Raw genomic sequence first — 57671 nt, 5'->3', positions numbered from 1 at the left:
GCAAAGACAAAGCAAGAACCGTCTTCTTCATACATAACCCTCAAGTGGCGTAATTTTATTATGTTTTACGTTGTGTTGTGTGTTTGCAGACTTTTTCATGCAGGTCTTATGCCATTTTCGCGTCGATGAGGATATTCGACGTTAAATATGTTAATAAAACGTTGCAATATTGTCCTGATTTTGAAGATAGCAGGTATGACGGTTGAACCGCAGCGTTTCGTTGAGTTTTAACGAATTAAATGTTGAGGATATGATCGCGGTTACAAAATTGCCCTGAAACAGGGCAACGAATACAGAGTTACACGCTGACAGAGCAGCTTATGCCCCCTGCCAGCGGGTAAACAGGTCCTGAGGGAGAGAGATATCAAACTGGTCTAACACACGATTAACCGTTTGATTAATCACGTCATCAAGCGTCTGAGGGCGATGGTAAAACGCCGGTACGGGCGGCATAATCACAGCACCAATTTCCGCCGCCTGCGTCATGAGACGCAGATGTCCCAGATGCAGAGGTGTTTCACGCACGCACAGCACCAGAGGGCGGCGCTCTTTTAGCACAACATCAGCTGCACGGGTAAGCAGCCCATCGGTGTAGCTGTGGACAATGCCAGAGAGCGTTTTAATTGAACATGGCAGGATAACCATTCCAGCCGTCTGGTACGAGCCGGATGAAATACTGGCGGCGATATCACGCGCATCATGATTTACATTCGCTAATGCCTGCACGTCGCGTACAGAGAGGTCCGTTTCAAGTGCCAGCGTCTGTCGCGCAGCCTGGCTCATCACCAGATGGGTTTCCACATCAGCAACGTCACGCAACACCTGCAACAAGCGCACGCCATAAATTGCGCCGCTAGCGCCGCTGATCCCTATGATGAGTCGTTTCATGTTTAACCGCCCTTTCTTGTTTCAGGGCTGACTTTGCAGGATTTTACGGGGAGTTGCAAGCAAGGGGACTTCTCCCCCTTGCTTGCTGTAGAGCATTAACCTTCGTTGTGCATCTCGAGGTTTTCAGCTTCGTTCTGACGCAGTACTGCTTTGGCGTCATCATTACGCAGGGAATCAAGAAAATCGAGGTACTTCTGGTCGACGTCTTTAGTGACATATACACCATTAAACACCGAGCATTCAAACTGCTGAATATCCGGGTTCTCAGCGCGCACGGCTTCAATCAGATCGTTCAGATCCTGGAAGATAAGACCGTCAGCACCAATTATCTGGCGGATCTCGTCCACTTCGCGCCCGTGAGCAATTAGCTCCGTCGCCGTTGGCATGTCAATACCGTAGACGTTCGGAAAGCGGATTTCCGGTGCGGCAGAGGCCAGGTACACCTTCTTCGCCCCGGCTTCACGCGCCATCTCGATAATCTGTTCTGAGGTGGTGCCGCGCACGATAGAATCATCCACCAGCAACACGTTCTTATCACGGAATTCAGCACGGTTAGCATTCAGCTTACGGCGTACAGATTTACGGCGCAACTGCTGACCCGGCATGATAAAAGTGCGCCCCACATAGCGGTTTTTCACAAAACCCTGGCGATACGGTTTGCCAAGAATACGGGCTATTTCCAGCGCGATGTCACAAGAGGTTTCCGGAATCGGGATGACGACGTCAATATCCAGATCTTCCCACTCGCGGGCAATTTTTTCGCCAAGCTTAGTCCCCATATTCACACGGGCGCTGTAGACGGAAATTTTGTCGATGAAAGAATCGGGACGCGCAAAGTAGACGTATTCGAACAGACACGGATTACTGACCGGATTATCCGCACACTGACGGGTAAACAACTGGCCTTTTTCAGTGATATACACCGCTTCGCCAGGTGCAACGTCACGCAGGAATTCAAAACCAAGCGTATCCAGCGCCACGCTTTCGGAGGCAACCATGTATTCGGTACGACCATCGCCAATATCGCGTTTGCCAAGCACCAGTGGGCGAATACCGTTAGGATCGCGGAAAGCGACCATCCCGTGACCGATAATCATCGCCACGCAGGCATATGCGCCGCGGATCTGGCGGTTAGTTGCGGCGATAGCCGCAAAAATATTATCGGCTTCCAGCGGATAGTGACGGAAGTTATCCAGCTCGCTGGCGAAAATATTCAGCAGAATTTCAGAATCTGAAGTGGTGTTGATGTGGCGACGCTTTTCTTCAAACAGCTTTTTACGCAGCTCATGCGCATTGGTCAGGTTGCCATTGTGGGCAAGCGTAATGCCATATGGTGAGTTGACGTAAAAAGGTTGAGCTTCGGAGGCGCTGGAGCTGCCAGCCGTTGGGTAACGCACATGGCCAATGCCCATATTGCCCTGCAAACGCTGCATATGGCGAGCTTCAAAAATGTCGCTCACCATTCCGTTTGCCTTTCGCAAACGGAAGCAGTTGTTGGCATCAATGGTGATGATGCCAGCGGCATCCTGACCACGATGCTGGAGCACCGTTAACGCGTCATAAATCGACTGGTTTACCGGCATAACACCGGCGATACCGACAATACCGCACATACGTCTTTTCCTCGTTAAGCCACATCTCAGAACCGTTAGGGTCTGGGCAAGAAACTTGACGAGCTTTGCAGATAGTCAAAGAACCATCTGATGATGAAACTGAACTGCGGGATCAACTGTGACTTGCTCCAGTCTTCACTTTTCGACACACCGGTAAACGTATCGAGAAAAAACAGAATGGCGGCGACGATCAACGCTCCTCGCAGAGCACCAAAGCAGATCCCCAACACCCTGTCGGTACCCGACAGGCCTGTTTTCTCCACCAGTTGGCCTATCACAAAATTAACGATAGCGCCGACGATAAGTGTCGCGATAAACAGTATCGCGATAGCAATCCCATTTCGAACCAGTTCGTCTTCAAAGCCCGTAAACCAGACAGACAGGTAAGTGTAGTAATGGCTGGCGACAAAGAAAGCACAACCCCAAGTCACCAACGATAATGCTTCACGAACAAAGCCACGGATCAGGCTAACCAGACAGGAAAAACCAATCACCGCGATAATGGCGTAATCAATCCAGACCATAAGTGTCCCACGATTTTACGCCCTGTCGTCCTGTTCGGGGCGCATTCTAACAGAAAAAGAAAACGTTTGCGTAGGGATTTCCTTTCCACGCGTAAATAAAAATGGCGCTGAAAAAATCTTCAACGCCATCGAACTTTTTGCCTCTTCGGGCACTGCCGGATGGCGGTGCAAGCACCTTATCCGGCTCACAACACAGCAACACTGTAAGCCTGCCTGCACACCGCCATCAGGCACAATCCCGTGCAGGATAGCGACGCTGGCGCCACGATTTAGTTCGGGGTGTAACCCATCACAACCCCACTCAAACCGGAGATCTTTTGCAGTTCGCCGAGCGAGTTTTTCAGCTTATCTCTGGAGGCGTCAGGCCCGACAAGAATGCGGGTTATTTTACCCTGTACTGGCGTTGACGGGGAAGTATATACCCGGAAGCCAGCTCCCCGAAGTTTACCAACGATCTCATTGACCTTATCGGCGTTTTTCAGCGCACCGAGTTGCACGACGTACGCTTTCCCGGTTGGGGCCGGAGTCTCCGCAACTGCCGGTTTCGGCGTTGGCGTTGGCGCAGGTGCAGGTGCAGGTGCAGGTGCAACAGGCTGTGGTTGCGGCTTCGGTTTTGGTTTCGGCTGTTCGACAGGCGCAGGTATGGGATCAAACTCCGCACTGTTTGCCGCAGTCAGGCGTGACGGATCCAGTGACGGCGCAGCAGCATCACCTGCACGCACCTCTTCTGCCGCGCCTTCTGGCGGTTGCGTCGGCAGCGCCTGCGTTGCCGCAGGCATCATGTCTGGCTCATCGCGATCGCCAGGTTTAGGCACCAGAGGGATCGCCGCAAACTCATCCTGATAATGTTTTTTTTGCCCGTCAAGCAACCCGGGAAGCACAATCACCCCAAGCGCCACCAGCACAATTGTGCCAACTAATCGATTCTGAAACTTACTCGCCACCGCTTCTCCCCACGTCTATCACTTCCATGACATGTGCGACAGTGTGAAACGATCCACACACCAACACGGTATCTTCTGGTTTTGCATCTGCCAGCGCAGCATGCCATGCCTGAGCAACGCTGCCATAGGCTTCGCCTTTGCCCAAATGCTCCAGCAGTTGTTCTGCTGTCGCGCCCCGCGGACCTTCCAGGGGAGCACAATACCAGGCGTCAACCACGCTTTTCAACCAGGCCAGCGTACCTGCAATATCTTTATCATGTAGCATACCGATAACCGCCAGTACGCGCCCGTTTTTCACTAACTTTTTCAGACGCCCGGTCAGATATTCCGCCGCATGAGGATTATGGGCGACATCAAAAATAACACGTGGCGACTCGCTCACAATCTGGAAGCGTCCCGGCAAAATAGCCAACTCGATACCTTCACGAATCGCCTGCTCGCTCACATTAAGTCCACTTGCCCGCAGGGCAGCCAGTGCAGTTGCGGCATTTGGTTGTGGAACCTGTGGTAACGGCAGGTGCGCCAGCGTACCGTGACAGTCCGTAAAGGACCAGTCATTGTCCGTTACAGCATAGCGCCAGTCCACGCCATATCGTTGCAAATTCGCTCCGGTCTCTTGCGCGACATCTGCAATGGTGTAAGGCATTTCAGGTTCGCCAACAATAGCCGGTTTTTCGGCACGGAAAATGCCGGCCTTCTCACGACCAATACTTTCACGATCAGGTCCCAGCCAGTCAGTATGGTCGAGCGCAATACTGGTAACCACCGCGACATCAGCATCGACAATATTCGTGGCATCCAGACGCCCACCCAGGCCAACCTCCAGAATCACCACATCAAGCTGTGCCTGTTTGAACAGCCACAGCGCCGACAGCGTGCCATATTCAAAATAGGTCAGGGAAATGTCACCGCGTGCGGCTTCAATCTCAGCAAATGAGGCTGTGTGGGCCGCTTCCGGTAACTCATTTCCCTGCACACGAACACGTTCTGTGTAGCGCACCAGATGGGGAGAGCTGTACACACCGACTTTATATCCGGCTGCCGTCAGTACGGACTCCAGCGTGCGGCAGGTTGTACCCTTACCGTTGGTTCCCGCCACCGTGAAGATGAATGGAGCCGGTTTAAGAATACCCAGCCGCGCCGCAACCTGGCTGACACGCTCAAGGCCCAAATCGATGGTTTTACTGTGCAGGTTTTCCAGATAAGAAAGCCACGACGCCAGGGGCGACGTGGCTTGAGGGATACGTTTATTGTCCATGATTTATGTAATTCGCTACGGTGAGAAAAGAAAAAGGCAGCGCCGACCGGCCCTGCCCTTTTATACTCGTCGCCTTTCAAGTTGCAGGGATATTGGCTGCACTCGCTCACCCGAATCACTTACTAGTGTAAGTTCATCGGAATTCACTCTCTTGCCGCCTTCCTGCAACTCGAAATCCATAGAGTAAACTATCAGGCCTCTGATTCCTGATCGGGTACCGGAGGAACCACCACGCCTTCACGTGGCTCATCCGGATTCGGCGCAGGAAGATTCATTAGCTTCGCCAGGATGCTCGCCAGTTTCAGGCGCATTTCCGGGCGGCGAACGATCATATCGATAGCGCCTTTTTCAATCAGGAACTCACTGCGCTGGAATCCCGGCGGCAATTTCTCACGTACGGTTTGCTCGATAACACGCGGACCAGCAAAGCCGATCAGTGCTTTCGGTTCAGCAACGTTGAGATCGCCCAACATCGCGAAGCTTGCTGAAACCCCACCCATGGTTGGGTCGGTCAGTACAGAGATGTACGGTAAACCACGTTCCTGCATTTTCGCCAGTGCAGCAGAGGTTTTTGCCATCTGCATCAGTGACATCAGCGCTTCCTGCATACGCGCACCGCCGGAAGCGGAGAAGCAGATCAGCGGGCAGTTGTCTTCCAGCGCCTGTTCAACGGCACGGACAAAACGGGCACCAACCACAGACCCCATGGAACCGCCCATAAAAGCGAATTCGAATGCTGCAGCAACGACCGGCATACCGTGAAGTGTACCTTTCATTACCACCAGCGCATCTTTCTCGCCGGTTTCTTTCTGCGCAGAAGCCAGTCTGTCTTTGTATTTCTTGGAATCACGAAACTTCAGCACGTCTTTCGGCTCAAGCTCGCTACCCAGCTCCACAAGAGAACCTTCATCTAACAGGCTATGCAGGCGATTGCGCGCCGACATGCGCATATGATGGTCACACTTCGGACAGACCTCAAGATTACGTTCCAGCTCAGCACGGTATAAAACCTGACCGCAGCTATCACACTTGGTCCACACCCCTTCAGGAATGCTTGCCTTGCGGGTGGGAGTAATGTTGCTTTTAATTCGTTCAATCCAGCTCATTGGTGACCTTTCTGCCTGAACCTTAGTCAGCTTTGTTATAAGGGGCGCATAATGCCATTTTTGCCCCCAACAGACCATGAATGTTGCACATTAAAACATAACAGCCCGAAACTTTGGATAAAAAAGTGGTCGAACCGCTGAGTTACTTTCTATTTTGCAGCACGTGACGCAGCACGCTTGTGACGAATCACTTCAATAACGCCGGGCAATACGGAGAGGACGATAATCGCCACAATCAATAATTTCAGGTTCTCCTGTACCACCGGCAGATCGCCAAACAGATAGCCTGCATAGGTAAACAGCAATACCCACAGCAGCGCGCCTGCGACGTTATACATTGCAAAATGGCGGTAGGACATATGCCCCATACCTGCCACAAACGGCGCAAATGTACGCACGATAGGGACAAAACGCGCCAAAATAATTGTTTTGCCACCATGACGTGCATAAAACGCATGGGTTTTATCCAGGTAGCTGCGGCGAAAAATTTTGGAATTCGGATTGCTAAAAAGTTTTTCGCCGAACAGTCGACCGATAGTGTAGTTCACCGCATCGCCAACAATCGCCGCCACAATCATTAACGCCACCATCAGATGAACATTCAAATCATTGGTTGGCAACGCAGAGAGCGCTCCGGCGACAAACAGCAGAGAATCGCCCGGCAGGAACGGCGTCACTACCAGTCCTGTTTCACAAAACAGAATCAGAAACAGAATGGCGTAAACCCAAACACCGTATTCCGCTACCAGTTCAGCCAAATGCACATCTATGTGCAGGATAAAATCGATCAGAAAGTAAATCAGGTCCATATTTATGCCTTTTACGACTCGAATTAGTCCGCCAGGAACAGCGGGCCCATTGGCGGTTTAGGCAGGTCAAACCGATCTGGATAATCTACCGCAACCAGATACAGTCCTTCCGCCTTCGCCGTTGCCGCTGCCAGCGTTCTGTCCTTCGCCGCTAACAACTCTGCTATCCAGCTCTCCGGCTGGTTGTGGGCACCTACTTCCATCAGGCTACCAACAATATTCCTGACCATATGATGTACAAAGGCATTTGCTTTGATATCGACCACCACATATGGGCCGTGACGCGTGACGTTGATGTGCATCACGTTGCGCCACGGTGTGCGCGACTGGCACTGCACTGCCCGAAACGAAGTGAAATCATTCTCACCAATCAGACACTGAGCCGCACGATGCATACGTTCAGCATCCAGCGGTTCATAGTAATGCGTCACACCGTTCCCCAGAACCGCCGGGCGTAACCGATGATTGTAGATGATGTAGCGATAACGGCGAGCCGTGGCGCTAAATCGTGCATGAAAATCATCCGGCACAGCCTTCACCCAGCGCACGGCAATGTCACCAGGTAAATTCGCATTTACACCCAGTGTCCATGCCGCATCTTTACGTTGCGCGGTGGTTTCAAAATGCACCACCTGCCCCGTTCCATGAACGCCTGCATCCGTTCGCCCCGCACAAAATACATTAATGCGTTCATTGGCGACTTGTGAGAGCGCTTTTTCCAATTTTTCCTGAACGCTACGCACTTCGTTCTGGCGCTGCCAGCCATAATATTTGCTGCCATCATACTCTATACCCAGCGCAATTTTATGTGTTGGCAGTTGTTGCAGGTCAGACATTAGTACAGATACTCCTGCACCAGTTTTTCAGCAATTTTTACCGACATTAACGCGCCACCAAAGCGCACATTATCGGCTACAGACCAGAACTGAATCTGCTCCGGCATACCATAATCGTTATGTACGCAGCCGACCGAAAGATGGGGAGTACCAGAAGCATCGCCAACCTGTGTAGGATAATCCGTCTCTTCCGACAGAACGATGTCTTCGCCGCGGGTAAACGCATCACGAGCCTCTTCTGCCGCCAGCGGCCGCAGGGCTTCAAAGTTCACCATTTGTGCATGCCCGTAAAACACTGGCGACTGCACTATGCTTGCGGAGACCAGCAGACCATCGTCCTGCATAATTTTCCGCACTTCATCGACGATCCGACGTTCTTCACGCACGCTGCCTTCACGATCCGGCAGTAATGGCAACATATTGAACGCCAGTTGACGCCCGAAGAAATCATCGTCATCGACAGGGATCCCGTTGAGCAGCTTCGCACTCTGCCCTGCCAGCGCATCCACCGCCTTTTTACCGCGTGCAGAAGCTGAAATAATATTGGTGACCGTTATACGAGAAAGCCCGCCGTCATCAATCAGCGGTTTCAGCGCAGTCAGCAACTGGCTGGTCAGACTATCCGGGACGGCAATCACATTGCGGTTGCGATAATCCGCCAGTACGAACGGGTTAACATCCGGTACGACCAGCGGGACATCCGGCTCAAGGGCAAACAGTCCGCTACTGTCAATAACCAGGCAACCTGAGTTAGTTGCTTCTTCCACCCACGCGGCTGTTGCCTCCACTCCAGCAACAAAAAATGCCAGTTGCGCTTGTGTCCAGTCAAAATCAGCAACATCCTGAACAACGATCGATTTACCATTAAAACGCAGGTGCTCACCGGCGCTTTCGTTACGTGCCAGCGCATAAATCTCACCGACCGGGAACTGGCGTTCAGCCAGTGTATCGAGCAGGGCTTCGCCGACGGCGCCCGTTGCGCCCAGAATGGCAATATTCCAGCCTTCAGACATGGTGATTTACTCCAGAAATACATAAGCGTCCCTGTCGTATTATTCGACAGGGAGCATTAAGAAGACATTAATGTGCCGGGTGATGAACAGCGTTAAAACCCAGCTTACACAACAAGGTAGCTGCAGCAGCGTCATCACACATTACGTATAAAGACGACCATTCACGGCGCTCAAGGTAATTCTTACGCAGTTTATCAAACTCACCCGGAATTCCAGCGACTTTACGCAGCGGCGCATCATCGCGGCGCACATCATACACTAAATGCACCAGCCTTTTCAGCGTTGGCTGATCTAACGGACCATGCAATGTGATACGACCAAATTCCGGCGCGGGTAACAGGGTGTTCAGCGCTACGTGCTGTTCGCGACCAATAAACTTGCTGTAGGCCTCAAAGACCTGCGTGGTCCCGCGCGCTTTTCCTTCAAGGGTATAACCGGCAATGTGCGCCGTGCCGATGTCGGCTTTCTCCAGCAACGCCACATTCAGATCCGGCTCACCTTCCCAGACGTCCAGCACAACGCTCAACGACTGCCCGGCATTCAGACGATTCAGTAATGCGCCATTATCAATGACCGGCCCACGGCAGGCATTAATCAGGATGGTTCCCGGCTTGAGTCGGCTTATGAGCGCCTCATCAGCCAGATGCAGCGTTTTGTACGGACCGTCTTTAAACAGCGGCGTATGGAAAGTCAGTACATCAGCTTGCTCAACCAGTTCCTCCAGTGAACGAAAGTCGCCCTCATCCCCCCGGTCAGCACGCGGTGGATCGCAAAGCAAAGTACGAATTCCCAATGCTTCCAGTCGCGCTTGCAAACGCGCCCCCACATTACCGACGCCCACGATACCTACGGTCCTATCGCGTAATGCAAAACTGTCGCGTTCCGCCAGCATCAACAGCGCAGAAAAGACATATTCAACCACTGCAATGGCATTGCACCCAGACGCTGCGGAAAAGCCGATCCCCGACTGCGCAAGCCAGGCTTCATCCACATGATCAGTACCTGCGGTTGCCGTCCCGACAAATTTTACGGGTTTTCCGCTGAGCAGTGATTCGTTTACTTTCGTCACCGAGCGCACCATTAAGGCATCCGCATCTTCGAGTTCTGAGACGGGAATCGGGCGACCGGGAACCGCTTTGACCTCCCCCAAACGACTGAACAGTTCGCGGGCATAGGGCATATTTTCATCAACGAGGATTTTCACGTCTTTCGCACCTGTTTGAGAACGAGAGTTAACCGGGCAAGTGTGCCATAATCTCGCCGCCAGGCATACTGCGAGACCTGGTTAGCTCAGATTTAAGGAATAGAGATGATGCAGCCCATTTCTGGTACTCCCGCGCGCCCTCCCGGTGAAGGCCCAAATGCCCCTGCCGTTGCGGGTGAGCAACCGTTATCCACGCAGCAACGTACTGTGCTGGAACGACTTATCACGCGTTTAATTTCACTCACTCAGCAGCAAAGTGCCGAGGTATGGGCTGGAATGAAGCACGATCTGGGGGTCAAAAGTGATACACCGTTGCAGTCGCGTCACTTTCCTGCCGCTGAGCAAAACCTGAACCAACGGCTTGGCATTGCTCAGCAGAATCATGCTAACCGTCAGGTACTGTCACAGCTCACAGAATTGCTGAGTCAGGGGAATAATCGCCAGGCTGTGAGTGATTTTATTCGCCAGCAGTACGGACAAACAGCGCTCAGTCAACTCACACCAGAACAGTTAAAAAATGTGCTGACACTGTTACAGCAGGGGCAACTTTCGATCCCGCAGCCACAACAGCGCCCGGCAACCGATCGCCCTTTGCTCCCGGCAGAGCACAACACGTTGAATCAACTGGTGACAAAACTGGCTGCGGCCACCGGAGAATCCGGCAAGCTAATCTGGCAATCCATGCTGGAACTGTCCGGCGTAAAAAGCGGAGAACTGATCCCCGCGAAGCAGTTCACCCATCTGGTGACCTGGCTGCAAGCGCGTCAGACGCTAAGCCTGCAAAATGCACCAACGTTGCAAACGCTTCAGGCAGCGTTGAAACAACCGCTGGAACCGAATGAGTTCGCGGCGATAAAAGACTACGCGCAGCAGACCTGGCAGATCCAACCGCAAACAATTTTGACCACTGTGCAGGTACAGGATTTGCTCAATCAGATCTTCTTGCGGCGCGTAGAGCGGGACAAAGAATTAAACGATCCTCGACATCTTCAGCCGATTTACAGCCCGTTCACACCGGTGATTGAAAACATTAAATCACTGTCGGCGCGACCGGGGCTGATGTTTGTGGCGTTGATGATTGCATTAGCCATTTTCTGGCTCGTCACTTAACCTTTTCGCAAGGTAAGCAGCGTAACGACAATTCCGACCACCGCGGAAATCGCCCCGGCAAGAAATACCGAGGGATAGCCATAAGCGGTGGCCAGAACCCCAGCTAAAGGACCGCTTACGCCGTAGGAGATATCCTGGAATGCGGCGTAACCACCCAGCGCCGTACCACGAACCTGTGCAGGAACACGCTTCACGACCTCCACACCCAGTGCCGGGAAAATGAGCGAACACCCTGCCCCGGTTAATGCCGCCCCCAACAAAGCAAACCAGGCCGTTGGTGCCAGCCACAGCAGTACCAGACCCGCTGTTTCAACTAGCAAAGAGACAACCGCGACCTTAACCCCGCCAAACCTGTCCGGCATCCAGCCAAACAGAATACGCATCAGCACAAAAGCACCACCAAACGCGGTCAGGGTGAATCCTGCCATGGTCCAGCCGTTGCTGACAAAATAGAGGGAGATAAAGGTGCCAATCACCGCAAAACCAACGCCCTGTAGCGCCAGACCCACACCAGGTTTCCAGATAAGCCCCACAACGCTCCACAAAGAAGGCCGTTCTCCAGCGTGAGCAGGCACTTTACGGACGGTACCATTGAATGCCCATGCCAGCAGCGGTAATGCCATCGTGGTTCCCGCCAGCGCGGCGAAACCAAAGTGGCTGTGGATCAGCAGCCCCAACGGTGCACCGGCGGCCAGTGCGCCGTAAATCGCCATCCCGTTCCACGACATCACCTTACCAGAACGCGTTGGCCCAACCAGCCCCAGCCCCCAGGTCAGGGTTCCGGTAAGTAACTGGCTTTCACCAAAACCGAGGATCAGACGTCCCACAATTAACAACGCGAACTTAACGGGAACAGAGACTGGTAATAGCGCAGCCAATAGCCACGCCGCGCCCGCCAGCGCACAGGCAAACATCCCCTGTAGCGCAGAACGTTTGGCACCATACTGATCGGCTAACCGTCCCGCGTAACCACGCGTTAATACCGTCGCCAGAAACTGAACGCCCACAGCAATGCCAACCATGGTGTTGCCATAGCCCAACTCATGGTGGACAAACAGCGGGATGACAGGCAAAGGCAGGCCGACCGTCATATAGGTCAGGAAAACTGCAAAAGCGATACGAAATAGCGAAACATTCGCCGAAGATGTTTTTTCTTGTTGGGTTACTGCTGTCATGCGTTACTCCAGAATGCAGAGTAAGGCGAGGAAATGCCACGCCCCCTCTACCTGACTATCAGGATTAAGGTGCGTTGGATAACGTTAAACGCTTACGCATTATCATGAGGATAATGTTGAGCGGGGAGTCTGCCTGTAAATTGCCCCCATTGTCAATGCCATAAAAAAGGGAGCCTGTTGGCTCCCTTTTAACCCGATCAGCGAAACGTCATCAGGCAATGACTGGTGTTAGTACCAGACTTACGCTTTCAGCTTACGCATCACCAGCGTGGCGTTAGTCCCGCCAAAGCCGAAGCTGTTGGACATAACAGTAGTCAGTTCTTGCTCAGTCGGCTTGGTTACGATGTTCAGACCAGCAGCTTGTTCGTCCAGCTCTTCAATGTTGATGCTTGGCGCGATAAAGCCATGTTCCAGCATCAGCAGAGAGTAAATAGCTTCCTGCACACCCGCAGCACCCAGAGAGTGACCGGTCATTGCTTTGGTTGCAGAGATTGCCGGGCTGTGATCGCCGAACACTTCACGGATTGCACCCAGCTCTTTCACGTCGCCTACCGGAGTAGAAGTACCGTGTGAGTTCAGGTAGTCGATTGGTGTATCAACGCCGTGCATCGCCATCTGCATGCAGCGCACTGCGCCTTCACCTGACGGAGCAACCATGTCTGCGCCATCAGAAGTTGCGCCGTAACCGACGATTTCCGCGTAGATGTGTGCGCCACGAGCCAGAGCGTGTTCCAGCTCTTCGACAACAACCATACCGCCGCCGCCTGCGATAACGAAACCATCGCGGCTTGCATCATAAGTACGGGACGCTTTGTCCGGAGAGTCGTTGTATTTGGTAGACAGCGCGCCCATTGCGTCGAATTCGCACGCCATTTCCCAGCACAGCTCTTCGCCGCCGCCAGCAAAAACGATGTCCTGCTTGCCCAATTGAATTTGTTCAACAGCGTTGCCGATACAATGTGCAGACGTCGCACAGGCAGAGCTGATGGAGTAGTTTACGCCGTGGATTTTGAACGGTGTTGCGAGGCAGGCAGAAACGCCGGATGCCATCGCTTTAGTCACCACATACGGACCAACGGCTTTCAGACCACGCGGGCTACGCATTGCGTCAGCGCCGAAGACCTGAAAACGCGGGGAGCCGCCGCCAGAACCTGCAATCAGGCCAACGCGCGGGTTGTTCTGGTAAACTTCTGCAGAGAGGCCAGCATCAGCAACTGCCTGCTCCATAGAAAGGAATGCATAGATGGATGCGTCGCTCATAAAGCGCACAACTTTGCGGTCAATGAGGCCAGTGGTATCCAGTTTTACGTTGCCCCAAACGTGGCTACGCATGCCGGAGTCCTTCAGCTCCTGAGAGAAAGTGATCCCTGAACGTCCTTCACGCAGAGATGCCAGGACTTCCTGCTGGTTATTACCGATGCTGGAAACGATGCCCAAGCCAGTAATCACTGCACGTTTCATTCAATACCTCTGTAGTTCGCACTATTTTAAAGTTTCGAGTGGCACAATAGCGTACACTTGTACGCCGAACAAGTCCGATCAGCCATTTAATGTGGAAATTTGCGCAGTCAGGCACTCATCGTTAAGATCGGGACACAGCCTGCCAGACGAGTAACTTACGTGAAACAATACGCTATACAACCTGCCGACCTCGAATTCAACGCTGAGGGTACACCTGTTTCCCGAGATTTTGACGATGTCTATTTTTCTAACGATAACGGGCTGGAAGAAACTCGTTATGTTTTTCTCGGCGGTAATCATCTCGCAGAACGATTTCCCACTCATTCACGGCAATTATTTGTAGTAGCAGAAAGTGGTTTTGGTACCGGACTTAACTTCCTGACGCTATGGCAGGCATTCGCCACTTTTCGCGACGCACATCCTGACGCTATCCTGGAAAGGTTACATTTCATCAGTTTTGAAAAATTTCCTCTGACGCGTGAAGATCTGGCCTTAGCCCATCAACACTGGCCTGAACTCGCACCATGGGCAACAGCGTTACAGGAGCAGTGGCCACTACCACTGGCGGGTTGCCATCGGCTGCTTCTTGATGAGGGGAGAATTACGTTGGATCTCTGGTTTGGCGATATTAACGAACTCATCAATACACTGGATGAATCATTGAATCAGCAGGTCGATGCCTGGTTTCTGGATGGGTTCGCGCCGGCAAAAAACCCTGATATGTGGACGCCAACGCTGTTTAACGCAATGGCCAGACTGGCTCGCCCTGGCGGCACGCTGGCGACCTTTACCTCCGCTGGTTTTGTACGTCGTGGGTTGCAGGAAGCAGGTTTCAGCATGCGTAAATGCAAAGGTTTCGGTCGCAAACGCGAAATGTTATGTGGGGTTATGGAGCAAAATATTGCCCCCCCTTCCCCGGCGCCGTGGTTTGCACGCACAGGTACTAAAAAACGTGAAACGGCTATTATTGGCGGAGGTATTGCCAGCGCCTTGCTGTCGCTGGCTCTGTTGCGTCGCGGCTGGCAAGTGACGCTTTATTGTGCTGACGACAAACCAGCCCAAGGCGCTTCCGGCAATCGTCAGGGGGCGCTCTATCCTTTGCTCAATAAACATGATGCGGCTATTAATCTTTTTTTCCCTGCTGCCTTTACCTTCGCACGACGTTTGTATGACGCGCTACCCGTAGATTTCGCACACGACTGGTGCGGGGTGACTCAGTTAGCCTGGGATGAGAAAAGCCAACAGAAAATCACCCAAATGCTGTCACTTGACTTACCCGACGCACTCGCGGTCGCGGTTGATGCAAAACAGATCCTGCAAACGGTGGGCGTGGATACCGAATGTGATGGCATTCAGTATCCTGCCGGAGGATGGCTGTGTCCTGCGCAGTTAACTGCTGCTGTGCTGGACTATGCCACAACGCTGGGATTACGCACGCACTACCAGCACGATCTGGTTTCACTGTCGCATCAGGCGGATAGCTGGCAGTTGCAGTTCGCTACTGGCGAAACCGCTACGCACGAAGCGGTGGTGCTGGCAAATGGCCACCGCATTAACCGCTTTAATCAGACGCAGCCGTTACCGGTTTATTCCGTTGGCGGTCAGGTGAGCCATATTCCTACCTCGCCTTCACTCTCTGCTCTGCGTCAGGTGCTGTGCTACGACGGCTATCTCACACCGCAAAATCCGGTGAATCAGCATCATTGTATCGGGGCGAGCTATCATCGCGGTTGTGAAGAGACGGTTTATCGCGAGGACGATCAGCAACAAAATCGCCAGCGTTTAATCAACTGTTTGCCAAATGCCGGATGGGTGAAAGAGGTGGATATCAGTGACAATGCCGCCCGCTGTGGCGTTCGCTGCGCCACACGCGATCACTTACCGATGGTCGGCAATGTACCAGACTATCACGCCACGCTCAGTCAGTACGCACATCTTGCAGAAGACAAAGAGACTGCTGCGAGTGCGCCAGTTCACCCTGACTTATTTATGCTGGGCGCACTGGGTTCGCGAGGACTGTGTACCGCCCCGCTGTGCGCAGAAATCCTTGCGGCGCAAATGAGTCATGAACCTATCCCGATGGATGCAGGAACTCTGGCTGCGTTAAATCCGAATCGTTTATGGGTGAGAAAATTATTGAAGGGAAAAGCAATAAAGTCATAAGGTAATGATTGTGCCGGATTAGACACTCCTGCGTCAGCATCCGGCACAATCCACCGTAAATTATTTTACTGTGGCCTTCTGGAACAGAGCATCCCACATCTCTTTCACTAGCGCCTGGTCACGAGGCGAGAGTTCGCCAGCACCGATAGCTTTTTCCAGGCTGCTGGTGACATTGGCGTACAATGCCTCAGCGGAATGGTCCTCGCCACCGTCCAGTTCAGCAACGGCCAGCGTCAGGTGCCCACGCAAATACCCACTGGCAAAAAGCTCATCATCGCTGGCGTGCTCTACCATATCGTCGATTAATGCCAGAATGCGTGATTCAAACTCCGCGATCATCTTCTTTCCTCATTGTAAACGTGGCATCGGCTTCAGTTGAGCGCTTCGGGCCACGGGAATTGTTCCGCCTTAAGCTCAGGCGTGTGATAATAATTTTGTAACGCTTTAATGAAGCGCGCCGGACGTTCGGGGATCCCCTTTTCCAGATACTCCATCACCTGGGCATGAACACGACGCTGGAATACCACGCGATCCGGCTCAAAGTCCCCTTCCAGGTTGTCGCAACTGACGTTAAACGGATACCCCGCCGCCATGCAAAACAACCAGTCAAATGCCTGTGGCTTCACTTCTACATCTTCAAACTGACACTGTGTCTTCGCATCCCGCCCGTCCGGGCAGTACCAGTAACCAAAATCAACCAGCTCACGACGCGCTTTTCCAGCAATACACCAGTGTGAAATTTCGTGTAACGCGCTGGCGTAAAAACCATGGGCGAAAACAATACGGTGATACGGTAATTCCGCATCAGCTGGAAGATAGATGGGTTCATCGTCGCCTTTAATCAGACGGGTATTAAATTCATCGGCAAAGCAGCCGTTAAAAATATCAATTAACTGTTGGTAGTGATGGGTATTGTTCATTAGTTCATCCCCAGCCAGTGGAGAATCTCCTGTCCATGATTATCGTAAATTAGCTTGGCACTCATCACTGCAGAGACAATGACGATCATTGGTCGAATGAGTTTCTGTCCCTTACTAAGCACCAGTCGAGATCCCATCCGCGCACCAAGAAACTGGCCGATAAGCATCACAAAACCGGTCGCCCAAATCACTTTGCCGCCAAGGGCGAACAGTAACAGCCCACCGAGATTAGAGGTGGCATTGAGTACTTTGGCATGCGCCGTTGACTTCGCCAGGTTGTAGCCACACAGCATGACGAAGGACAGTGCGTAAAACGACCCGGCTGCCGGCCCAAAGAAGCCATCATAAAAACCGACACTGCCCCCGGCAACCAGTGCAAACGGCAAGCCATAAAGCCGACGCTGCCGGTCTTCTTCGCCCAGTTTAGGCATCATGAGAAAGTAGAGGCCAATACAGAGCACCAGAACCGGCAGGATTTGGCGCAAGATGTCCGACTGCATATGCTGAACCAGCAACGCGCCGCTCATTGAACCGATAAAGGTCATGGCGATATTGAGCTTCTGCTCCGCCAGATTGACCACGCCACGACGAATAAAATAGAGAGATGCGGAGATCGATCCCCCACAGGCCTGAAGCTTATTAGTTGCCAGCGCTTGTGCTGGCGGCATGCCTGCCGCCATTAACGCAGGGATAGTGAGTAAGCCACCGCCCCCCGCCAGCGAGTCAATAAATCCAGCCAGAATTGCCACAAAAAAAAGTACGCCCAACAGCAGCGGAGACACCATAAACAGATCGGCGAAAATATCCATTAGAGTACATGCTCGTCCAATAGCGCCTGGCAGGAAGGCGGCAACGGAGGCGGTGTCTTCTTCTCAGGCTTTGTTGTTCCAGGTTTAGGAGGTTCGAACCAGCTTTGCAGCTCCGCGCCACAGCCATCACCTGGTGGAGGTAAAGGTTGGTCTTCGCACTCAAGACTGTCGGCAGGGCAACGTAACCGCACATGCATATGAGCACGATGCTGGAACCACGGTCGCACTTTACGCAACCAGTCCCGGTCAGTTCCCGCATCCAGACAAAGTTGCTGTTTAATCGCCGGATTCACGAAAATACGCGTTACATCATTATCTTTTGCAGCCAGCCTGATCAGGCTGAAAATCTCCGGCTTCCACAGTGACGATACAACACGTTTACCGTCCTGAGAGACCAGATCCAGCGCCTGTGGTCGCAGCAGTTGCGACTGCGTCCAGCGCGTTTTTGGCAGTTGCAGGAAAATATCGACATCCAGTCCTGTCTGGTGACTGGCGTGCCCACCATTGAAACGTCCGCCAGCAGGCATTCCCATATCACCAATTAACACCGTGCCCAGCTCCAGATTATTGGCCTGGGTACTCAGACGCTGAATAAACCTCACCAGATCAGGATGACCGAAATAGCGCCGCTGATCGGTGCGCATCACCTGATAATGTTCTGATTGCACGGGCAGTGTATCTGCCCCGACAATGCAACCATTCGAGAAAGCACCGATCGACTGTGCGCTACCCGCAACCGGGTGGGTAATTTTCTGCCAGGGCGTCGCCGCCAGACAGGCGGAGCTGGCGAACAGAGCCAGTGCCGCAAGTGCCGTTTTTTTCATGTCTTACCAGCGTGGAATGTCAGTCTTCACATCCGCATTTTGCGCCCGCTGACGCAGCAGGTGATCCATCAGTACAATCGCCAACATCGCTTCTGCGATCGGCACTGCGCGGATCCCAACGCACGGATCGTGACGTCCTTTGGTTACCATTTCGACTTCTTCGCCAAATCGGTTAATAGTGCGCCCAGGAACGGTAATACTGGAAGTCGGTTTCAGCGCCATATGTGCAACAATTTGTTGCCCGCTGCTGATCCCCCCCAGGATGCCACCAGCATGGTTGCTCTGGAAACCTTCTTTGGTGATTTCATCACGGTTCTGACTACCACGCAGTGCGACAACGTCAAAACCATCGCCAATCTCCACGCCTTTTACCGCGTTAATGCTCATCAGCGCATGAGCGATGTCTGCATCCAGGCGGTCAAAAACAGGTTCACCGAGGCCCGCTGGCACACCACTGGCGACAACGGTCACTTTTGCCCCGATGGAATCACCCTCTTTTTTAAGCGCGCGCATCAGTTCATCCAGCGCTTCAATTTTATCCGGATCCGGGCAAAAGAACGGGTTAAGTTCCACCTGAGACCAGTCTTTAATCTCCAGGGGAATATCGCCCATCTGGGTCAGACAGCCGCGAATTTCGACACCAAATTTTTCCGCCAGGTATTTTTTGGCTATAGCCCCGGCCGCCACGCGCATCGCCGTTTCGCGAGCGGATGAACGCCCGCCGCCACGGTAATCACGCAAACCGTATTTCTGCTCGTAGGTATAGTCAGCATGACCCGGACGGAAAACATCTTTAATCGCGCCGTAGTCCTGCGAACGCTGATCGGTATTTTCAATCAACAAACCGATGCTGGTCCCGGTGGTTACGCCTTCGAACACGCCAGAGAGGATTTTCACCTGATCCGGCTCACGGCGCTGGGTCGTGTAACGCGAAGTTCCCGGACGGCGTCTGTCGAGATCGTGCTGCAGATCGGCTTCTGTCAGAGAAATGCCAGGCGGAACACCATCAACAATACAACCGAGCGCCAGCCCGTGTGATTCGCCGAAGGTCGTTACGCGAAAGAGTTGTCCAATTGTGTTTCCTGCCATCACGGCTCCGTTATGAATGTTGTGTTTGTGCGCGTGTATTAATCTTTATAGATGCTGAAGTGTTCGCGAGCGGCAATCAGTTGCTCTTTAGTCAGCATAAATACGCCATCACCACCGTTGTCGAATTCCAGCCAGGTAAACGGTACATCCGGGTATTGTTCCATCAGATGTACCATGCTGTTTCCGACTTCACAAATCAGAATACCGTTATCCGACAGGTAGTCTGGGGCGTTACCCAGAATGCGACGGGTAAGTTTCAGCCCATCACTACCGGATGCCAGACCCAGCTCCGGCTCGTGACGATATTCGTTAGGCAGATCGGACATATCTTCTGCGTCGACATACGGTGGGTTGGTCACAATCAGGTCATACTGGACTTTCAACAGGTCGCGGAACAGATCGGAACGGATCGGCGTGACGTGATGGATCAAGCCATGCTCTTCAATATTGTGTTCAGTGACTGCCAGCGCATCAGTGGAAATGTCCACCGCATCCACTTCAGCTTCCGGGAAGGCATACGCACAGGCGATAGCAATACAACCACTGCCGGTACACATATCCAGAATATGCTGCGGCTGTTCGCTGATAAGACCGGCAAAGCGATTGTTGATAAGCTCGCCAATCGGTGAGCGAGGGACCAACACGCGTTCATCGACATAGAATTCATGTCCACAGAACCAGGCTTTGTTGGTCAGGTAAGCAACCGGGATACGTTCGTTGACGCGACGAATAACACGCTCAACAATACGGTGGCGCTCGCTGGAAGTCAGACGCGCAGTACGCATATCTTCAGGAATATCCAGCGGCAGGTAAAGAGACGGCAGCACCAGCTGTACCGCCTCATCCCATGGATTATCCGTGCCATGGCCATACCAGATATTCGCCGCGCTAAAACGGCTGACCGCCCAGCGCAACATGTCCTGAATGGTATGCAGTTCACTCACTGCTTCATCAACGAAAATTTTATCCACGTATTCCTCCAGGGCATGCTCGCATTAAATTCGGCGGCTAGTTTGCCACGAAGACGGCGATAAATCAGCATTCACACAGAGCCTGAGCGTTAAAATTGCGTTTTAAGCGATCGGATGCCTGTCGAGTCGGGTTAAACTAACGAAAAATAAAAGATGAGACTCTCGAATGAAAAAGAAAACATCGCTTAGCGAGGAGGATCAGGCGCTGTTTCGCCAGCTGATGACCGGCACTCGCCAAATAAAGCAGGACACTATAGTCCATCGGCCACAACGTAAAAAAAATACCGAAGTTCCGGTCAAGAGACTGCTGCAGGAACAGGCTGATGCCAGCCACTATTTCTCTGATGAGTTTCAACCGCTGCTGAATACGGACGGTCCGGTGAGGTACCTGCGTGCCGATGTCAGCCATTTTGAGCTGAAGAAAATGCGCCGTGGCGATTACTCCCCGGAGCTGTTTTTAGATTTACACGGACTGACGCAGCAGCAGGCTAAGCAGGAGTTAGGCGCGCTTATTGCCGCCTGTCGTCGTGAACATGTGTTTTGCGCCTGCGTAATGCACGGTCACGGCAAGCACATTCTTAAGCAGCAAACGCCACTATGGCTGGCGCAACACCCGCATGTAATGGCCTTCCATCAGGCGCCAAAAGAGTATGGCGGTGATGCCGCACTACTGGTACTGATTGAAGTGGAAGAGTGGTTGCCGCCAGAACTTCCCTGACCAACAGAAACAGAAAGAGCCGCATCTGCGGCTCTTTTTATTTTTCCAGATGGCGACTTCGCCTTATGCGGCTTACGACACCTGACACGACTTCGGTTAAATCGCTTTTGCCATTTTCAAATTACACGGGCTCATTTGCCAGTTGAAAATGCCTTTACCGCTCTCATCAAGCGTTACGCTGGCAATCGCAGATGTGGTAAACATCGGCGGTGTTTCACCAGGGCAAAGCTCAGACACGAGGTATCCCACTAAAGGCAAGTGAGAGATCACCAGCGCCGTTGCGATACCTTCGTTGGCCAGTGCCTGCAAATAGGCGCTGACCAGACCGACATCGCCACAGGGAGTCAGCTCCGGCAAAACATCCACACTAGCTGGCAGGTTCATACACTCCCCTACCACATCCAGCGTCTGTTCGGCTCGTAGAAACGGGCTCACCAGAACACGTTCGATATCCACTTTTTGACCTTTCAGCCAGTTCGCCATCAGGCGAGATTCGTCACAACCACAGGAGGTTAAGGGACGAATCGAATCACTGGCGGCATCGAGGGCCGCGTCGCCGTGACGCATGATAAAAACTTGCATATTGCACCGCTTTTGTTAACCAGAATCACCAACACGTTGACGCAAAGCCCCTATTGGCCGTCGCAACTATGTGGTGGCCGGCATTGTGCCTTATCCATTCACTGAATGAAACGCTGTTTTTTACCTCAACGGCGTAAGTATAGTCAATCTTTGTTTACATTTTGAGCACGACCCATACATTCAGTGCGGATTCATCCTACCTTTGACCTCAAGTATTCAGGTCAGTTTCCCCATACTTCCAGAAACCTTCACCACGTTCCGACATCTGCAATAACTGCTCACACGGTGTAAACCGGGAGCCATATTGCGTAGCCAACCGTTGCAGAGTTGCAACCACTTCACCCGCCCCGAGAGAGTCCATATACCGGAACGGGCCGCCGAGGAATGGCGGGAATCCAATACCAAATACAGCGCCGATGTCACCATCACGCGCACTGCGGATAATCCCCTCACCGAAACAGCGCGCTGCCTCGTTGAGCATTAACATGACGCATCGCTCTGCAATTTGCGAGGCGGTATGTCGACTCTGCCCCTGCGCACCAATAAGCGCATAAATCGCAGGGTCAACCTGTTTTTTGCTTTTACGCCCTTTCGCACCATAAAGATAGAAACCTCTACCATTTTTTCTACCTTTGCGATCGTCATTCAAAATTGAAGCGACAACATTTGCAGGTGCGCTAAAACGTTCACCGTAAGCAGCTTCCAGCACTGGTATAATTTTAGTGCCTGTATCTATTCCGACCTCATCCAAAAGTTGGATTGGTCCTACCGGGAAACCAAATTTCACCAGCGCGGCGTCAATATTATCGACACGCTCACCTTCGGTCAGCATACGAATCGCTTCGTTGATATAAGGCGCTAAAATACGGTTAACGTAAAACCCAGCCTTGTCCTGAACCACAATCGGCGTTTTGCCCTGTTTTTTCGCTAATTTAACGGTCGTGGCAATCGTCTGCTCAGAGGTCGTGACATGCGGAATGACCTCCACCAGCGGCATTTTTTCCACCGGGCTGAAGAAGTGCAAGCCAATAACCTGCTCCGGCCTGGCAGCATTTGCAGCAATGTCGCCAATCGGTAAAGATGAAGTGTTAGAGGCAAAAATGGTATGAGGGGCACAATTCTTCTCAACTTCTTCCACCATCTGTTGTTTTAACAACAGATCTTCAAACACGGCCTCAATAACAACATCGCGATGAGCAAAACCGTGAAAATCGGTTGAACCCGAAATCAGCGCCAACTGTTTGTCACGTTCACCCGCTTTGATATGCCGGCGGCGAACTTTTGTATCAAGTTGATCCCAGCTGTACTTCAGGGCGTGATTGATTCCTTTAGTATTGATATCTTTAATGCGCACTGGCAAGCCGCCCTTACAGGCTGTCACGTACGCAATACCACCGCCCATCAGACCGCCTCCCAGGATCCCAACACTGTTCAACGGGCCGGGCCGGGCATCGCTACCAAGATCTTTTTTCACTTCAGTGTTAGCAAAAAAGATATTACGCAATGCCTGTGACTGCGACGTCATCGCCAGCTCACCAAACGCACGGGCTTCAGCGTCGTACCCGCTACTGCTCCCCTGAGCCAGGCCAATTTCTATTACCTCGAGGATTCGATCCGTCGCGGGGTAGTTGCCTGACGTTTTTTGCGCCGTTTTTTTACTTACCATACGAAACAGCAGCGTCCGACCCAACGGCCCAGCTAAAATTCGTTCGCGCACAGGCAAGTTTCGGTGCGCCAGACTGTCCTTTTTAGCCCGTTCAACGGCCGCTTCAAGCAGAATAGTCTGCGGCACGACTTCATCCACTAATCCAACTTTCAGCGCCTGTTTTGCACGTAACTGTTTACCCGTCAGGATCATGTCCAGCGCGGTGCTTACGCCAATCAGACGTGGTAATCGCTGCGTACCGCCAGAACCCGGCAGCAAACCCAGTTGAACTTCTGGCAGCCCCAGTACAGTTTTTGCGTCATCAGTACAGATGCGACTGTGGCACGCCAGAGCCATCTCGAGGCCGCCCCCAAGACACGCACCGTGAATGGCGGCGATAACCGGGATCGGCAACGCATTAATTTCCGCCATAATCTGCTGTCCCTGACGGGCCAGTGTTTCAGCTTCCTGCGCGCTGCGGCAGTTACCAATCATGTTGATATCCGCCCCGGCGATAAAATTATCGGGTTTCGCTGAAATGAACACGACACCGCGCAGATCTTTGTTTTCGCGAATTTGTTTCAGGATGGCCCTAACCTGAGTAGCAAACTCAGCTTTCAGGGTATTCATTTTTTCTCCGGGCACATCAATGGAGACAACTGCCACGTTATCCAGACGTACATGTAGCGTAAAAGCCGATGTCATTTCCATTATTCTGACTCCAGAACCATTGCTGCACCCAGACCACCTGCCGCACACGCGGTCACTAAACCAAATCCACCGCCACGACGTCGTAACTCATGGAGGGTTTGGGTGATCATCCGTGCACCGGTGGCGGCAAAGGGGTGCCCGTAAGCAATAGAGCCGCCCAGTACATTAAATTTGCTGTCATCCACTTCACCTGTCGCATGCGATCGACCCAGTACTTCCCGGGCAAAACGTTCACTACCCAGAAGCTGGATATTCGCCAGTGTTTGAGCGGCAAAAGCTTCGTGCATGTCGATAAGCGTCAGGTCGGCCATTGTCAGACCCGCCCGCTCCAGAGCCAGTGGCGTTGACCATGCCGGACCAAGCAGCATGTCCTGCCAGACATCGATGGCAGTGAAGGCAAAACTGCGCAAATAGCCCAGTGGCACCAGACCCAGCTCTTTTGCCCTCGATTCCGTCATCAAAATCACGGCGGCCGCACCGTCAGTCAGCGGCGTACTGTTTGCTGCCGTTACGCTGCCATGTTTTCTGTCAAACGCGGGGCGCAATTTCGCGTAATCCGCCAGTGTAGAGTTACCACGAACGTTGTTATCTTCTGAAATGGGATCTTTAAACGGTGGGACATAGGCGGTCATCACTTCCTCCGCCAGCTTACCTTCCGCCCAGGCCTGAGCAGCTCGCTGATGGGAACGATGCGCCAATGCATCCTGTTGCTCACGCGTAATGCCATAGGTTTTTGCCATTTGTTCAGCCGTGTCCCCCATGCGTAAGCCAGTGGAATACTCAGCGACAGCTGGTGGAACCGGCATCAGATCACGCAAACGCAGTCGGGAAAAGAGTTTAAGGCGCTGACCGGTGGTTCGGGCTTTATTGACATCCACCAGCACCCGCGCCAGCTTTTTACTCACGCCAATAGGCAGGACTGACGAGGAGTCCGCGCCGCCGGCAATTCCCGCACGAATCGTGCCCGCCATCAGACTTTCCGCGACATTCGCCACCGCCTGGAAACTGGTAGCACAGGCTCTGCTTACGCTATAAGCATCCGTATGAACATTCATTCCGGTGCCCAGCACGATTTCCCTGGCAATATTGGGCGCTTCAGGCATTTGTACTACCTGACCAAAAACCAGTTGCTCAATGACATCTGCAGGTATTTCGCTACGTGCCAGCAGCTCACCTACGACCATTTTCCCCAAATCAACGGCGGGAATGCCATGAAACGCAGTCGCCTGACGGGCAAATGGCGTGCGCAGCCCGCTTACAATGGCGATGCGATCGCCCTGACGGGTAACCAGCGGTAAAGCCTGACTCATAACACTCCCCTGTAAAAAATAATAATAAGTGGTCTGACCTGATCACAGTCTTAACCAATTTTTTACATTTAGCCAAGCGGAGAGAAAAGAAAGTGGGAGCTATGACACAGTGAATAATCACTGGTTGTTACGAAAATGCCCTTGTCTGGAGGTGACAAGGGCATTTGAAGAAGGGATTAACGCAGACCCAGCTGGAAGATCAGGGTTTCGGCCTCACAGGCGAAGACAAAATCGATATCCAGACGTACACCTTCAGCCTCTTCAGTAAAAGTAGAGGTGATTTGGCAAGGTTCAGATTCTACACCACGGGCCTTCTCGGTCAGAGCGGCCAGCGTTTCTTCTGCCTGAGCGCGATTCGCGAAAACACGGCTGTATGACGCGGTGCAATCGGAGTTGTCCATGATGGTGCCAACATCCATACAGCAGCAAACCGGGGTTTCATCAGCACTGCATTTACTCATTGTAGATTTCCTCTGTATTCGCACCTGAGGTGCCAGATAAACGATGGGGATATTTTACGCTCCCATTATTCACCTCTCCAGTCGTTAATTGTGCGAAATGAGATAAGTGACCGAAATCACACTTAAAAATGATCTAAAACAAAAATCGCCCAAACAGGTGAGTGCGCATCTCCGCATTTTTGCCAGCTGGATCGCGTTTTTAAGATCATAATTGAAAAATTTTATAAACATACTTGCAACATTCCATCTGGTCAGACCTATACTCACGCCACTGGTCTGATTTCTAAGTAGTACCTCAGACCCTACACTTCGCGCTCCTGTTACGGCATGTAACATTGTTTGTATAAAAATAAATCGATGAGGTTATGGTCATGAGCCAGAAAACCCTGTTTACAAAGTCTGCTCTCGCAGTCGCAGTGGCAATTATCTCCACACAGGCCTGGTCTGCAGGCTTTCAGTTAAACGAATTTTCTTCCTCTGGCCTTGGCCGGGCATATTCGGGTGAAGGCGCTATCGCAGATGATGCAGGCAACGCCAGTCGTAACCCGGCACTGATTATGATGTTCGATCGCCCCACTTTCTCAGCGGGTGCGGTGTATATCGATCCTGACGTTAATATTTCAGGTAAATCACCGTACACCGGTCGTAGTACCGACGCGGATAATATCGCCCCTACGGCTTGGGTCCCCAATGCTCACTTTGTGATGCCTATTAACGAACAGTTTGGTTGGGGGGCTTCTGTTACATCAAACTACGGCCTGGCAACTGAATTTAACGACAGCTATATCGTTGGTGAATACGGTGGGAAGACCGACCTGAAAACGGTCAACCTTAATCTGAGTGGTGCCTACCGTCTGAATGATAGCTGGAGTTTCGGTGTCGGCTTTAATGCCGTGTATGCCGACGCAAAAATTGAACGTTATTCCGGTGAGCAGACCGCTGCATTGCCGAAGGTCAGCAACAAAATTGCCAGCCTGAAAGGGGACGAATGGGGTTATGGCTGGAACGCCGGCATCTTGTATGAGCTGGATAAAAATAACCGCTACGGTTTAACTTATCGCTCTGAAGTCAAAATTGATTTCGATGGCGATTACAAAAGCGGCATCCGCACCCAGGCAAATGCTTTACCTGGTGCAGGCACCGCGTTCCCATGGGGAACAACCAATGCTACCGTCCCAGGCTCTCTGACACTTAACCTGCCGGAAATGTGGGAACTGTCTGGCTACAACCGTGTCGCACCACAGTGGGCTATCCACTACAGCATGGCTTATACCAGCTGGAGTCAGTTCCAGGAACTGAAAGCGACAGGTTCAAATGGACAGACCCTGTTCTATAAAGAAGAAGGCTTTAAAGATTCTTACCGCATCGCGCTGGGTACCACATACTATATGGATAAAAGCTGGACCTTCCGTACCGGTATTGCCTATGACGATAGCCCGGTTCCTGCGAGCAAGCGTTCCATCTCCATTCCAGACCAGGATCGCCTGTGGCTGAGTGCGGGAACGACTTATGCATTCAATGACGATGCCTCTATCGACGTCGGCGTTTCTTATATGCACGGACAGAAAGTGACCGTCAAAGAAGGCCCGTATACTTTCGACTCTGAAGGTAAAGCCTGGCTGTTTGGTACCAACTTCAACTACGCATTCTGATTCTCTTCAGACGTAAAAAAGGTGAGCTTTTTAGCTCACCTTTTTATTTGTCTCATTCCTACTCGGAATCAATGTCTTTTAAGTCATCTTGAATGTCTTTCGCGTTCGGGTTTTCTTCTGGTTTGAGTTTCCCACCGTTAGCGATAAAGTCATGACGCTGGAAGTAAGCTTCACGCACCATGATGTAAGGATCAGAAGACTGGCGCAGCAGGCCGTCGGAATCGAGCAGTTGCGCGCGGGTTTCAATTCCTTCGATTGTCCATTTACCCACCGACAGCGGCCAGGTCAGCCAGGACAGTACCGGATACAGGGTATCGACCATATCACCACCATCATCACGAACTGTGAAACTTCCGTAGAACGGAAGCTGCATATACGGTCCGTAACCGACGTCATAGTGGCCTAATGTACTACCGAAACGATGTGGTTCAACGCGCTGCAGTTTTGGATTCGCCATACCCGCAACATCAATAAACCCACCCATACCTAACAAGGTATTCAGGAAGAAACGGGTAAAATGCACCATTCCCTGATAGGGGTCGCCTTGCAGGAAATAGTTGACCATTACGGCTGGTTCTTCAAGGTTGCCAGTAAAGTTGCTTAAACCATTTCGTGCCGGCTGAGGAACATAATCACGCCAGGCGACTGCCACCGGTCTAACAACATACGGATCCAACACATTAAAGTTGAAGTTGTACATGGTGCGGTTGAACCCTTCAAACGGATCCGAGCGCCCTTGCTGTTCTGTACCGGAGCTCGCACACCCCACCAAAAGTGTGGTTCCCAGCGCAAGCGCCGACAGGCGAAGCTTCATAAGTGTCTCCCTGTATATTATGGCTATCGCTGATTGCCATCCATGACGGAACGATAACGTATCCGCCTGTATAGATGTGAGCGATTGTAACAACACGTCAAACGATGTCTATATACCCTGTCTTACTGATTTGATCATAGCCTGGTAACACAGACACCGGGCCTTCTATTCTATCGAACCCGATAAAAACAAACGTTACCATTTTTGCGATTTCAGATTTTCTCCCGCGAATAACAGGATAAAACCGCTACGCTTTAGCTATACGTGCTTTTTCAGGATCCTGGTATGAATGACATCGAAAAAGAAAAAATCGATCGACACAGTGACGAACTCGAAGTTGAAAGCGAAGAAAAAATGAGTGGTAAGAAAATCGAACTCGATGAGGATCGACTTCCCTCCCGCGCAATGGCAATTCACGAGCATATCCGCCAGGACGGAGAAAAAGAGATGGAACGTGACGCGATGGCGCTGCTGTGGTCAGCTATTGCGGCCGGGTTGTCGATGGGCGCCTCATTACTGGCAAAGGGTATTTTTCACGTACAGCTTGAGGGCGTTCCCGGTGGATTTTTACTGGAGAACCTGGGCTATACCTTCGGGTTTATCATCGTAATTATGGCTCGCCAGCAGCTCTTTACCGAGAATACCGTTACTGCCGTATTACCGGTAATGCAAAATCCCACCATCGGCAATTTTGGCCTGTTGATGCGCCTGTGGAGCGTAGTGCTACTAGGTAATATTCTCGGCACAGGGATTGCGGCGTGGGCGTTTGAATATATGCCAATTTTTGATGAAACCACCCGCGATGCTTTCGTCAAAATTGGTATGGATGTGATGAAAAACAGCCCCGGAGAGATGTTTGCTAACGCAATTATTTCCGGCTGGCTAATTGCAACGATGGTCTGGATGTTCCCCGCAGCAGGAGCGGCAAAGATTGTGGTCATTATCCTGATGACCTGGCTTATTGCACTGGGTGATACCACGCACATCGTCGTTGGCTCAGTTGAAATCCTTTATCTGGTCTTTAACGGTACGCTGCACTGGGGAGACTTCGTCTGGCCCTTCGCCTTACCGACGCTTGCCGGAAATATCTGTGGCGGGACATTTATCTTCGCACTAATGAGCCACGCACAGATTCGCAATGACATGAGCAATAAGCGAAAGGAAGAGGCCCGAATGCAGGCCAAACAGCGAGAGCAACAGCAGAAAAACCAGAAAAAACAGTCTTAATGGCGACTGTTTGAGCAGTCGGGCGGCCTGAGACTTACCGTTGGAAGTAAAAAACGCTATACTCGTGCCGCTTCGTCCCCTTAGTTAAATGGATATAACGAGCCCCTCCTAAGGGCTAGTTGCAGGTTCGATTCCTGCAGGGGACACCATTTCATAGTTCACCACTCTCCGCATTAGTTCGCAAAATCCCTTACACAGCAAGCTCTCAATAAAATATTAGTTCGCCATAGTTCGCAATAGAACGTTGACAGCCGCATACTTCGGCGGGTAAAAAACGAGTAAATAATTTTACCCACCGGAATTTTACCCATGCTCACCATCAAGCAGATCGACGCGGCAAAGCCGAAAGATAAACCGTACCGGCTACTCGACAGCAACGGACTGTACCTTTATGTTCCGGTTACCGGAAAGAAAGTCTGGCAGCTGCGTTACAAGCTCGATGGTAAAGAGAAGGTTCTGACGGTAGGCAAATACCCGCTCATGTCATTGCAGGAAGCCAGAGACAAAGCTTGGCTTGCCAAAAAGGATGTGTCTCTCGGCGTCGATCCTGTAAAGGCTAAAAAACTGTCAGTTAAAGACAACTCTTTCGGCTCTATATACCAGGAATGGTACGAGCACAAAAAACAGGTATGGTCAGAAGTGTACAGCACCGAACTGTCACGCATGTTCCAGGATGACATTCTGCCGTTGATTGGCGGGATGGAGATTAACGAGATAGAACCAATGCAGATACTGGAAGTAATCCGCAGGTTCGAAGACCGTGGAGCAATGGAGCGGGCCAATAAGGCTCGGAGGCGATGCGGGGAAGTATTCAGGTATGCAATTGTCACCGGGCGAGCGAAGTACAACCCGGCTCCTGACCTTGCTGATGCCATGAAGGGATACCGGAAAAAGAACTACCCCTTCCTTCCTGCAGACCAGATACCGGCCTTCAATAAGGCGCTGGCTGGTTTCTCTGGAAGCATCGTTTCACGAATAGCAACACAGGTTCTGCAATACACGGTACTCAGGACAAAAGAACTCCGGTCCATGCAATGGTCGAACGTCGACTTTGAAACCAGGACGATTACGATCGCCGAAGAGGTGATGAAGGGGCGGCGCCCTCACCTTGTCCCAATGTCAGATCAGGTTGCCTCTCTGCTTGAAATGCTGAAGCCGGTAACGCGGCCTATATCAAGCTTCGTTTTCGCCGGGCGCAATGACAAAACAAAGCCGATCAGTGAAAACGCCGTTCTGCTGGTTATTCGGCAGATAGGCTACGAGGGCCTCGCCAGTGGACATGGTTTCCGGCACCAGTTCAGCACAATAATGAATGAGCGCGAGTGGCCTGCTGATGCCATAGAGAAGCAACTGGCGCACGCTAACAGCGGCTCCATTCGTGGGATATACAATCACGCTCAGTACATGGATAAGCGCCGGGAAATGATGCAGTGGTGGGCGGACTGGATTGATGAGAAGGTATCATAGGGAAACAGCACAAAGCCTTGCAAACCTTTGCAAATCTTTGTATGTCCAGATTTTGTCTCATCAAGCATCATCACAGGTCGATCGTTCCCCTTTCAAATGCTAAACTTTCTGCCTTTAAGAATTCACTGATTTCTATAATGTTAAAGCTATTTAGTCGTTATGTTTCCGTTGGCGTGCTGAATACCGTCATCCACTGGTTGTGCTTCGGTGCCATGTTCAGTTTGATCGGCTTAAGCCAGGCGATATCGAATCTTGTTGCGTTCTGCATTGCGGTGACGTTCAGCTTTTTCGTCAATGCCAAATGGACATTTAAGTCAAAGGCAACAACTGGCAGGTTTGTGGCCTATGCTGCTAAAGATCAATCAAACTTATGATCAGTTTGTTATCAAGAACAATGTCAATCATGGCTACTGGCACTTAAATCATGGCATACTAATCAACAATCTAATTTACTTATTTTCTTTATTTAACTTGAGGTAGTTTAAGTTGGAACACTTAAAATACAGACCAGATATAGATGGGTTGAGAGCAATAGCAGTGTTGTCAGTGGTAATTTTCCACTACTTCCCTTCTGTTCTTCCTGGTGGTTTTGTTGGGGTTGATATATTTTTTGTGATATCTGGATATCTTATCACATCTATTATATTAAAATCGGCATCGAGTAATTCATTCTCTTATGTGGAATTTTACAAGAGAAGAATACTAAGAATATTTCCGGCTCTTTCAATAGTCCTTATATCATGCCTTGTAATAGGATGGATTTATTTTTTCCAGGATGATTATAAATCACTTGGGAAGCACGTTTTTTCAGGCGCTTTTTTCATATCAAACTTAACACTATGGAGTGAATCAGGATATTTTGATTCTCAATCATATCTTAAACCATTATTGCACCTTTGGTCTTTAGGAATTGAAGAGCAGTTCTATATATTATGGCCCATAGTTATTTTGCTATGCTTCAAAAGTAATTTTCCGAAACGCAATATACTTTTATCATGCGCAGCCATATTTATAGTTAGCTATACAATTAGTGTTTCTACCATGGCATACGAAGGTGGTGCTAACTACTACTCCCCAGCATCAAGATTCTGGGAATTAATGGCTGGTGCCATAATAGCAACATTACGTTTCATGGGTATAAAAACATCAGTCTCTAAATATATGTCATTGTTAGGGATTATAATAATAACCCTGTCAATAGCATTAATTAATGAAAAGATGGATTTCCCTGGTTACATCGCGATAATACCAGTAATTGGGGCGTCTCTTATAATAGCATCAAATGGAAATGATTGGATTGCATCAAAATCACTCAGTTTTAAACCTATTGTTTTTATTGGGCTTATAAGCTATCCGCTATATCTATGGCACTGGCCCGTTTATTCATTCTATCGTTCTATATTTTCTGGCTCGCCGAGTACCAATGAGTTATTGATTCTAATGGCACTGGCATTAATGTTGTCTATTTTAACTTATTTTCTTTTAGAAAAGCCTCTGCGCCATTCTGCAAAAAGATCAATTACAACTATTATTCTAGGTGTCGTCGTATTTGGTTCTGGCGTATTTGGGGTTGTCACTTACTCCATGAATGGAATTAAAGAAAGAAGTGTAAACAAATCAGCAGGTGAGTATGCTTCTGTCACAAACGTGTACGATTACTATAAATATGGCGAGCTATTGCGCGGTGGCATATGTCACTCTGTGCTGTTAAAAGATGCCATATCGAACGGCTGCATTAAAAATAGCCGCAATAATATTTTTATAATCGGTGATTCATATGCAGCAGCACTCTATAATGGATTGTCTAGCTACATAAAAAACAACAATGAAAAGTATGTGATAAGTCAAATGACAGACGGAAACGCCCCGCCATTGTTTGTTAGTGGTAAGGACGACCTCCAAAGAGACGTTAGATCAATTAACGCTGACAGGATTAAAGAGATTGGCGTAGTCAAACCTGAGATAGTATTGCTAACGTGGTCAGTTCGTGGTTCAAATGGAATTCATGATAAAAAGTTAGCAATTGAAGCTCTCTCTTTAACAATAAAAAAAATAAAGAAAGTATCACCGCAATCAAGGTTGATAGTTGTTGGCCCTGTTCCTGAATGGAATGCTAATTTAGTTAAGGTGATATCAAATTACATAAGTGAATTCAAAAAAACGCCACCTATATACATGTCATATGGATTAAACGATGAAATTAAAGGATGGGATAAGTACTTTGATGAAAACGTGCCTAAGTTGGGGGCTGAATACATATCAGCATACAGAATTCTATGCAATGAAAGTGGGTGCTTAACAAGGGTTGGTGATGGTCCTGATTTTGTCACTGCTGTAGATTGGGGGCACTTGACAAAGCCTGGTTCTGATTTCCTTTTAGAAAAAATTGGCAAATATATAATCAACTAGAGAAATAAACGGCTGCATAGGCAGCCGTTTATAATTTATGTTGTTAACTTCTGTCTTGTAAGAACACCACCGTGATTTATCAAAGCAGTAAGGTTAGTTCCATCCCAATATACAGCGTAGGAGTTTGCATCCGGCACGGCCTCGTCTGGCAGTACGGTCCCAGAGAATGAAATATTTACCGCCCCAAAATCGCCATGGTTTTCTCTCATCGTAAGTCGAGGGGAGCCGCCGGAAATAACATATCTTGCAGTCTCTGATACACCAGTGGCGATCTTAGAAACATCCTCCCTCCTTGATGCTACTGACGAGCTCACTTGATTAATATAGAAAGCTGACGTCTGTGTTGTTTGGTTTGGCTGAACTGATACTAAGTTACCAACAACTAAACCTTCGATATTTCCTATGTTAATAGCAGAAGCAGGAATGCTAGGTGCGTTAATGTTAGTTACGGTTGAGTTTGGGGCATAGATAGCCATTCCTGGAGGCTGCGTGTAGTTAATTACGCTAATGCCATCAATTATGTTGGCGCCTTCAAGGTTTACTTGGTTTTCGCTGGGTGAGTTAGAGGCATTACATTGTATTGCTGTCAGGTTCTTAAAGTTCTTGCCAGTCCCTTTTATAAATATTCCTGCTCCCTGGGAGTAAGATGCAGATATGTTAGAATAAGTACCAGTGGACCCGTCGCCCCAAATACCAACGCCATGGGTTTTATATGCCATAATATTGCTTACATGGTGATTGGTAGGAAGGTTATTCCATGGGTATTGCGCTAATGTGTAATCATGCTGTCGTTCAGTTGGAGTCCCATAATCGGCATTCAGATCTACACCGTCATAGTATGTTTCTGTCGTATAAATATCGCTGAAACGCAAATTGTAGCATCTTTGGCTTATTCCGCTTACTTCATTTTGGTATGTTTTAACACCTGACTCTCCACATCTGTAAGGTGAATATCCACCAATGACACCACCGTCACGACCAACTCCACCATCATTTCGATAAAAACATACCCCGCTTCCTGATCCGTAATTAGTTGAACCACCAATCACATAATTACCGTGGTAGTAATCGGTGCTATCCCACGCAGTAAATGATATACAATTTGACATGTCACCATAAAAATCACGTGGGTACCAAAACTTCACATTGTTATTTTTCAGTGATTCATATGATCCAAACGTTGCTTTTGGATAAAATATATCGATTCCAGAAGAATTGGACAGCACAAGATGTGATATGACATTTTGGTTTTTAACATTATCTGGTAGTAAGCTATATATGTCGATGTCATTGGCGGTAGGTGCATATCCTTGCGTTCTGCTTTGCGTAATGGTGGATATGATCGTAGAAGGGTCATTTATCCATTCCCCGCTGCTGTCCCATCTTGATATTACATAGGGAACTGTTAAAGACTGCATGTGCGGATAGACAATGCATGAACCCGCACCTAGATTCGTGAATGTTAATTTTCCATCGCCAATAAACTTGGATTTACAGAAAATTGTAAGAACCTTACTGCCAAAATCGATACTTTCACCATCCGTAAAGTTGTAATCTACATCAATCAGCAGCCCATCCACAGCTGCGGATGAAGCAGCCTGTAATGTGCTGTAATCAGATATTTTTACAGAGTGTTTGAAAGTTTTGTTCGCGATTGCTTTTGATATTTTACTTTGTACATCTTCCGCCACGTCGCCAAGCGTACCGTAAGGTGACCCAATAAGACTTGCTCCAGTTGGCTGAGCAAGCTCTGCCAGAACGTCATCATTCAGCCTTACCCAGTTTCCTACAGTACTGGCTGGCGTCTGGCTCAACATTAATGAAAAGCCAAGGTCTGTCCTTTTCGCCACATCACCTGTGTATGCATCTAGGGCAAGCATTTCAGCTTCACTTGAAACTACAAAGATATGTGATATCGCAATCGATGGGATCTGAGATGCTGGAATTTTTCCATCACTATCAAGCAAAGCGAATCCTGAAAGTGGTTTAACGGAAGAATTACCATCATCATCAAAAACCAGAGCAGACTGTTTCCTGTCATCTGCAACTGGCAATGGGCTTGTTAATTCTCCAGATGGAACCCGTAGGCATTGACCTACGGCAGCAGCCGCTGCATTCCCTGCTGCTTGTGAAGATTCAAACGCACTAACAGCCGAAGAAGATGCTGAATTGGCATATTCTTGTGATTTAGATAAACTTTCTGCTGCTAAAGAAGCCGAAAGTTCAGCAGCGTCAGCGGCAGACTCTGCCTTGGCTGCATAGTTTGGTGCACCTTTTAATTCATTTGCATATACGGCACATTCGGCTGCTGACACTTCTGCTCTTGCCGCATATTTTTGCGCTTTATTTGTTTCAGAGATGCTCATAGTTCACCATTTAATATTCGATAATGACAATGCCTGCGCCACCCGCACCACCAGATGTGTTCACGTACCCACCTGCACCACCACCACCATTAATACCTGATACACCCGCGGATATTCTTCGGCTGCCACCAATTCCTACCAGGCAAGAACCTCCAGATCCTGGAACTCCAAAAATGGCATCTTCACCAGCAATCGCCCCTGGCCCTCCTGGTTGTCCGCCTACACTACCGCCTCCAGATCCTGTTCCAGGACTTCCGCCACCACCTCCAGATAGAGTGATAAGTGAGCCAATAATGGTATTCCCACCATTCCCACCCGCATTTTCCACTCCTCCAGCAGATCCTCCAGCCCCCAGGGTGATTGGTATTATGTCTCCCGGATTTACCTGATATGGCTGCTTCATTATTGCTTGCCCGGCACCGCCACCCTGCCCACTATTAGCAGAGCTATATCCACCACCACCACCTCCTCCTCCGGCACTGGCTGATATGTAAAGCGTTGTGATTCCATCAGGGACAGTAAACATTCCATTGGCGGTGAATGTCTGACACCCTCTCTGAACAGAGATATCACTTAAAATATTTGAGCCATCACCACGTATAAGGGTTGTTTTTTTCTGAGGACACTGCACTCCACTTCCTGTAAGTGTTTTCAGTGTTACCTGGAAATTACCCGAACAATTATTAATAACTCTCCATACTTTTACCCATGAAGGAAGAATGATATTAATGTTAGAAGTTAATGCCCCAGAAAGGATAAGCGTATCTCTGGCTGCCTGAAGAGAATTCAGTGTTACGCTTATCCCGGATAACCCAGATATATTTGTTGCGCCATAGAAACTTAATGGAACCCAACCGGTTGTTGATGAATCTGCTGATTCTGGATTGGTTGTATTACCATCCAACAGATTTAACCATTGTCCGGAAAGATTTGTTGCAGGAATTATAGCCCCCTGAGGATATCCACCAATCGCTGTGGAAAATGACTGATTGAATGGATAAGCCCCGCCAGCATCTGCCCACTGCTGCTTCAGTGTGCTTGTGAATAAAACGCCATTCATGTCTTTCCCTGATGGCGGAATACCTCCTGCACTTAATGGCTGCATTGTTACTGGAGGGAACCCTTTATCAAAGGTTGCCGTCCCAGAGTTATCTGTGGAGGTGCTGGAATCAACTGCTATAACATTTTTAAGGCCATTAATCGCAAAGGCTTTAATCAGGCGAGAAGGAATATCGGAAAAGTTCATGTTATACCTGCTGAACAATATTAACTGTTACCCCAATTGGGGATGGTAGAGCACCTGAGCTTTGAACAATGGCTAGATCTGACGTGGAAAGTTGGAATTCAAAAACATAACTCATCACCATCTCTCCATCATTTCTGACGTAGCAGCGTCCTTTATCGCCAAACATGAAGTTAAGAAGTTTGTTCAAATTTGGTATCGTACAGTCAGAAATATTCGCAGCCGCTTTCATCATGATCAGCTTCCTGTACACATCATTAGTCAGTGTCACAGTTGATGTCAGAAGCTCTCCGGAATAGAAAGGTGCCTGGTTGAATGGCTTAGGATCGTCAACAACCGGAGGCTCTGATGACGCCTCATTGAAGCCAAAATAAATTTTGTTCTCTGTCACCGTCAGCTGCCTGCTGACAACCACGATTTTTCCCCACACGTCCAACCCGTAGGTATCTGCCGTCTGGATGTTCCATATCACGTCATAGAAATCATCTAGAAAGCCTTCGATACCTACAGCTTCATTGAACGAGTAAATCAGGGATTTCAATTTCGGGCTGTCGGCATATTGCGTCAGGACGGTATCCGCGACGTTTATCATGCCAGTGTCACCGAGATGTTTGATGCATCCAGCGTTGGCACTTCATCAATGCCGAAGGACGCAGATGTTTGATATGTAGTACCATCACGGCTGATTGTGATGCTGAAGATATCTACGTTATCGCTGTCAATTGCCTGAACGCCTGCGTAGTAACGACCAGCATAAATAGTTGAGCCAATGCGTGCTCGTGTGCCACCGTCCTCTCCATTAAAGGCGCTGATGATCGCGCTCTGTACGAGCGTGGCAATATTTCCCGGCAGTGCATTATTGTCAGCCAGCTCAACCTTGAAGTAGACGCTTACTGCTGATGGCGTTTGCCACTTTATTTCGTATTCAGGGTAAGGCTGAACATAGTTCACATCATCAACTACCGTGTATGTGGTGTTGCCAATCATTGACGGGCCCGGTGGGAGCTTCTGCCATATCGAATTTGCTATATCTGCAGATGCACCACCATATACGCATACATATAGCGAATGCGGCTCCAGTGATACGTTAGTGACACCCTTCGTCACCGTCAGACTGGTGTTGTTCTGAGTCACGTATGCATCAGTAACACCACTGACAGCCATCACGTTTGCGTATACTGCACCGAGCTGATTGTTGGAGTTACCCGCAACAGACTGCTTGCGCCGATACTCAAAGTTAGCCCTGCTCTCCACTTCATTTCCCAGCACGCCAGCTGTTGAGTTGGTTATGCCTGACCATCCCTGAATGGCGCGGTATATCGTATTTAATGCTCCAATCTGACATGCAATAGGGCCGGTTGCCTGATTCTGGAATACAATGTTCACTGACCCAGAAGCAGGGATAACAGCATCCGCCAGAGAGTAGTAGAGATAACCGCTGGAATCCTGGGCAATGCTGTTTGCTGGAATAACAGTTCCTACCAGCCCAGTGCAGGTCGCAGTTACTGTGGTTCCGATGGCTGCTATGCGGTCAATGAAGTAAATCTGTCCGATAGCATCCTGCATACGCCCTTCAGCAAAGTCAGGGTTAATCTGGTTAACCAGCCATGCCAGATTGTCATTCTTGTCTCCGATGATTGCCGTGTCGCTCATGGCAATCTGTCCCTGTGGAGTCGTCAGACTCTTACTCATCCCTCCGCCCATGGCGGCATCAAGGTCAGTTAATCGCCCGTTGAGAATGTCTATCTCATCAGGAACGGCAATGCCGGTAGCGGAAAACGTGACAGAGGGGACGGCTGTGCTAACTGTTACTTCAGCCATTTGTTACCTCAGAATTTGATTGTGGTCTGAACGTTGTTCGTGTCGGTTATGGTCATGACGCCGGATGCAAGGCGATCTGCTTTGCCAACTGTTGTTGTGCAGAATGCTGACTGAACGTATGGGAGTTTTTTGGCCTCGGTTGCCATCTTGGTATTGATGAGCTGAGTGCCTGGCCAGTGACCGAGAATGCGCTCGTAGTAAGGAATCCCCAGCGTGGTGTCATACCAGGGCTCACCGAGGAAGGTTGAGCATGCGCAAGCTACGTCCTGAGCTACTGCATATGGGTTGGCAGTAATAGCCATGCTTCCGGTGTCGTCTAGCGTAATATCCCACTGGTCAGTCAAAAGCAGTGATTTGGTGAGCATGTAAACTCCGGGCAATAAAAAACCCGCCGAAGCGGGTTAGTGTTTTGTCTATCTGGATATGTATTTATCCGGATGCGCTAAGCAGTCATTTATGTATCCACTGGAATAGGCTTTAGCAAAGGACTCGTCGTTTTGATAACGCATAGAAAACTGAGCGGATGATGGGTTGCCAGAAGACATTACGATCATGCGCTTTGTTTCCGAGGCATCTATACCCTGCCAATTCCCTGAATCCATTGCTTCTCTTTTAAAGTCCGATGCGTCGCTCATGGAATACGCATTGCCTGCGAGTTGCACATAAACGTTGTAGCGCATGCTCTGGTAGCAAGTCTCTCTAAATGAATCTCCGTTTGCTGACGCGCAAACTGATGTCAATGCAAGACATGCCATTAATAATTTCACTTTACCAATCATCATTGCGGCCCATCAGTAGTTGAATCTCCCGATTCTACACCACCATGCTTATGCGTACTGAGATGGATTCCATTTCCTGTGACCTCGCCAGTTACGGTAATAGTTCCGCCAAATGTAGCGTCTCCTGCATAACTACCGTAGCCCTGAGTAAGCTGTCCGTTTGCCTCAATGATGGGGGCGTTCAGAGATATTTTGTCATCAGCATTGACTACTACGGTATTACCGTTAACCTGGACAACCAGAGGCGAGACAATATCTATCCCGTCATTGGCGAACTTAACATACTGGCTTGGTTTTCCGTTTAGCACCCCGCCCAAATATATTGCATCAGAATAACTATGTGTTCTGTTTGATCCAGGAAGAGCGGCCTGTTTTGTTTTCTTTACTGCGGTGATGTCTCTGTCGCACATAGCTATAAGGCCAATATCCCCTACAACTGGCGTCATTATCACTGCGCTTGCTCCACGCTGGAGCCTCCACACAGGAACGCCATGAATAAGAGAGTTTGGAATCAAATCACCTCCACCGCTAAACCCCTCTACCAAAGGTTTAACCGATAACACAACATCATCTTCATCATCTTCGCTAGGCTTCACGTCAACAACTAGCGCCAAATTTATAAACGCTTTCCCCATCAGAAACTGATGCATCAGGAATTGCTGAGAGTTAGCATCGGTTGCCGTGTCCTGAGGCCGCGTAGTAAATAGGTTCATTACTGCCTCACTGTTAGCTGTCCGATTGATGCCCACACGATGGTTGCCCACGGAGCGCCTTCGGTCCATGTCGAAAGATGGTGAATTGCGGACTGCACCGTATAAACCCCGCTGCCGTTTGGTAGCGAGGTTTCTATCTGCACCTTGCGACCTCGCAAAATCAGATCACTGTACTGGCACTGGAAGTTAATCCCGTAGTTACTGAATACCGGGTATCCAATTAAACCGTGCTCTGGTGATATGAGAGGTATGGTGTCGTCAATGCTTCCACCCTGCAGCCAGATGTAAATAGCCCCAAGCCGGAAGTCAATCTCTATACCGGCCGCATGAGCGCACTGCTGAATCTGAGATATCGGGTTACCTTCGAAGTAAGGATTTTCAAGCTTCGCCAGAACGCCGTTGTTAACCACCGTATAGCCGATGCTTGCGGCTATAGTCGTGATGATTTCAGCAACACTTGCAATACCTTCCTTCGAGAAAGGCGGTGCAGTGATTGACTGATCGAACCCGGTAGAAAAGGCGCTGATTATCAATGGCGCATCTGGCATCTGGTTGAGGTCGGCAAAGCAGTTAGTGATAGAGCCGAAGAATACCGGCCTGTCATCAGCCCATACCTTCATCATGTTCTGCTTAGCACCGTTTAACTGGATGCCCTTGTAACTCAGCAGAGCCATGTTTTCGATGCTCAGTCCGAACACCCTTGCTTCCAGTGTCGTGCCTGATATCCCGCCGTAAGCACCTATCTCTATTTCTGCCTTGATGTTGTCGATGGTCAGGATGTTATTTCCTGACTCATCGAAAGCACCGTCTTTCAGCGTGAACTGAAATTTCAGCGTTCTCTTTTTATAGGTCATGCTGCCATCTCATCTGCTGTGGCGTAAAACAGCTTGAATCGCGTCCCGAGCTCGTCATAAACAGGGTCAAGGCTTCCTTTGGTGTCAGCGAAGAAAAGCTCACCTTTGAATCCTAGATAGGGGTAGCGGACTATCTTGTTGCAGTTATGGCAAAGAACGCCCTGAGCTATCCACAAATTATCCAGGCCAACGTCAATAAACATGCCTGTAGAACGCTGTACGATGCGCAAAGTTACTGACTGACCATCAAGGTTAACGCTTACTTCCTGAGCCTTGAGTGGCTTGAGAGAAATGTTCTGCATCAGGATAACCCCGCTACCAGTTCATCTACCGTTGTCGCAAGGTTTTTAATGGCCGATGTTGCCGCGCCATTGATGGCACTTGTCGCACCTGATGTTGCATTGCTAACGGCGTTTGTGACAGACGTTGCGACTGTTGTTGCAGCGCTGGATACTGACTCTTTCAGGCCTGTTAGCGCGCCTTTGACATCTTCAAGCGTGGAGTTTGTGGCTGTTGAGTTTGCCTTCTCAGTAACGACGCTGGCTGCCTTGCTTGTGCCGTTTGATGTGGTGTTACTGTTGGCTGTGGTGCTTGTCAGGATGACTTCTGCCTCCTGCAAAACAGCCTGAAAAATGGCTTCCACAGTCAGAAGGGTTACATCGCGATCTGATGTCCGGTAATTGTATCTAACCAAGTCATAGTCTTCGTAAGTCGTGTCCGGCGTCTCGATGTCGTACACCTGCGCATCAGCGACCATAGCATCAAGGGCGGCCAGCATGTCTGAGCGACTCGTCAGGGCGAAGTTGGTCAAGTTGGGAATGCTACCGCTAAACCCTGTCCATCCCTCCAGCGTAAACAGAACTCTGATAATTGGCGGACGTTTTACCTTGTTAAAGCTGCTGTAAGAGCCCTGCTCAATTGGAGCTGAAACTACTGAAGCATCAGCCCCATACTCAATCCCAAGAAATGAGGAAGGAGACAATGCCCTTAGGCCTGATTTCAGGTAAATCCCGTAACCAGGCGAAAGGGTACTGTTGATAATGGAAAAGATGTTGCCGCTGTTTATCGCGCTGAGTAGCGTTGTTTCGTTCAGTGAAAAGGCCATATTATCCCTGCCCTGACATCGCTGGATTCACCAGGCGGTTTCTCTGAAGGTTTCTCTGGATATCAGCACCCAGAGCATTGGCGTTTCCGGCCGATGTCTGCATGTCGATTTTGCCGATATTGATGTTGGTCTGGCTCCCGGCAGCCGATGGCATATTGCGAGATGCTGATGACCCTGCGCCTAACTGAATGCCTCCCATGATGTCAGACGAGCTGATGTAGCCTTTCCCGTTCTCATGGTCGACAATGCCCTTCATCAATCTGGCAATCGTTGCCGTGTCACCCGAATCCAGCACTTCGTTAGCGCCTTTCCCTGTCGCTTTGGTGAGCGCAGAGATATAAGCATCGACATTGTTATTGTCTGATGCCGGAGCATAGGTTTTGACGATAGAGGAAAGTGTGTTGATGCCGCGCTTGAAGTACAACTGCAATTGCTTGTAGAGCGCGGCAATGCCATGCTGCATCGACTCGAAAACGGCAAAACGACCTCCTTCTCCGCCTTCCATCGTTGCGCCAGACTGATTGGCATAGTTCAGATTGCCAGGGTTATTATTGCGTATTCCGCGAGGAGCTGACTTGTATCCGTCACCGCGAGGTAGCTGGATTCCGGTCTTCTCAAATATCCAGTCGTGAAGTTGCTTGCCCCACTCTGTAGTTGTATCTGTACCTGCACCGCTATTAAGGAAATTCGTTACAGGGTTATTGGTAAGCCAGGAATACTTCTTCTCAAGCTGTTCAGCGTATTTCTGAAGCTCAACCAGACCGGCAATCATACTTACACGGCCAAGAGCTGTGAGAGCGCCTCTGACGCCACCAATTGAGCTGGTCATGCCTAACAACCACTTCCCGCCTACAAACACCAGAAGCAGTTTTAGCGCGTTTTCCAGCCCGCCTACAGCATCAACAACCTTATTGATTTCATCCGCTGTGTCAGAGAAGAATTTGCTGATTTCCGGACCGTGAGTGCTAATCCAAATGCCGAACTTCTCTATCAGGGGGATAAGCTTCTCAACATACGGAATCAGCGCTTCATAGAGCACCTGAGACGCTGCAGCAAAGTTCTGCTTCATCTGCTCCAGTCGGCGGTTAAACTCTAGTGCCTTTCTGGTTGCTTCGTCAGTTGCTCGTGATATTTTCGCAAACCGGTCAGCATCCTGAACCAGCGAGCCGTTAGCAAGCCCCTGCTGAGTGGCATTATCAAAGCCAAACATGCCACCAAATCTGCGCTGAGCATCTTTGCTTAACTTGCCCCAGTTGCTGGCAATCTTGCGCATGATTTTTTCGGCGTTGTCGTTCTGATAGTCGAAGTTAGCGCCTGTTGCGCCGGCGAATGAAGCCAGAGCGCCGAAAAGTGGATCGTCCTGTCCACCACCGGTACGGATGTTTGTCAGCGTCTTCTGGAAGTTACCCAGCGTTCCGGCCATGCGTTCTGCAGTTGAACCGGCTGCCGCAGCAGCTCTCTCCCAACCATCAAGAGACTTGGCCGAGATATCCAGAGCGCGAGATTCAATCCCCAACCGCATCAAATCCGATGTCATGTTGGTGATGAAAGTCTTGATGCCCTGCGCCGATAAGGTAACACCTACCAGCGCAAGTAATTCTGTTCGGATTGAGCCAAAAAATGAGGCCGCTCTTTTACCCGCGGCCTCCATGTCTTTAGCTGTCTGGTCAGCATTCTTTCTGGTATCGTCCAGGCCTTTTTTTACTTCTGTCTGGCCTTTCTTGAATCCGGAAGAGTCAAGACCAAGAGTGACTACCAGTGAGTCAATAATCGTTGGCATCAGCCATTCTCCTGAGCCCTGTTGATGACCATTTGGTTGTAATTGTCGACTGTGATTATCTCAAGCCACCACCACATATCCTCTACGCCAAGCGTTGTGCTTAGCTCTGTCAACGAGCATTTACCAGATGACAGGACCGTTGCTATTGTTTTAGGTACGTTGGCATAGTCGGTCAGGCCAGCGATTTTCTGACCCATTACCGGAGGGATGTCTAACTGGCGGCGGCGGTTAAAAAATCGACGTGCAGCTTAAAGACTTCACCGCGAATTTTCAGGCGAGTAATAACCTCTTCAGTATCATCATCAATCAGTGGGCGCTTGATGTTTAGATCATCTGGATTTGGCACTGCCTGTACACATTTCATCAGCTCGTCCAGGAGAGGCCGTGCATCCTCTGGAGGGATTTTAGCCACCATTTCGAGGCCGACTTTCGCCATGCCTGCCATGCCCATATCTGAAAGGTTATCCGGAAGATTAATGCCGTTATTAGCCATCGCCAATATCGCTCGGATTGCCCACCACTCAGCCTGAGTAGCTGACATTTCACGAATGTAAAACTTCTTCCCATTGTCACGGCCTTTATCTTCGACGGTGTAGTAAAGCTCTTTGCGTGCCATGTTAGTCCTTATGCGTTGTACGCTTCGCCCACGACTGATTCCCAATTGATTTGGAAGGTCATTGCCTGCAGTACGCGCTGCGCATCAGGGATGGCTTTTACGCGTTGCAGGATGCCGTTGGTCAGCGTGAACTTGCGACTAATAGCCGGGAGGATGATTGTTGCGTTGCAGCGGAATACAGCCTTTGAGGTCAGTGAGGTCAGCTGCCAGGTCTCGAACAGGTCACGAGATGGGCTGTCTGGCATGATTGTGATCGTCTGCAGATACTCACCGAAAACGAAGCCGCCAGAGAGCTTACCGTCAGCACCACGGACGGAAACCGCCATTTCTGTATCACCCAGAGCAAACATTGCGTCCGCTGCGTATCCTTCCAGCGTTTGAGCGCTGGGGAACAGGTTGGTAACAGTGAGGGCAAAAATAGAGTCTGCACTCGTAATTGTGTTAGACATTGATTTGCTCCTTACTGAACTTCAATTGAAGCTAGAGTGATTTTCTGTACGCAACCACCATCGCAGTACCAAAGGGTCATGCTAGGGCTTGTGCGCTTCTGACGCTGCGTAGGGGTGGCGTCTGCGATATACAGGTAGTAACCCTTGGCAATCAGCGATGGAGAGATATCAGCGCCAACGGCATTCTGAATCTCGGAAATCTGAGAACTGGACAGCGTTACGCCAGCACGGATTGCGCCAAACACAATTGCCTGGTTCAGGGTGTCAGCAAATGACGCCTCGATGATCGCCTTACCGCGTGCGTTATAAGGAATGCTGCGATTTGACTGGAACAACTCGATCGCATCCTGTGAGAGATTGGCGTTAATCCAAATCTGGTTACAGAACGAGTCAAACCATTTGAAATCGCCAGTAATCGCGCCATCTGCCCAGTAACGGGTGTCATAGTTATTCGCCGTGTACGCGCCGTAGAAGTTGTATCCGTTGGCAATCAGCGCATCGTAATTTGCTGACGTGGTTACTTCTGGCAGCAGGCCACCGAGTGAGCGGAACTTGAATGGTACGCGCCCTTCCTGACGGTCAAAGTCAAGTGATGCTGCATAACCAATCACACTCGCTGCATGCGACTGATTGCCGTATACAGGAATTACGTTGGAATAGTCGTGCACGACAATGATTTTGTACGCCAGAGTGTCAGTTGAACCTGACACCAGCGCGGATTCTTCCAGCGTAAACGGCACGTAGCCGAACCGGTAATTCTGACCATTAACCCAGGCTGAAAAGTCCAGCGCCTCTTGCTCGGTCGGCGTGAATGATGTAGTGAAGATTGCCCAGTTCTGAGAGCTATCAAGCACTGACTGCATTGCCGTAGTGACTACTGCTGCATCTGCGCCCTGAGACAACTGAGCGCCGGTAGCGGCTGTCAGTTTCAGGCCTGCAGATAAGGTGCCGGTTGCGTAGGTAATAGTGCTCGCCGCGCCATCGGTCGCGCTGGTGATGATGAAGCGCTTCTGTGTGGTGTCGTACTCCACCGTAACACTGGATCCGATACCAGTTTCAATCAGGTCAGCAGCCATGGCAAAGCTGGTTGCCGTGCTCAGGTCGATACTGGCTGATGTGTGCGCAGTGCCGTCAACTGTCAGTGTCAGTACACCGCTCAGCAATTTTAGTTGGTCTAACGTTACGGCAGCCATTGAGCCCGAGCGCAACCATGCCGCCGCATCTGCCGGGTTAAACCGTGCAAACAGCAATGCACCAGGGGTCTTGGTAGAATTATCGTAGCCCTGAAAATAAACTTCAGCCATGCTGAATTCAGTAGATGCACTACCAAAATAGGCCTCTACATCTTCTTTGCTAGTAAACGTGATCACACTCCCCACCGGAGCATAAGCGCTGTCGGTAAGGATAAGGCCATTCAGATCAAGCGCTGAACCGCCCGCTGGCAGCACTCCAGGATTGATTTGAATATCTTTGCGTAATGGGATTGCCATTTATGCACTCTCCGGTGGGTATTTTAAATCTGCGGCAATAACGCCGACTGTAATGCTGTCCATGAAGTCCTGGCGTGTGGTAACAGACGGGTTGAATTGCCCGATGAATTCCATCGTCCAGCGGCCTTCGTATTGTTGCTCGCCGTTAATCATCGTCGTCTGATGAGGGTCTGAGCAGTAAAGAGGGGTGATGACATTGCCGTATTGCCTGAACCATTCGCAGGCAAAGTCTGAGCGGATTAGCGTACCGATGATTGCGGCGTTATCAGCCGCGCTTTCGCCGTAACAGTCAATCTGGCAAGGCCATTGCGTGCTGCGTTGGTTGAGCTGCTTACCTTCGCCATACACGCCGTTGTCGTCGTATTTGACGCGGTTTGTCGACAGTCCTATCTGCTTCAGCGGCGTCATGATAATGAAGTCATTAAGCGGCATTGGAGTGAGGTTCTGCTGACCTACCAGCACGTTGTCGATGGTAAGGCCGGTGATATCCATCAGAAACGCCTGCAGCGCAATGCGCAGGTCAAGCTCGGTGATGTCTACTGTGGTTGTCATGGCGACCTCTGCAGGTTAACAATCACTCGACACCAGTCAGGCCATAACTCAGGTACTTTCACCACCAACCACTGCTGACCTTTCACAACGAGAATGTCACCACCCTTTTGGTCTGGTCGGTTCACGCCGTTGAAGTTCCCATTCAGATACGCACTTTTCAGGATGCCCTGAATGTTGATGGAATCAACCTGTCGTAGGTCGGTGGACGATAGCTCCTGCATCTGGACTTCAACATCAACGTTGCTGTACGTCTGCTCTCGCTTTCCGCCAGGTAACGTAGTGAATCCGGTATTAATCCGGAACACTCCATTTACGTTGGGATTTATTGCTCTCGTGGCGCTATTGGCTATGCCTCTCAGGTTCATACGCCATCCTTAATGTCGTAATCGACGCTGTTTAGCATGTGGGATGTTTCAATGAGTGGCTTAGAAAAGCCCTTTTTGGCGATCGTAACTGGAGATAGCGCAGGTTCCATCAGGTCTCTGATTGAGCCCTGCAACTGACCTTTAATATGCTCACCCATCAGCCCCAGAATCGTTTCTGCGTCGTAACCGGTAGCCTCGGCTATCTTCGCAATATCCTGCGGCCACTCTGGTGACTTTTCGGCAATCATGTTCCGGAAGAATGGACGTGGCGGTCTGTTCATTGCAGGGTCGCCATATTCGTTGGCTGCGGCAACCATTGGGACAGATTGTCCGTCAGGGTATGTTGCCCCTTCAAGGAATCCGACCCTTAGCGTTTTACCGTCGCCAAGCTTTTCCGCCAGTTCAGCAAGTTTCGCCTCTAAAGCTGCGCCACCACTAAACGTGGTCATGCTCACCTCCGGGTAACTGTCCTGCGGTAATAATGCCCTGGATAGAATGATGGTGATGCGCCAGGAACGTATTTAAACGTCCTGTAAGGGGCGGTAGCTTGCCAGTAAGCAGAGCCGTAAGGTGTCTGCAGATACCACCATGAAGATGGGCTTACCGGCACCTCGCCAGTCGACACCGATACAGAGCCTTCAGATGCGCTTGCAACCCTGCCTACAAGTCCGGATGGCTTCTGACCACCCACGCCTGAATTCAGGGCGGAAATGTGCGCCACGAGCATATTCAGATACACCGCACGCACATTCACATCGGTAACAGGACTGCAATCAGTGTTATCAAGGTAGACCGTTGCCTCAACGAAATACGCATTCAGCAGCGTGTCACTTACCGTGTCAAACTCGGGGTAACGCTCACGGAATGCGTTAATGTCGAAAACAACGATCGCCATGATTACTTACCGTCCGATTTTTCGATGCCTGGCATTGGCTTGTCCTGAGGAAGCCCCTCAAGGCCAGACTTGACCTTGGCGTTCTCGGACGCTTTTGCCTGTGCGCTGTTGGCTTTTGCCTGAGCAAAAACGAGTTCATTCACGACGTAAGGTTGCTCTTTATGAACTGAAAGCCACTTCTCGAACGCATCCTTGTCTACGCCATCGGTCAGACCATAACCGCCAATAACATTGGTAGAATTGGAGCCGTTCAGCGTTACCGTGTAGCCATCTTGCTCAACAATCAGGCCATTAGGAAGTTTGCAACCTACTACGATAGTCTCTGCCATGAATTAAACCCCGATCATGCTGGCGATACCCAGCGGTTGACGAATGATTGCACCCCATGTGCCACCTGACTTCTTCTGCTTCCAGCTGGATTCTTCAACCACAACTGCGTGCGCACGCATCTTCTCGGTGAAGGCTGCATAGGCAGTGTCTTGCTCACCAAGACGATCTGCAATCAGCTGAACGAGCTCTCCCGCATCAGTTGAATACTCAACTGCAGTTTCAACACGCAGGTTAGGGAAGTTTTTCTTCAGCAGGTCAGACACGTTGACGTTATACATGTTGGTCTTGGTCAGGTTCACTTCCGAAGAAGGAGACATTGCAAGAGTCATGGAGTCAGTACGCTCAATCAGACCTTTGGTTTGAGAAACAAGTTGGCCGTACAGTTTTACGATGTCATCGTACACCGCCTGGCCATCTTTTGGCGCCCAAGTAACAGCGCCGCCAGTTCCGGTTGCATTTGGTGTGATTGATGCCGTCAAGGAAGGGTCATTCAGCAGGCCATAGTTCATCAGACCGTCGATACCGAAGAAGTATGACTTGTTCTGGAACTTATTCAGAACCAGAGCAGATGCTACGTTAAGTTCTGCCGCGTAACCGATACGCGCCGCGCCGTACATATCCAGTTCGCGCTCACCCCAGCGGGTATGAGTCTGGTAATGGTAAGACTGGCGAGGAACCCAGTTGACGTTAGCCGCAGTCATGCCGTTGTTGTTGAAGTCGCCATATGAGCTGGTCTCACCGGTGCTTTCAACGATTGGGAACTGCGCGGTCAGGGTTGTCCAGTCGCCTTTCTTCACTTCACCAATGATTTCTGCTGCTTTCATTGGTGTGACCAGAACTCGAATCAGCTCTGGATCAACGTAGTTGGTGAAATACGCCGGGATACCTGAGTTGTTCGCAGTAACCATGGTTGGCTGGGCATCCATAGCCATCTGGAAGTTTTCTGCAAAGTCAGGCTTCAGGTAGTCTTTCGCGCCCGGCAGAATGATGCCGTATTTGCCGCTAGCAGCGGAATAGTGTTTCTGAAATTCGTTCATTACTTGCTCCAGGTGCTGATTTTGACCAGTTCGCCCGCATCGCAAGCGCTACCAGCATAGAAAGGCGTTTCGACTGCGCCGGAAATGGTTGCTCCTGCCGCACCGGTTTTAATGGTGCCGTCAGCAAGCACAGCAAAGATTTTCTGTCCGCGAGTTGCTGCAGTGGCGGTGCGCGCCCAGAAGTCGCCAGCGGTCATCAGTGTTACTTCACGGCCTGGCTGAATGAGCATTGAAGCTTGAGCCAACCAGATGGTGATTGATGCCTGACCATCGGCATGAACAAAGTCAGAAGGAGCGCCAGTGCCGGTATTTGATGCCACGCCATCAACCGCCCAAGCAAATCGGCCAACTGTCAGACCGTCAGTGCCAGCGACCAATGCCGCTTCGCCTGCCAGGAATACTGCGTGAGGGTTGGTGCTCGCAAAGCCACCTTCAACACCCGGTGCTGGGTATTGGTTAATTACACTCTGAAAACCTGCCATGTTAGAAACCTCGTTTCAGTTTGCCAGCGGTCGGGAATGCTTTCTCAAATTCGCTGTGAGATGCGGAATCCTGCGCAATGACAGGGCGTTTGTTGTTCTGCTGCTCGATAGCCATTTTGACCATCTTAGGGAACGCTGAAGGATGAACGCCTTCGATATCAACGCCAGCCTGCTCAAGCGCAGTGCGGTAGACATCATCAGCTGAGTCCATTGCAACGACATCACCAATCAGTGGTCGCACAGCCTGCTCAGCTTCACGTACTTTGCGGAAGTTCTCCGCCGCACGCTTGGTTGCGCTGTCTGCGGCTAAGCGAATCGCGCTGTCCATTGCCGTTTTGGAGACTTTGTCGTCTTTTTTATCGTCTTCATCGTCTTCGTCTTCGGCTGGTTTTTTCTTTTTGTCATCGCTGTCTTCGTCATCTTCGTCGTCAGCGGTTTTCTTCTTCTCGTCGTCCTTGTCGTCATCCTCGTCTTCAGCCGGTTTCTTTTCTTTCTCGTCTTCTTTTTCGGCCTCATCAAGCGCCAGAAGCGCCTTCCGTACTTCAGCCTCCAAATCAGCATCAGCTGCCAGTAACGGCTTCAGCGTTGCGCGAATAATCGCGGCTTTACGTTTGCTCATGAGCATTAACTCCGGGGGTAATGAATCTGCGACCAATACGTCGCTTCCTGCGCGGCCTCTTTCAACCAGCGCTACGTGGTTCCCGATGATGTCCCGAATGATGCCGTCATACGGCTCTCCATTCGGTGTAACTCCGGGGGTCATGTCAGCGACGTATTGGTACGACGAAGACAATTCTTCCTGCTCTTCCGTCTCAATACCGGCGATTGCGGAGTCATCCCAAACTGATAAACCGTTTGTCAGATACGTTCCGTCAAAGTCTGCATTTGAATGCGTTACACCAACGCGATATTCACGCGGAGGGTCGCCGGGGAAGTCAGGTGTATGGATTGATAAAAGGGGAATGTTGTTGAATGTTGCAGCGGCTTTCTTCAGTTCGTCAGGGTGTCGCCATAACTGGTAAATCTTATCTGGCTCTAGCCCGAGCTTTTCAGCATTTGGAATCTCTCTCCCGAAGTAGGGGCAGACATTAGCCTTGCTGATATTGCTTAACTTAACCTGAAGCCTGCCGTTGCCATCAAACGAGCGCACTGATGCGCGGTCAAATGCCAACCGTTCAGTTGTTTTCATTGCTTTCTCTGATTTCAGGCAATAAAAAAGGCCGCCCTTAGGCAGCCTGTTTGTTGTTTGTTTTGATTTACTCTATTTTGCTTATCGCTAATGGCTTTCTAACCTGAGTCACTTCAATTTCCATGACATCATCTTTCAACTTGGCAGAATAGCACTGAATTAGCCTATGTATAATTTCCTTTACGGGAACATTGATTTCACTGCTTGGGACAAACAAGGAACAGAATGAATGATCGCAAGCAAGGCGCTTTCTTCTGTATTCCTGCCCCATGCAAAATAGTATTTCTATACCCTTTGCTACAACAAATCTTTGCCCGTCAGCGCATCCACCAATAACGAGCACCTCTTCAAGCTCAACAAGTATTTCACTCATAACAACCTCGTCTTAGTCGTTTCGTCAGAGATATCTGGCAGGCGGTGACGATGCCGCTTTTCGGGAGCTACCCTAGCCAGATAGTTATTTTACCCCAAACCAGGGATTACCGCACTCCAGGTGCAACGACAGTTGATTTCCTCGCCAGGCATCACCCATTTGCCGTCCAGATACATTCCTTTGCTTAGCTCAAACACCTTTCCATCAGCTTTAACATGTGATGGTCGTGGCTCTTTGCCAGCATGAGAATGCTTCCAGACGCCCTTAGTGATACCGAGTGATTGCTGCCGTGCCGCCTGCATTACTGAGGTTGCCTTGTTGTTCTGATCGCGTGCGATTAATGCTGCACGCCTGCGCGTAATGCCATAGCGCTTCTGAAGCTCGTCAGTGAGGTAAGACAGGTCACGGCCTCGTGCAACCGAGCGCATTACCAGACCCTCAACCTCAGTGAAATACTTCTCAGGGATTGAGCGTATCAGCCCAACATTCTCTGCAATGGTCGCCTGCTGTGCGTTATTCATCGGCGCGGTCATTTTGAACTCAACCGTGAATCCAGCAGTTTCAAGCGCGTTATATAGAGATACATCAGTATTCTTCATCGCATCACCGGCAAACCTTTCAGCCAGCCTCTGAGATACGTTGTCGAATGCCTTTGTCCATCGCTTGGCGAGCTTCTTCATGGCATCACGCATAAACACCGCAGGGGATGCGTCCATTGCCACCGCTGCACCGCTCGCTTTGTAGTTAGCGGTCAGCCAGTACACAACGGACTTCTGCATATCTCTGATGTGGTTGTCTAACTGTCTGCGATACCACGCCTCAACACCGGCATTAGGATGAATTGCTCTCAGCGTTTGCCGCGTCGATTTCTTCTTCCCGCTGGTCATCGTCTTCGTAGTCGTCTTCGATTTCGATGTCATCGCTTAAGTCCAGTGAGTGGTATGGGCTGTCAGGGTCATTTGCGATCTTCTGCCGAATCTCGTTACCCGTCAGCGCACCTGTTGCAACGTTAACCGCATCGGTATCAGCGTCAATCTTGCGAATTTCCGCTTTCTCTTTCTCGGTCATCTCGTAGAGAGGCTCAAACTCGAAGTAGATATCCGGGTCGATGTCGCCAAACTCTGAAAGCTGGATGATGTCCAGAACGCGCTTCAGGTTGTCTTTGAAGATGGATTGCTGCAGCGCGTGAATGTAGTCGTAGAAGACTCGAATCTCGCCATCTGATGATGCGTTAAGACCAGCAGGAGAAATGCCTAGCAACTTGACCAGAGGAATGCTGGACACCGCTGCCATTTGCTCCTGTGCCTGCGCCTGTAGAGCATCAAGACCACCAAGAGGTGCGCTAATGAACTCAGCTTTTTCCTCTTGTGTGGGCGTGTTGTCTACAGCGAAAGCGCCGCGATTGTCCCGGCACTGATTGAACATCTGAAGGCGATTGATTAGCGACTCCGCACCACCACCTTGTAACACTGTCGCCATATTGGTTGAGAGAACAGGAATGGTGAACGAGTGAATCAGGTCGCTTACACTGTCCCGCGTTCTCAGCCAGTTATTGACGTACGGCTCGGCAATCTGAGTCAGACTCAGTCCACGGAAGTTGTACGCCGCTTTAAGAAGGTCTGGCACCTCTCGTGATACGAAGTCAAGCATACGGCTAGCATTGACCGTCTTAGCCATCACAAACCATTCAGTAGGCTTGTAGAAGTCAGGACTCATCGGGTTGTCTGTGTTGTAGACGCCCGGGTAAGTCCATACTGGCTCGATAACGGTGAATCCTTTAAGGCTGCCTTTCTTAATCTTCTTGTCAGACAGGAACAGCTTTGACCCCAACTCTACCGGGTCAGTCCATGCAGACACGCCTCTGGCGGACTGAACATCAATATAAATCTGCCCGCCACCAAAGTAACCGTCATGCTCTGCTGCCTCGCGGAATCGGTCCTTAACCTTGAACTTTTCCATTGCAGCGTAGAGTTGCTTAACGCGATCTGCTTTATCATCATCGCCGACAGTATTGAGCTTGATCCACTTACGGGTCATCTCCTCAGCGATGGTGCCAACCATCTTGCGATACTCAGGCTTTTGAGCGAGCGTAGCCAGATATGGATAGCCAGGGAAGCTGTCAGGATAGCCATAGGTGTATCCCATATAAGCTTCGTTCAGCGCTCCGTATGGCGTGGAGTCCATCGCCAAAATGCCTTTCTCTATGCTCTCAGGAATAACGCCTTTTTGTGGTTTGTACTGCTCAATCTCGCGAGGTGGCTTAGCCTGAATCTCTGCTACCGCCTCTGCCCGGATTTTCATCTCAGGTTTTTGTTCTTTCACCGGCTCAGGCGCGGCGACTTGTTTCTTTTTAAACGGCCACACTTAAATTCTCCTGAGTTGGCTCGGGTCGATAACCATTGGCTGGCGACCAGAAATAAGATTGTCGTCAATGGCGTCCATCCAGGTATCAAGGATGTCGTCATTGTCGTGACTGTCGTCAGCAGAGAACGCGGCGCATTCAGTCATTGCAGTGATAACCCACGAAGTTGTACCGGCTACCGTTCCGTCCTCGTAGTAAACATGAGGCCTGATAGCGCCGTGCTCATCATGAGTGGCAGGAACATAGACCTTGCCAGTTTTAATCTGTGGAATGACGTTGAGGCAGCGAACCAGTTTGTTCTGGCCTGCGCCGCGAGGAATCTCTTTAACCGGAATGCTGTTGCGCTTTTTGAGGGTGGTTATCAGACCTTGCCCGGCCTGTTTCTCTTCAATAGCCATGTGGCGCATTGGCATGATTCGTAGCGAGCCCTGCATGCGCCATTTCTCCCAGAACTCTTCTGCTTTCTTCAGGAGGTCTTCTGGGTCCCAGCGACCACGCACTACGTCGATGATGTAGAGATTGCCATCAACACCCATGCCGACAAGCGTGAATACTGTGTAATCAAGCCAGTCCTCTACCTTGCCGCTGTTGGTATCAACGTATACGGCGCGATGAGTGAGCTTTGGAAGAGTGGTATAGGTCTGGAACCAGTCGGTATCAATGATGCCGCCAGTAAGCGCCATTGGGTTCTGCTGGTACTGAGAGAGGAATGTGTAACGGTCTTTCTCCCAAAGCTGCAGGAGGTCGTTCACATCTTCCATCTGTGGCCAGTATGACCAGTATCGAGTGCCTGACACTTCCACTGAGTCGGTATCTTTCACCGTCTCCCAGCACAGAGAGCGCCATGGCTCTGCGAGAGACTGAATGTACTTCTCGTCAATCAGCGCAGGGATAGCTACGTGGTGGAATTTAACGCCCATCCCTCCAGATAACATGAATCCTGTTGCGTCGTCGGTGTGTAAGCGCTGCTGAATGCTCACAAATGGCGTTGGATGCTCTTTGGACTTATCACCACGACGAGAGCGAATGGTGTTAACCAGAAGCGTGTTGGCGCTATTCCTGCGCGACTCACTGAGCATGTCGACTGGCTTGTTGTAGTCATCCAGCATAACCATGCCGGAGAACTCAGGGCCGAAGTATCCACCACGACCACCGGTGATTTGCCCGTTGCTTGAGCGGGAAACCGTCTGCCCTATTGAGCGACCGCGATCGTCTTTTATCTCCCACTCTTCCGCCTGGTTAACGCCGAATGAGCAAGGCCAGAATTCCTGATACTCCTTGCTGGCGATAATGTCACGGGTGCGGCGCGAGTTACGTTTAACCAGCGTGTCAGCAAACGAGATATTCAGGTTACGAAATCGCTTGAGCTTCCCTTCCTGCACCAGTGCATTGACGTAGGCCGGAAAGTGAATGGAGAAGAACTCTGTTTTCGTCCCGCCAGGAGGAATGTTGATAATCAGGTTGCCAGGCTCTAATCGACCAGCTATCAAGTCATCAATCTTTGACGCCATTAGGCGGTGATGCCAGTTAACCAGAAGCCGATCACCCTGAATAAGTTCGAACCACAGGCGAGTGAAGTTGAGAAACGATTTGGTGGACTTCGAACGAAGCACTACACGCTCAGGGAATGACAAATCATCCCATTCGATAATTTCGTTCATATCAGTCCAGGCCTTTTAATTTCCCCTCAAGCTGAGCCTGTGCTGCTTTGTAATCAGCAGGGGTGTAGTTAACAACTTCAATCGGCTTACCATCCTTACCAACATGTTCAGCCTTAACGTTGGTCTTGAATGCCTGCACAGTGATGTGCTCACCAACAAGCTTCAGTGCAGCAGCAGCACCCTTTGCGTCAAAGCCGTAAATCGTTCTTCCCTGCTCATCTTTGATTTCCTCTCCACGCCTATCAGTAAGAGGTTCAACCTCCTGCATGCAGCGCTCGTGAAGTTTTACTGCCTGCCGCAGAACGTAATCAGCATCAACTTGAACTCGCTCCAGACGCTCCTGATTCAATTCTGCGATGCGATGCAAAATGTCATCATTTGCCATCATCCTTGCGCCTTGGTTGCGGGATGACTTCTCGCTGTAACCCGCCCTGATGGCCGCCTGAGTGGCGTTGAGGTCTTTAATGAACTCACGGGCAAACAGCTCTTGTTTGTCGGTGAGCTTTGCCATGTTATTTCTCTGTTCTGAACTTAAATCCCCATCGAGCAATGAAGCCTGACAAGGATTTGAGGTGTTTCTCTTTAACGATGCGTGCGTAGACAAATGCCTTCAGCACGGAAAGTAATGGGCTTACCCACCACCGCTTTTGTGCGACCATCTTTACGGTGATCATCACATCAGTCCGGCAGCGCGAGCTTTAGCCAGCAGAGCGTTAAAGTCAGCCAGCAGACCAGCAACATCGGTTGCAGTTGAATCAGCCTGTGCAGCCATCTTCTTTACCCCGCCGATTGTTGAGGTTGTCGCTGCAGGGATGGTTACCGGGTCAGTTGGGGTGGAAACTTCGATTGGATAACCACCAGTTGAGATAGCGCGTTTAGTCATTTTAGAATTTCCTGCTGGGTGTTTGGATATCTCACTGGGAATTCTTGACACCAGTGACGCTTCTAATCTACATAAAACTCTGTCAATGGCTCTGTGAGAAGCCATTTGCAGAACTTTATATATCCTCAATTCTTCTACCACTGCTTGAGAAGGCAGCTATGAACGCCACAGACATCCCGCAATGCTGTGACGCGGTATCATCTTTTTCGAATAACCTGCACGCTCTTGCAGAAAGGAGGGACTGCAGTCATTGCTAATGCAGGTAAGCAGCGAAGATGTAGCGCTATGGTGGGTTACTTCAGGCACTGGGTGTTGATGTATTCCTGCAGGTAATTCACCTGCGCGGTTATTTTGTCGATTCCACTTCTGAGACGGTAATAATTGAGTTCAGCATCTGTTGTAAGTCTTGGGCTTTCTCCATCGCCCATGCCGCTGGTTCCGGACGCTGACTTTGAACAGGTGGCGGAGACTTGCAAGCGCTTACGCCCAGCAGAAACATCAGCGCGGAGACTTTCGATAGTCGCATTAGCATCAGAAAGCTCCTTCGTGTATTTGGCATCCAGAGCAGCAACATCACGCTGGCGGGTCTGCATGTCTTTGATGGTGTCGTTAG

60 protein-coding genes, 1 tRNA gene and 1 pseudogene (1 of these 62 running past the window's edge) are annotated in these 57671 nt (G+C 50.3%); 9 read left to right on the top strand and 53 right to left on the bottom strand.

Going from position 1 to position 57671, the window contains the following annotated elements; all coding sequences use genetic code 11:
* The 11 genes from argT to pdxB all read right to left on the bottom strand — a co-directional run.
* Positions 1 to 31: the beginning of a lysine/arginine/ornithine ABC transporter substrate-binding protein ArgT gene (gene argT / locus OH663_RS19880; RefSeq protein WP_045445670.1), read on the bottom strand. The gene continues 752 nt to the left of window position 1, outside the view; only the first 31 of its 783 coding nucleotides appear in the window; the start codon lies at positions 29 to 31; its stop codon lies off the left edge, out of view.
* A 287-nt stretch (positions 32 to 318) separates the two neighbouring features.
* Positions 319 to 888, bottom strand: coding sequence for a UbiX family flavin prenyltransferase (locus OH663_RS19875; protein ID WP_045445673.1), 570 nt, complete (start codon positions 886 to 888; stop codon positions 319 to 321).
* 95 nt (positions 889 to 983) lie between these two features.
* Positions 984 to 2501, bottom strand: coding sequence for an amidophosphoribosyltransferase (purF, locus tag OH663_RS19870; RefSeq protein ID WP_045445676.1), 1518 nt, complete (start codon positions 2499 to 2501; stop codon positions 984 to 986).
* 35 nt (positions 2502 to 2536) lie between these two features.
* A complete protein-coding gene (gene cvpA / locus OH663_RS19865) occupies positions 2537 to 3025 on the bottom strand; it encodes a colicin V production protein (protein ID WP_045445679.1) in 489 nt (162 codons plus the stop codon).
* A gap of 269 nt (positions 3026 to 3294) precedes the next feature.
* Positions 3295 to 3969, bottom strand: a complete 675-nt coding sequence (dedD, locus tag OH663_RS19860; RefSeq protein WP_200010214.1) for a cell division protein DedD — start codon at positions 3967 to 3969, stop codon at positions 3295 to 3297.
* Positions 3959 to 5227, bottom strand: a complete 1269-nt coding sequence (folC, locus tag OH663_RS19855; RefSeq protein ID WP_200010216.1) for a bifunctional tetrahydrofolate synthase/dihydrofolate synthase — start codon at positions 5225 to 5227, stop codon at positions 3959 to 3961. Before folC ends, dedD begins: the two co-directional genes overlap by 11 nt.
* A 191-nt stretch (positions 5228 to 5418) precedes the next feature.
* Entirely contained in the window at positions 5419 to 6333 is a 915-nt protein-coding gene (accD, locus tag OH663_RS19850) for an acetyl-CoA carboxylase, carboxyltransferase subunit beta (RefSeq protein WP_045445687.1), read from the bottom strand.
* Positions 6334 to 6482: 149 nt separating this feature from the next.
* The gene (locus OH663_RS19845; protein WP_045445690.1) at positions 6483 to 7142 is read right to left on the bottom strand and encodes a DedA family protein; all 660 of its coding nucleotides are present in this window, start codon (positions 7140 to 7142) and stop codon (positions 6483 to 6485) included.
* A 23-nt stretch (positions 7143 to 7165) separates the two neighbouring features.
* Positions 7166 to 7978 (bottom strand): tRNA pseudouridine(38-40) synthase TruA, encoded by an 813-nt coding sequence (gene truA / locus OH663_RS19840; protein ID WP_045445694.1) that lies wholly within the window; start codon positions 7976 to 7978, stop codon positions 7166 to 7168.
* Positions 7978 to 8991 carry an aspartate-semialdehyde dehydrogenase gene (locus tag OH663_RS19835; RefSeq protein ID WP_045445697.1) on the bottom strand — a complete coding sequence of 338 codons (1014 nt, stop codon included), beginning with the start codon at positions 8989 to 8991 and terminating at the stop codon, positions 7978 to 7980. The genes truA and OH663_RS19835 overlap by 1 nt, the downstream gene beginning before the upstream one ends.
* A 67-nt stretch (positions 8992 to 9058) precedes the next feature.
* Entirely contained in the window at positions 9059 to 10195 is a 1137-nt protein-coding gene (gene pdxB, locus OH663_RS19830) for a 4-phosphoerythronate dehydrogenase PdxB (RefSeq protein ID WP_200010219.1), read from the bottom strand.
* A gap of 108 nt (positions 10196 to 10303) precedes the next feature.
* Here pdxB and flk point away from each other — a divergent pair, with 108 nt between their 5' ends.
* Entirely contained in the window at positions 10304 to 11305 is a 1002-nt protein-coding gene (flk, locus tag OH663_RS19825) for a flagella biosynthesis regulator Flk (RefSeq protein WP_045449733.1), read from the top strand.
* On the opposite strand, the gene OH663_RS19820 is transcribed toward flk, so the two are convergent.
* Together OH663_RS19820 and fabB are read right to left on the bottom strand one after the other, a co-directional pair.
* A complete protein-coding gene (locus OH663_RS19820) occupies positions 11302 to 12480 on the bottom strand; it encodes an MFS transporter (RefSeq protein WP_045445703.1) in 1179 nt (392 codons plus the stop codon). The two genes, flk and OH663_RS19820, sit on opposite strands and share 4 nt — an antisense overlap.
* 240 nt (positions 12481 to 12720) lie before the next feature.
* Positions 12721 to 13941, bottom strand: coding sequence for a beta-ketoacyl-ACP synthase I (gene fabB / locus OH663_RS19815; protein WP_045445705.1), 1221 nt, complete (start codon positions 13939 to 13941; stop codon positions 12721 to 12723).
* 159 nt (positions 13942 to 14100) lie between these two features.
* On the opposite strand from fabB, the gene mnmC reads away from it, so the two are divergent.
* Positions 14101 to 16104, top strand: a complete 2004-nt coding sequence (gene mnmC / locus OH663_RS19810; RefSeq protein ID WP_200010221.1) for a bifunctional tRNA (5-methylaminomethyl-2-thiouridine)(34)-methyltransferase MnmC2/FAD-dependent 5-carboxymethylaminomethyl-2-thiouridine(34) oxidoreductase MnmC1 — start codon at positions 14101 to 14103, stop codon at positions 16102 to 16104.
* Between the two features lie 60 nt (positions 16105 to 16164).
* Here mnmC and OH663_RS19805 read toward each other — a convergent pair whose 3' ends face one another.
* From OH663_RS19805 to prmB, 6 genes are read right to left on the bottom strand one after another with little or no spacing between them, the layout of a single operon-like run.
* The gene (locus tag OH663_RS19805; protein WP_045445709.1) at positions 16165 to 16443 is read right to left on the bottom strand and encodes a YfcL family protein; all 279 of its coding nucleotides are present in this window, start codon (positions 16441 to 16443) and stop codon (positions 16165 to 16167) included.
* 32 nt (positions 16444 to 16475) lie between these two features.
* On the bottom strand, positions 16476 to 17024 hold the full coding sequence (locus OH663_RS19800; protein ID WP_045445711.1) for an elongation factor P hydroxylase: 549 nt from the start codon (positions 17022 to 17024) through the stop codon (positions 16476 to 16478).
* The gene (locus tag OH663_RS19795) at positions 17024 to 17833 is read right to left on the bottom strand and encodes a sulfite exporter TauE/SafE family protein (RefSeq protein WP_200010223.1); all 810 of its coding nucleotides are present in this window, start codon (positions 17831 to 17833) and stop codon (positions 17024 to 17026) included. Before OH663_RS19795 ends, OH663_RS19800 begins: the two co-directional genes overlap by 1 nt.
* A complete protein-coding gene (gene mepA / locus OH663_RS19790) occupies positions 17833 to 18657 on the bottom strand; it encodes a penicillin-insensitive murein endopeptidase (protein WP_045445715.1) in 825 nt (274 codons plus the stop codon). The genes OH663_RS19795 and mepA overlap by 1 nt, the downstream gene beginning before the upstream one ends.
* 3 nt (positions 18658 to 18660) lie before the next feature.
* Entirely contained in the window at positions 18661 to 19746 is a 1086-nt protein-coding gene (gene aroC / locus OH663_RS19785) for a chorismate synthase (RefSeq protein ID WP_045445717.1), read from the bottom strand.
* Positions 19747 to 19784: 38 nt separating this feature from the next.
* Entirely contained in the window at positions 19785 to 20717 is a 933-nt protein-coding gene (gene prmB / locus OH663_RS19780; RefSeq protein WP_200010225.1) for a 50S ribosomal protein L3 N(5)-glutamine methyltransferase, read from the bottom strand.
* Between the two features lie 166 nt (positions 20718 to 20883).
* Here prmB and smrB point away from each other — a divergent pair, with 166 nt between their 5' ends.
* Positions 20884 to 21435, top strand: a complete 552-nt coding sequence (gene smrB, locus OH663_RS19775; protein WP_045445721.1) for an endonuclease SmrB — start codon at positions 20884 to 20886, stop codon at positions 21433 to 21435.
* Between the two features lie 96 nt (positions 21436 to 21531).
* On the opposite strand, the gene sixA is transcribed toward smrB, so the two are convergent.
* The 4 genes from sixA to OH663_RS19755 form a co-directional block, all read right to left on the bottom strand.
* A complete protein-coding gene (gene sixA, locus OH663_RS19770) occupies positions 21532 to 22017 on the bottom strand; it encodes a phosphohistidine phosphatase SixA (protein WP_200010227.1) in 486 nt (161 codons plus the stop codon).
* 208 nt (positions 22018 to 22225) lie between these two features.
* Positions 22226 to 24373: a fatty acid oxidation complex subunit alpha FadJ gene (gene fadJ, locus OH663_RS19765; protein ID WP_200010229.1), complete on the bottom strand. Its 2148-nt coding sequence runs from the start codon at positions 24371 to 24373 to the stop codon at positions 22226 to 22228.
* A complete protein-coding gene (gene fadI, locus OH663_RS19760; RefSeq protein ID WP_263525821.1) occupies positions 24373 to 25683 on the bottom strand; it encodes an acetyl-CoA C-acyltransferase FadI in 1311 nt (436 codons plus the stop codon). The genes fadJ and fadI overlap by 1 nt, the downstream gene beginning before the upstream one ends.
* A gap of 176 nt (positions 25684 to 25859) precedes the next feature.
* Entirely contained in the window at positions 25860 to 26144 is a 285-nt protein-coding gene (locus OH663_RS19755; RefSeq protein WP_045445733.1) for a YfcZ/YiiS family protein, read from the bottom strand.
* Between the two features lie 371 nt (positions 26145 to 26515).
* Between OH663_RS19755 and fadL the strand changes: the two genes are divergently transcribed.
* Positions 26516 to 27796, top strand: a complete 1281-nt coding sequence (fadL, locus tag OH663_RS19750; RefSeq protein WP_045445736.1) for a long-chain fatty acid transporter FadL — start codon at positions 26516 to 26518, stop codon at positions 27794 to 27796.
* A gap of 58 nt (positions 27797 to 27854) precedes the next feature.
* Here fadL and mlaA read toward each other — a convergent pair whose 3' ends face one another.
* The gene (gene mlaA / locus OH663_RS19745; protein ID WP_045445738.1) at positions 27855 to 28610 is read right to left on the bottom strand and encodes a phospholipid-binding lipoprotein MlaA; all 756 of its coding nucleotides are present in this window, start codon (positions 28608 to 28610) and stop codon (positions 27855 to 27857) included.
* 285 nt (positions 28611 to 28895) lie between these two features.
* Here mlaA and OH663_RS19740 point away from each other — a divergent pair, with 285 nt between their 5' ends.
* The 5 genes and pseudogenes from OH663_RS19740 (at position 28896) to OH663_RS19720 (ending at position 33713) form a co-directional block, all read left to right on the top strand.
* Positions 28896 to 29837, top strand: a complete 942-nt coding sequence (locus OH663_RS19740; RefSeq protein ID WP_048220966.1) for a formate/nitrite transporter family protein — start codon at positions 28896 to 28898, stop codon at positions 29835 to 29837.
* A 74-nt stretch (positions 29838 to 29911) separates the two neighbouring features.
* Positions 29912 to 29986, top strand: a tRNA-Arg gene (locus OH663_RS19735).
* A gap of 160 nt (positions 29987 to 30146) precedes the next feature.
* On the top strand, positions 30147 to 31304 hold the full coding sequence (locus OH663_RS19730; protein WP_263525820.1) for a tyrosine-type recombinase/integrase: 1158 nt from the start codon (positions 30147 to 30149) through the stop codon (positions 31302 to 31304).
* Between the two features lie 137 nt (positions 31305 to 31441).
* Positions 31442 to 31651: pseudogene (locus OH663_RS19725) on the top strand (GtrA family protein); the annotation flags it as partial.
* Between the two features lie 139 nt (positions 31652 to 31790).
* On the top strand, positions 31791 to 33713 hold the full coding sequence (locus OH663_RS19720) for an acyltransferase family protein (protein ID WP_263525819.1): 1923 nt from the start codon (positions 31791 to 31793) through the stop codon (positions 33711 to 33713).
* A 35-nt stretch (positions 33714 to 33748) separates the two neighbouring features.
* Here OH663_RS19720 and OH663_RS19715 read toward each other — a convergent pair whose 3' ends face one another.
* From OH663_RS19715 to OH663_RS19570, 29 genes are all read right to left on the bottom strand, one after another.
* Positions 33749 to 36079 (bottom strand): tail spike protein, encoded by a 2331-nt coding sequence (locus OH663_RS19715; protein WP_263525818.1) that lies wholly within the window; start codon positions 36077 to 36079, stop codon positions 33749 to 33751.
* Positions 36080 to 36089: 10 nt separating this feature from the next.
* Positions 36090 to 37325, bottom strand: a complete 1236-nt coding sequence (locus tag OH663_RS19710) for a glycine-rich domain-containing protein (RefSeq protein ID WP_263525817.1) — start codon at positions 37323 to 37325, stop codon at positions 36090 to 36092.
* A gap of 1 nt (position 37326) precedes the next feature.
* Positions 37327 to 37914 (bottom strand): DUF2612 domain-containing protein, encoded by a 588-nt coding sequence (locus OH663_RS19705; protein ID WP_263525816.1) that lies wholly within the window; start codon positions 37912 to 37914, stop codon positions 37327 to 37329.
* Positions 37911 to 39143, bottom strand: a complete 1233-nt coding sequence (locus OH663_RS19700) for a baseplate J/gp47 family protein (RefSeq protein WP_263525815.1) — start codon at positions 39141 to 39143, stop codon at positions 37911 to 37913. Before OH663_RS19700 ends, OH663_RS19705 begins: the two co-directional genes overlap by 4 nt.
* 8 nt (positions 39144 to 39151) lie before the next feature.
* Positions 39152 to 39508, bottom strand: coding sequence for a hypothetical protein (locus OH663_RS19695; protein WP_263525814.1), 357 nt, complete (start codon positions 39506 to 39508; stop codon positions 39152 to 39154).
* 48 nt (positions 39509 to 39556) lie between these two features.
* Entirely contained in the window at positions 39557 to 39925 is a 369-nt protein-coding gene (locus OH663_RS19690) for a hypothetical protein (RefSeq protein ID WP_263525813.1), read from the bottom strand.
* The gene (locus OH663_RS19685) at positions 39922 to 40572 is read right to left on the bottom strand and encodes an oxidoreductase (protein ID WP_263525812.1); all 651 of its coding nucleotides are present in this window, start codon (positions 40570 to 40572) and stop codon (positions 39922 to 39924) included. The genes OH663_RS19690 and OH663_RS19685 overlap by 4 nt, the downstream gene beginning before the upstream one ends.
* Before the next feature lie 62 nt (positions 40573 to 40634).
* A complete protein-coding gene (locus OH663_RS19680; protein ID WP_263525811.1) occupies positions 40635 to 41489 on the bottom strand; it encodes a hypothetical protein in 855 nt (284 codons plus the stop codon).
* Positions 41486 to 41791 carry a phage baseplate plug family protein gene (locus OH663_RS19675; RefSeq protein ID WP_047749422.1) on the bottom strand — a complete coding sequence of 102 codons (306 nt, stop codon included), beginning with the start codon at positions 41789 to 41791 and terminating at the stop codon, positions 41486 to 41488. Before OH663_RS19675 ends, OH663_RS19680 begins: the two co-directional genes overlap by 4 nt.
* Positions 41791 to 42594: a hypothetical protein gene (locus OH663_RS19670; protein WP_263525810.1), complete on the bottom strand. Its 804-nt coding sequence runs from the start codon at positions 42592 to 42594 to the stop codon at positions 41791 to 41793. The genes OH663_RS19675 and OH663_RS19670 overlap by 1 nt, the downstream gene beginning before the upstream one ends.
* A gap of 1 nt (position 42595) precedes the next feature.
* The gene (locus tag OH663_RS19665; RefSeq protein WP_263525809.1) at positions 42596 to 44374 is read right to left on the bottom strand and encodes a hypothetical protein; all 1779 of its coding nucleotides are present in this window, start codon (positions 44372 to 44374) and stop codon (positions 42596 to 42598) included.
* 211 nt (positions 44375 to 44585) lie between these two features.
* Positions 44586 to 44990, bottom strand: coding sequence for a hypothetical protein (locus tag OH663_RS19655; RefSeq protein ID WP_263525807.1), 405 nt, complete (start codon positions 44988 to 44990; stop codon positions 44586 to 44588).
* A gap of 8 nt (positions 44991 to 44998) precedes the next feature.
* Positions 44999 to 45439: a phage tail fiber protein gene (locus OH663_RS19650; RefSeq protein WP_226423515.1), complete on the bottom strand. Its 441-nt coding sequence runs from the start codon at positions 45437 to 45439 to the stop codon at positions 44999 to 45001.
* Between the two features lie 11 nt (positions 45440 to 45450).
* Positions 45451 to 46929: a DUF3383 domain-containing protein gene (locus OH663_RS19645; protein WP_263525806.1), complete on the bottom strand. Its 1479-nt coding sequence runs from the start codon at positions 46927 to 46929 to the stop codon at positions 45451 to 45453.
* Positions 46930 to 47481, bottom strand: coding sequence for a phage neck terminator protein (locus tag OH663_RS19640; protein WP_263525805.1), 552 nt, complete (start codon positions 47479 to 47481; stop codon positions 46930 to 46932).
* Complete coding sequence (locus tag OH663_RS19635) at positions 47478 to 47846, bottom strand: hypothetical protein (RefSeq protein ID WP_263525804.1); 369 nt, start codon at positions 47844 to 47846, stop codon at positions 47478 to 47480. The genes OH663_RS19640 and OH663_RS19635 overlap by 4 nt, the downstream gene beginning before the upstream one ends.
* On the bottom strand, positions 47843 to 48295 hold the full coding sequence (locus OH663_RS19630; protein WP_263525803.1) for a hypothetical protein: 453 nt from the start codon (positions 48293 to 48295) through the stop codon (positions 47843 to 47845). The genes OH663_RS19635 and OH663_RS19630 overlap by 4 nt, the downstream gene beginning before the upstream one ends.
* Positions 48296 to 48297: 2 nt before the next feature.
* On the bottom strand, positions 48298 to 48741 hold the full coding sequence (locus tag OH663_RS19625) for a DUF4054 domain-containing protein (RefSeq protein ID WP_263525802.1): 444 nt from the start codon (positions 48739 to 48741) through the stop codon (positions 48298 to 48300).
* A 2-nt stretch (positions 48742 to 48743) separates the two neighbouring features.
* On the bottom strand, positions 48744 to 49070 hold the full coding sequence (locus OH663_RS19620) for a hypothetical protein (RefSeq protein WP_263525801.1): 327 nt from the start codon (positions 49068 to 49070) through the stop codon (positions 48744 to 48746).
* A 3-nt stretch (positions 49071 to 49073) separates the two neighbouring features.
* Positions 49074 to 50108 carry a DUF2184 domain-containing protein gene (locus OH663_RS19615; protein ID WP_263525800.1) on the bottom strand — a complete coding sequence of 345 codons (1035 nt, stop codon included), beginning with the start codon at positions 50106 to 50108 and terminating at the stop codon, positions 49074 to 49076.
* The gene (locus OH663_RS19610; RefSeq protein WP_263525799.1) at positions 50108 to 50590 is read right to left on the bottom strand and encodes a structural cement protein Gp24; all 483 of its coding nucleotides are present in this window, start codon (positions 50588 to 50590) and stop codon (positions 50108 to 50110) included. The genes OH663_RS19615 and OH663_RS19610 overlap by 1 nt, the downstream gene beginning before the upstream one ends.
* A gap of 1 nt (position 50591) precedes the next feature.
* Positions 50592 to 51779 (bottom strand): DUF2213 domain-containing protein, encoded by a 1188-nt coding sequence (locus tag OH663_RS19605; protein ID WP_263525798.1) that lies wholly within the window; start codon positions 51777 to 51779, stop codon positions 50592 to 50594.
* A gap of 67 nt (positions 51780 to 51846) precedes the next feature.
* Positions 51847 to 52152 carry a hypothetical protein gene (locus tag OH663_RS19600; RefSeq protein ID WP_263525797.1) on the bottom strand — a complete coding sequence of 102 codons (306 nt, stop codon included), beginning with the start codon at positions 52150 to 52152 and terminating at the stop codon, positions 51847 to 51849.
* An 89-nt stretch (positions 52153 to 52241) separates the two neighbouring features.
* Positions 52242 to 52931 (bottom strand): phage minor head protein, encoded by a 690-nt coding sequence (locus OH663_RS19595; protein WP_263525823.1) that lies wholly within the window; start codon positions 52929 to 52931, stop codon positions 52242 to 52244.
* 52 nt (positions 52932 to 52983) lie between these two features.
* On the bottom strand, positions 52984 to 54516 hold the full coding sequence (locus tag OH663_RS19590) for a DUF1073 domain-containing protein (protein ID WP_263525796.1): 1533 nt from the start codon (positions 54514 to 54516) through the stop codon (positions 52984 to 52986).
* Positions 54517 to 56175, bottom strand: a complete 1659-nt coding sequence (terL, locus tag OH663_RS19585) for a phage terminase large subunit (protein ID WP_263525795.1) — start codon at positions 56173 to 56175, stop codon at positions 54517 to 54519.
* Position 56176: 1 nt separating this feature from the next.
* Positions 56177 to 56686, bottom strand: a complete 510-nt coding sequence (locus OH663_RS19580; RefSeq protein WP_046377298.1) for a terminase small subunit — start codon at positions 56684 to 56686, stop codon at positions 56177 to 56179.
* Positions 56687 to 56848: 162 nt separating this feature from the next.
* Positions 56849 to 57058: a head fiber protein gene (locus tag OH663_RS19575; protein WP_263525794.1), complete on the bottom strand. Its 210-nt coding sequence runs from the start codon at positions 57056 to 57058 to the stop codon at positions 56849 to 56851.
* Positions 57059 to 57351: 293 nt separating this feature from the next.
* Positions 57352 to 57671: lysis protein (locus tag OH663_RS19570; RefSeq protein WP_263525793.1), on the bottom strand; the 320-nt coding region annotated here is incomplete at its 5' end.

Origin of the sequence: Citrobacter sp. Marseille-Q5395 (genome assembly GCF_947057495.1) — a bacterium.
GTDB lineage: Bacteria > Pseudomonadota > Gammaproteobacteria > Enterobacterales > Enterobacteriaceae > Citrobacter > Citrobacter murliniae.
This window is presented reverse-complemented; position numbering and strand designations above follow the sequence as displayed.

Excerpts from the sequence above, each read along its gene's own strand:
- OH663_RS19615 (WP_263525800.1), bottom strand. The coding sequence starts at position 50,108 with ATGAACGAATTTCAGAAACACTATTCCGCTGCTAGCGGCAAATACGGC.
- accD (WP_045445687.1), bottom strand. The coding sequence starts at position 6,333 with ATGAGCTGGATTGAACGAATTAAAAGCAACATTACTCCCACCCGCAAG.
- mlaA (WP_045445738.1), bottom strand. The coding sequence starts at position 28,610 with ATGAAGCTTCGCCTGTCGGCGCTTGCGCTGGGAACCACACTTTTGGTG.
- cvpA (WP_045445679.1), bottom strand. The coding sequence starts at position 3,025 with ATGGTCTGGATTGATTACGCCATTATCGCGGTGATTGGTTTTTCCTGT.
- OH663_RS19630 (WP_263525803.1), bottom strand. The coding sequence starts at position 48,295 with ATGACCACGTTTAGTGGTGGCGCAGCTTTAGAGGCGAAACTTGCTGAA.
- flk (WP_045449733.1), top strand. The coding sequence starts at position 10,304 with ATGCAGCCCATTTCTGGTACTCCCGCGCGCCCTCCCGGTGAAGGCCCA.
- sixA (WP_200010227.1), bottom strand. The coding sequence starts at position 22,017 with ATGCAAGTTTTTATCATGCGTCACGGCGACGCGGCCCTCGATGCCGCC.
- OH663_RS19655 (WP_263525807.1), bottom strand. The coding sequence starts at position 44,990 with ATGGCACGCAAAGAGCTTTACTACACCGTCGAAGATAAAGGCCGTGAC.
- OH663_RS19650 (WP_226423515.1), bottom strand. The coding sequence starts at position 45,439 with ATGTCTAACACAATTACGAGTGCAGACTCTATTTTTGCCCTCACTGTT.
- OH663_RS19680 (WP_263525811.1), bottom strand. The coding sequence starts at position 41,489 with ATGACCTATAAAAAGAGAACGCTGAAATTTCAGTTCACGCTGAAAGAC.
- OH663_RS19690 (WP_263525813.1), bottom strand. The coding sequence starts at position 39,925 with ATGATGATTGGTAAAGTGAAATTATTAATGGCATGTCTTGCATTGACA.
- OH663_RS19875 (WP_045445673.1), bottom strand. The coding sequence starts at position 888 with ATGAAACGACTCATCATAGGGATCAGCGGCGCTAGCGGCGCAATTTAT.
- fadJ (WP_200010229.1), bottom strand. The coding sequence starts at position 24,373 with ATGGAAATGACATCGGCTTTTACGCTACATGTACGTCTGGATAACGTG.
- OH663_RS19665 (WP_263525809.1), bottom strand. The coding sequence starts at position 44,374 with ATGCCAACGATTATTGACTCACTGGTAGTCACTCTTGGTCTTGACTCT.
- truA (WP_045445694.1), bottom strand. The coding sequence starts at position 7,978 with ATGTCTGACCTGCAACAACTGCCAACACATAAAATTGCGCTGGGTATA.
- terL (WP_263525795.1), bottom strand. The coding sequence starts at position 56,175 with ATGAACGAAATTATCGAATGGGATGATTTGTCATTCCCTGAGCGTGTA.
- OH663_RS19740 (WP_048220966.1), top strand. The coding sequence starts at position 28,896 with ATGAATGACATCGAAAAAGAAAAAATCGATCGACACAGTGACGAACTC.
- OH663_RS19795 (WP_200010223.1), bottom strand. The coding sequence starts at position 17,833 with ATGGATATTTTCGCCGATCTGTTTATGGTGTCTCCGCTGCTGTTGGGC.
- OH663_RS19805 (WP_045445709.1), bottom strand. The coding sequence starts at position 16,443 with ATGATCGCGGAGTTTGAATCACGCATTCTGGCATTAATCGACGATATG.
- OH663_RS19625 (WP_263525802.1), bottom strand. The coding sequence starts at position 48,741 with ATGGCGATCGTTGTTTTCGACATTAACGCATTCCGTGAGCGTTACCCC.
- OH663_RS19620 (WP_263525801.1), bottom strand. The coding sequence starts at position 49,070 with ATGGCAGAGACTATCGTAGTAGGTTGCAAACTTCCTAATGGCCTGATT.
- OH663_RS19705 (WP_263525816.1), bottom strand. The coding sequence starts at position 37,914 with ATGATAAACGTCGCGGATACCGTCCTGACGCAATATGCCGACAGCCCG.
- OH663_RS19685 (WP_263525812.1), bottom strand. The coding sequence starts at position 40,572 with ATGCATCAGTTTCTGATGGGGAAAGCGTTTATAAATTTGGCGCTAGTT.
- fadI (WP_263525821.1), bottom strand. The coding sequence starts at position 25,683 with ATGAGTCAGGCTTTACCGCTGGTTACCCGTCAGGGCGATCGCATCGCC.
- OH663_RS19595 (WP_263525823.1), bottom strand. The coding sequence starts at position 52,931 with ATGCAGAAGTCCGTTGTGTACTGGCTGACCGCTAACTACAAAGCGAGC.
- OH663_RS19730 (WP_263525820.1), top strand. The coding sequence starts at position 30,147 with ATGCTCACCATCAAGCAGATCGACGCGGCAAAGCCGAAAGATAAACCG.
- OH663_RS19820 (WP_045445703.1), bottom strand. The coding sequence starts at position 12,480 with ATGACAGCAGTAACCCAACAAGAAAAAACATCTTCGGCGAATGTTTCG.
- OH663_RS19605 (WP_263525798.1), bottom strand. The coding sequence starts at position 51,779 with ATGAAAACAACTGAACGGTTGGCATTTGACCGCGCATCAGTGCGCTCG.
- OH663_RS19695 (WP_263525814.1), bottom strand. The coding sequence starts at position 39,508 with ATGCTCACCAAATCACTGCTTTTGACTGACCAGTGGGATATTACGCTA.
- fabB (WP_045445705.1), bottom strand. The coding sequence starts at position 13,941 with ATGAAACGTGCAGTGATTACTGGCTTGGGCATCGTTTCCAGCATCGGT.
- OH663_RS19640 (WP_263525805.1), bottom strand. The coding sequence starts at position 47,481 with ATGACAACCACAGTAGACATCACCGAGCTTGACCTGCGCATTGCGCTG.
- OH663_RS19645 (WP_263525806.1), bottom strand. The coding sequence starts at position 46,929 with ATGGCAATCCCATTACGCAAAGATATTCAAATCAATCCTGGAGTGCTG.
- aroC (WP_045445717.1), bottom strand. The coding sequence starts at position 19,746 with ATGGCAGGAAACACAATTGGACAACTCTTTCGCGTAACGACCTTCGGC.
- OH663_RS19835 (WP_045445697.1), bottom strand. The coding sequence starts at position 8,991 with ATGTCTGAAGGCTGGAATATTGCCATTCTGGGCGCAACGGGCGCCGTC.
- OH663_RS19575 (WP_263525794.1), bottom strand. The coding sequence starts at position 57,058 with ATGACTAAACGCGCTATCTCAACTGGTGGTTATCCAATCGAAGTTTCC.
- purF (WP_045445676.1), bottom strand. The coding sequence starts at position 2,501 with ATGTGCGGTATTGTCGGTATCGCCGGTGTTATGCCGGTAAACCAGTCG.
- mepA (WP_045445715.1), bottom strand. The coding sequence starts at position 18,657 with ATGAAAAAAACGGCACTTGCGGCACTGGCTCTGTTCGCCAGCTCCGCC.
- OH663_RS19580 (WP_046377298.1), bottom strand. The coding sequence starts at position 56,686 with ATGGCAAAGCTCACCGACAAACAAGAGCTGTTTGCCCGTGAGTTCATT.
- fadL (WP_045445736.1), top strand. The coding sequence starts at position 26,516 with ATGAGCCAGAAAACCCTGTTTACAAAGTCTGCTCTCGCAGTCGCAGTG.
- OH663_RS19675 (WP_047749422.1), bottom strand. The coding sequence starts at position 41,791 with ATGCAGAACATTTCTCTCAAGCCACTCAAGGCTCAGGAAGTAAGCGTT.
- smrB (WP_045445721.1), top strand. The coding sequence starts at position 20,884 with ATGAAAAAGAAAACATCGCTTAGCGAGGAGGATCAGGCGCTGTTTCGC.
- OH663_RS19800 (WP_045445711.1), bottom strand. The coding sequence starts at position 17,024 with ATGAACAATACCCATCACTACCAACAGTTAATTGATATTTTTAACGGC.
- OH663_RS19755 (WP_045445733.1), bottom strand. The coding sequence starts at position 26,144 with ATGAGTAAATGCAGTGCTGATGAAACCCCGGTTTGCTGCTGTATGGAT.
- OH663_RS19670 (WP_263525810.1), bottom strand. The coding sequence starts at position 42,594 with ATGGCCTTTTCACTGAACGAAACAACGCTACTCAGCGCGATAAACAGC.
- OH663_RS19700 (WP_263525815.1), bottom strand. The coding sequence starts at position 39,143 with ATGGCTGAAGTAACAGTTAGCACAGCCGTCCCCTCTGTCACGTTTTCC.
- OH663_RS19715 (WP_263525818.1), bottom strand. The coding sequence starts at position 36,079 with ATGAGCATCTCTGAAACAAATAAAGCGCAAAAATATGCGGCAAGAGCA.
- OH663_RS19845 (WP_045445690.1), bottom strand. The coding sequence starts at position 7,142 with ATGGACCTGATTTACTTTCTGATCGATTTTATCCTGCACATAGATGTG.
- folC (WP_200010216.1), bottom strand. The coding sequence starts at position 5,227 with ATGGACAATAAACGTATCCCTCAAGCCACGTCGCCCCTGGCGTCGTGG.
- OH663_RS19600 (WP_263525797.1), bottom strand. The coding sequence starts at position 52,152 with ATGAGTGAAATACTTGTTGAGCTTGAAGAGGTGCTCGTTATTGGTGGA.
- OH663_RS19610 (WP_263525799.1), bottom strand. The coding sequence starts at position 50,590 with ATGGCAGGTTTTCAGAGTGTAATTAACCAATACCCAGCACCGGGTGTT.
- OH663_RS19710 (WP_263525817.1), bottom strand. The coding sequence starts at position 37,325 with ATGAACTTTTCCGATATTCCTTCTCGCCTGATTAAAGCCTTTGCGATT.
- OH663_RS19635 (WP_263525804.1), bottom strand. The coding sequence starts at position 47,846 with ATGAACCTGAGAGGCATAGCCAATAGCGCCACGAGAGCAATAAATCCC.